The sequence below is a fragment of the Acinetobacter sp. ANC_7512 genome, assembly GCF_056779935.1.
In genome coordinates this window covers 173,015-230,685 of the sequence record NZ_JBWYIX010000004.1, presented here as the reverse complement: position 1 = coordinate 230,685, position 57,671 = coordinate 173,015, and the positions used below count along the sequence as shown (strand labels likewise).

The 57,671-nt window shown below is 38.6% G+C and carries 50 protein-coding genes, 4 tRNA genes and 1 other RNA gene (1 of these 55 cut by a window edge); 24 read left to right on the top strand and 31 right to left on the bottom strand.

Annotation, left to right across the window (positions count from 1 at the left end):
* On the bottom strand, positions 1-816 hold the 5' portion of the coding sequence (locus AC1M9H_RS06135) for a lipoprotein-releasing ABC transporter permease subunit (RefSeq protein WP_092766794.1). Its footprint begins 420 nt before the window's first position; the window shows 816 of its 1,236 coding nt (coding positions 1-816); its start codon is at positions 814-816; its stop codon lies off the left edge, out of view.
* 23 nt (positions 817-839) lie between these two features.
* Here AC1M9H_RS06135 and AC1M9H_RS06130 point away from each other — a divergent pair, with 23 nt between their 5' ends.
* On the top strand, positions 840-1,415 hold the full coding sequence (locus AC1M9H_RS06130) for a PilZ domain-containing protein (protein ID WP_035266851.1): 576 nt from the start codon (positions 840-842) through the stop codon (positions 1,413-1,415).
* A gap of 9 nt (positions 1,416-1,424) precedes the next feature.
* Here the strand turns inward: AC1M9H_RS06130 and AC1M9H_RS06125 are convergent, their stop codons facing one another.
* Together AC1M9H_RS06125 and AC1M9H_RS06120 are read right to left on the bottom strand one after the other, a co-directional pair.
* Positions 1,425-2,333, bottom strand: coding sequence for a DMT family transporter (locus AC1M9H_RS06125; protein ID WP_481612982.1), 909 nt, complete (start codon positions 2,331-2,333; stop codon positions 1,425-1,427).
* Positions 2,334-2,356: 23 nt separating this feature from the next.
* Entirely contained in the window at positions 2,357-2,839 is a 483-nt protein-coding gene (locus tag AC1M9H_RS06120) for a YaiI/YqxD family protein (protein WP_155756969.1), read from the bottom strand.
* A 253-nt stretch (positions 2,840-3,092) separates the two neighbouring features.
* On the opposite strand from AC1M9H_RS06120, the gene AC1M9H_RS06115 reads away from it, so the two are divergent.
* The 6 genes from AC1M9H_RS06115 (at position 3,093) to AC1M9H_RS06090 (ending at position 6,762) form a co-directional block, all read left to right on the top strand.
* A tRNA-Glu gene (locus AC1M9H_RS06115) sits at positions 3,093-3,168 on the top strand.
* 108 nt (positions 3,169-3,276) lie between these two features.
* Positions 3,277-4,689, top strand: coding sequence for an amino acid permease (locus AC1M9H_RS06110; RefSeq protein WP_481588952.1), 1,413 nt, complete (start codon positions 3,277-3,279; stop codon positions 4,687-4,689).
* A gap of 215 nt (positions 4,690-4,904) precedes the next feature.
* A tRNA-Glu gene (locus AC1M9H_RS06105) sits at positions 4,905-4,980 on the top strand.
* Between the two features lie 24 nt (positions 4,981-5,004).
* A tRNA-Glu gene (locus AC1M9H_RS06100) sits at positions 5,005-5,080 on the top strand.
* A gap of 45 nt (positions 5,081-5,125) precedes the next feature.
* Positions 5,126-5,201: transfer RNA gene (locus tag AC1M9H_RS06095), tRNA-Glu, on the top strand.
* Between the two features lie 154 nt (positions 5,202-5,355).
* Positions 5,356-6,762, top strand: a complete 1,407-nt coding sequence (locus AC1M9H_RS06090) for an iron-containing redox enzyme family protein (protein WP_481612981.1) — start codon at positions 5,356-5,358, stop codon at positions 6,760-6,762.
* A 57-nt stretch (positions 6,763-6,819) separates the two neighbouring features.
* On the opposite strand, the gene AC1M9H_RS06085 is transcribed toward AC1M9H_RS06090, so the two are convergent.
* From AC1M9H_RS06085 to AC1M9H_RS06060, 6 genes are all read right to left on the bottom strand, one after another.
* On the bottom strand, positions 6,820-8,064 hold the full coding sequence (locus AC1M9H_RS06085) for an NADH:flavin oxidoreductase/NADH oxidase family protein (RefSeq protein ID WP_481612980.1): 1,245 nt from the start codon (positions 8,062-8,064) through the stop codon (positions 6,820-6,822).
* A gap of 102 nt (positions 8,065-8,166) precedes the next feature.
* Complete coding sequence (locus AC1M9H_RS06080) at positions 8,167-9,744, bottom strand: dipeptide ABC transporter ATP-binding protein (protein ID WP_481612979.1); 1,578 nt, start codon at positions 9,742-9,744, stop codon at positions 8,167-8,169.
* Complete coding sequence (locus tag AC1M9H_RS06075) at positions 9,722-10,732, bottom strand: ABC transporter permease (RefSeq protein WP_481597230.1); 1,011 nt, start codon at positions 10,730-10,732, stop codon at positions 9,722-9,724. The genes AC1M9H_RS06080 and AC1M9H_RS06075 overlap by 23 nt, the downstream gene beginning before the upstream one ends.
* Before the next feature lie 2 nt (positions 10,733-10,734).
* Positions 10,735-11,805, bottom strand: a complete 1,071-nt coding sequence (locus AC1M9H_RS06070) for a microcin C ABC transporter permease YejB (protein ID WP_481612978.1) — start codon at positions 11,803-11,805, stop codon at positions 10,735-10,737.
* An 11-nt stretch (positions 11,806-11,816) separates the two neighbouring features.
* Positions 11,817-13,670: an extracellular solute-binding protein gene (locus tag AC1M9H_RS06065; protein WP_481612977.1), complete on the bottom strand. Its 1,854-nt coding sequence runs from the start codon at positions 13,668-13,670 to the stop codon at positions 11,817-11,819.
* 33 nt (positions 13,671-13,703) lie between these two features.
* The gene (locus AC1M9H_RS06060) at positions 13,704-16,916 is read right to left on the bottom strand and encodes a LysM peptidoglycan-binding domain-containing protein (RefSeq protein WP_481612976.1); all 3,213 of its coding nucleotides are present in this window, start codon (positions 16,914-16,916) and stop codon (positions 13,704-13,706) included.
* Positions 16,917-17,131: 215 nt separating this feature from the next.
* Here AC1M9H_RS06060 and dnaQ point away from each other — a divergent pair, with 215 nt between their 5' ends.
* The 3 genes from dnaQ (at position 17,132) to nudC (ending at position 21,077) form a co-directional block, all read left to right on the top strand.
* Positions 17,132-18,559, top strand: coding sequence for a DNA polymerase III subunit epsilon (dnaQ, locus tag AC1M9H_RS06055; RefSeq protein WP_481593053.1), 1,428 nt, complete (start codon positions 17,132-17,134; stop codon positions 18,557-18,559).
* Between the two features lie 119 nt (positions 18,560-18,678).
* Positions 18,679-20,319: a chemotaxis protein gene (locus tag AC1M9H_RS06050; RefSeq protein ID WP_481612975.1), complete on the top strand. Its 1,641-nt coding sequence runs from the start codon at positions 18,679-18,681 to the stop codon at positions 20,317-20,319.
* Positions 20,319-21,077: an NAD(+) diphosphatase gene (nudC, locus tag AC1M9H_RS06045; protein WP_481612974.1), complete on the top strand. Its 759-nt coding sequence runs from the start codon at positions 20,319-20,321 to the stop codon at positions 21,075-21,077. Before AC1M9H_RS06050 ends, nudC begins: the two co-directional genes overlap by 1 nt.
* Before the next feature lie 23 nt (positions 21,078-21,100).
* Here the strand turns inward: nudC and AC1M9H_RS06040 are convergent, their stop codons facing one another.
* From AC1M9H_RS06040 to AC1M9H_RS06025, 4 genes are all read right to left on the bottom strand, one after another.
* Complete coding sequence (locus AC1M9H_RS06040; RefSeq protein ID WP_481612973.1) at positions 21,101-21,982, bottom strand: alpha/beta hydrolase; 882 nt, start codon at positions 21,980-21,982, stop codon at positions 21,101-21,103.
* Complete coding sequence (locus AC1M9H_RS06035; RefSeq protein WP_035266827.1) at positions 21,982-22,674, bottom strand: BON domain-containing protein; 693 nt, start codon at positions 22,672-22,674, stop codon at positions 21,982-21,984. Before AC1M9H_RS06035 ends, AC1M9H_RS06040 begins: the two co-directional genes overlap by 1 nt.
* 64 nt (positions 22,675-22,738) lie before the next feature.
* Entirely contained in the window at positions 22,739-23,155 is a 417-nt protein-coding gene (locus AC1M9H_RS06030) for a YraN family protein (RefSeq protein ID WP_481612972.1), read from the bottom strand.
* Positions 23,156-23,169: 14 nt separating this feature from the next.
* A complete protein-coding gene (locus tag AC1M9H_RS06025) occupies positions 23,170-24,099 on the bottom strand; it encodes a penicillin-binding protein activator (protein ID WP_481612971.1) in 930 nt (309 codons plus the stop codon).
* 11 nt (positions 24,100-24,110) lie between these two features.
* Here AC1M9H_RS06025 and rsmI point away from each other — a divergent pair, with 11 nt between their 5' ends.
* Positions 24,111-24,953, top strand: a complete 843-nt coding sequence (gene rsmI, locus AC1M9H_RS06020; RefSeq protein ID WP_481588939.1) for a 16S rRNA (cytidine(1402)-2'-O)-methyltransferase — start codon at positions 24,111-24,113, stop codon at positions 24,951-24,953.
* Between the two features lie 40 nt (positions 24,954-24,993).
* On the opposite strand, the gene AC1M9H_RS06015 is transcribed toward rsmI, so the two are convergent.
* From AC1M9H_RS06015 to AC1M9H_RS05995, 5 genes are all read right to left on the bottom strand, one after another.
* A complete protein-coding gene (locus AC1M9H_RS06015; protein ID WP_035269751.1) occupies positions 24,994-25,242 on the bottom strand; it encodes a hypothetical protein in 249 nt (82 codons plus the stop codon).
* 170 nt (positions 25,243-25,412) lie between these two features.
* Positions 25,413-26,651: an FAD-dependent monooxygenase gene (locus tag AC1M9H_RS06010; protein ID WP_481612970.1), complete on the bottom strand. Its 1,239-nt coding sequence runs from the start codon at positions 26,649-26,651 to the stop codon at positions 25,413-25,415.
* Entirely contained in the window at positions 26,648-27,856 is a 1,209-nt protein-coding gene (locus AC1M9H_RS06005; RefSeq protein WP_481612969.1) for an FAD-dependent monooxygenase, read from the bottom strand. The genes AC1M9H_RS06010 and AC1M9H_RS06005 overlap by 4 nt, the downstream gene beginning before the upstream one ends.
* A 195-nt stretch (positions 27,857-28,051) precedes the next feature.
* Positions 28,052-29,371, bottom strand: coding sequence for a Xaa-Pro aminopeptidase (gene pepP / locus AC1M9H_RS06000; RefSeq protein ID WP_481612968.1), 1,320 nt, complete (start codon positions 29,369-29,371; stop codon positions 28,052-28,054).
* 82 nt (positions 29,372-29,453) lie between these two features.
* Entirely contained in the window at positions 29,454-30,074 is a 621-nt protein-coding gene (locus AC1M9H_RS05995) for a UPF0149 family protein (RefSeq protein ID WP_092766815.1), read from the bottom strand.
* A gap of 65 nt (positions 30,075-30,139) precedes the next feature.
* On the opposite strand from AC1M9H_RS05995, the gene AC1M9H_RS05990 reads away from it, so the two are divergent.
* From AC1M9H_RS05990 to AC1M9H_RS05975, 4 genes are all read left to right on the top strand, one after another.
* The gene (locus AC1M9H_RS05990) at positions 30,140-30,691 is read left to right on the top strand and encodes a hypothetical protein (RefSeq protein ID WP_035269763.1); all 552 of its coding nucleotides are present in this window, start codon (positions 30,140-30,142) and stop codon (positions 30,689-30,691) included.
* A gap of 2 nt (positions 30,692-30,693) precedes the next feature.
* Entirely contained in the window at positions 30,694-30,978 is a 285-nt protein-coding gene (locus tag AC1M9H_RS05985; RefSeq protein ID WP_180027932.1) for a cell division protein ZapA, read from the top strand.
* Positions 30,979-31,079: 101 nt separating this feature from the next.
* A non-coding RNA gene (gene ssrS, locus AC1M9H_RS05980) (6S RNA) lies at positions 31,080-31,263 on the top strand.
* 404 nt (positions 31,264-31,667) lie between these two features.
* Positions 31,668-32,636: a hypothetical protein gene (locus tag AC1M9H_RS05975; protein ID WP_481591804.1), complete on the top strand. Its 969-nt coding sequence runs from the start codon at positions 31,668-31,670 to the stop codon at positions 32,634-32,636.
* A gap of 29 nt (positions 32,637-32,665) precedes the next feature.
* Here the strand turns inward: AC1M9H_RS05975 and AC1M9H_RS05970 are convergent, their stop codons facing one another.
* On the bottom strand, positions 32,666-32,788 hold the full coding sequence (locus AC1M9H_RS05970; protein ID WP_481611524.1) for a hypothetical protein: 123 nt from the start codon (positions 32,786-32,788) through the stop codon (positions 32,666-32,668).
* Between the two features lie 103 nt (positions 32,789-32,891).
* Positions 32,892-34,148 carry a putative solute-binding protein gene (locus AC1M9H_RS05965; RefSeq protein ID WP_481612967.1) on the bottom strand — a complete coding sequence of 419 codons (1,257 nt, stop codon included), beginning with the start codon at positions 34,146-34,148 and terminating at the stop codon, positions 32,892-32,894.
* Positions 34,149-34,373: 225 nt separating this feature from the next.
* On the opposite strand from AC1M9H_RS05965, the gene AC1M9H_RS05960 reads away from it, so the two are divergent.
* The 5 genes from AC1M9H_RS05960 to AC1M9H_RS05940 all read left to right on the top strand — a co-directional run bounded on the left by AC1M9H_RS05960 (position 34,374) and on the right by AC1M9H_RS05940 (position 39,977).
* Positions 34,374-34,988, top strand: a complete 615-nt coding sequence (locus AC1M9H_RS05960) for a 5-formyltetrahydrofolate cyclo-ligase (protein WP_481597247.1) — start codon at positions 34,374-34,376, stop codon at positions 34,986-34,988.
* A 116-nt stretch (positions 34,989-35,104) separates the two neighbouring features.
* The gene (gene lon / locus AC1M9H_RS05955) at positions 35,105-37,531 is read left to right on the top strand and encodes an endopeptidase La (protein WP_481612966.1); all 2,427 of its coding nucleotides are present in this window, start codon (positions 35,105-35,107) and stop codon (positions 37,529-37,531) included.
* Positions 37,532-37,687: 156 nt separating this feature from the next.
* A complete protein-coding gene (gene rlmH, locus AC1M9H_RS05950; protein ID WP_035268469.1) occupies positions 37,688-38,170 on the top strand; it encodes a 23S rRNA (pseudouridine(1915)-N(3))-methyltransferase RlmH in 483 nt (160 codons plus the stop codon).
* 100 nt (positions 38,171-38,270) lie between these two features.
* The gene (locus AC1M9H_RS05945; protein ID WP_180027936.1) at positions 38,271-39,047 is read left to right on the top strand and encodes a DODA-type extradiol aromatic ring-opening family dioxygenase; all 777 of its coding nucleotides are present in this window, start codon (positions 38,271-38,273) and stop codon (positions 39,045-39,047) included.
* Positions 39,048-39,200: 153 nt separating this feature from the next.
* Positions 39,201-39,977: an META and DUF4377 domain-containing protein gene (locus tag AC1M9H_RS05940; protein WP_180027937.1), complete on the top strand. Its 777-nt coding sequence runs from the start codon at positions 39,201-39,203 to the stop codon at positions 39,975-39,977.
* A gap of 51 nt (positions 39,978-40,028) precedes the next feature.
* Here the strand turns inward: AC1M9H_RS05940 and gdhA are convergent, their stop codons facing one another.
* Entirely contained in the window at positions 40,029-41,372 is a 1,344-nt protein-coding gene (gene gdhA / locus AC1M9H_RS05935) for an NADP-specific glutamate dehydrogenase (RefSeq protein ID WP_035268479.1), read from the bottom strand.
* A gap of 336 nt (positions 41,373-41,708) precedes the next feature.
* Between gdhA and AC1M9H_RS05930 the strand changes: the two genes are divergently transcribed.
* Together AC1M9H_RS05930 and nth are read left to right on the top strand one after the other, a co-directional pair.
* On the top strand, positions 41,709-42,500 hold the full coding sequence (locus tag AC1M9H_RS05930; protein WP_180027938.1) for an RnfABCDGE type electron transport complex subunit B: 792 nt from the start codon (positions 41,709-41,711) through the stop codon (positions 42,498-42,500).
* Positions 42,501-43,202: an endonuclease III gene (gene nth, locus AC1M9H_RS05925; protein ID WP_481612965.1), complete on the top strand. Its 702-nt coding sequence runs from the start codon at positions 42,501-42,503 to the stop codon at positions 43,200-43,202.
* On the opposite strand, the gene AC1M9H_RS05920 is transcribed toward nth, so the two are convergent.
* The 4 genes from AC1M9H_RS05920 to AC1M9H_RS05905 form a co-directional block, all read right to left on the bottom strand.
* Complete coding sequence (locus tag AC1M9H_RS05920) at positions 43,199-43,351, bottom strand: hypothetical protein (RefSeq protein WP_481612964.1); 153 nt, start codon at positions 43,349-43,351, stop codon at positions 43,199-43,201. The genes nth and AC1M9H_RS05920 overlap by 4 nt on opposite strands.
* Positions 43,352-43,426: 75 nt before the next feature.
* On the bottom strand, positions 43,427-44,086 hold the full coding sequence (gene adk / locus AC1M9H_RS05915; protein ID WP_035268488.1) for an adenylate kinase: 660 nt from the start codon (positions 44,084-44,086) through the stop codon (positions 43,427-43,429).
* A gap of 75 nt (positions 44,087-44,161) precedes the next feature.
* Positions 44,162-45,478, bottom strand: coding sequence for a DUF445 domain-containing protein (locus tag AC1M9H_RS05910; protein WP_035268489.1), 1,317 nt, complete (start codon positions 45,476-45,478; stop codon positions 44,162-44,164).
* Positions 45,479-45,542: 64 nt separating this feature from the next.
* Positions 45,543-46,058 carry a hypothetical protein gene (locus AC1M9H_RS05905; protein WP_481612963.1) on the bottom strand — a complete coding sequence of 172 codons (516 nt, stop codon included), beginning with the start codon at positions 46,056-46,058 and terminating at the stop codon, positions 45,543-45,545.
* Between the two features lie 236 nt (positions 46,059-46,294).
* Here AC1M9H_RS05905 and mrdA point away from each other — a divergent pair, with 236 nt between their 5' ends.
* A complete protein-coding gene (gene mrdA / locus AC1M9H_RS05900; RefSeq protein WP_481612962.1) occupies positions 46,295-48,394 on the top strand; it encodes a penicillin-binding protein 2 in 2,100 nt (699 codons plus the stop codon).
* Positions 48,395-48,946, top strand: a complete 552-nt coding sequence (gene rsmD, locus AC1M9H_RS05895) for a 16S rRNA (guanine(966)-N(2))-methyltransferase RsmD (RefSeq protein ID WP_481612961.1) — start codon at positions 48,395-48,397, stop codon at positions 48,944-48,946.
* 4 nt (positions 48,947-48,950) lie between these two features.
* On the opposite strand, the gene AC1M9H_RS05890 is transcribed toward rsmD, so the two are convergent.
* The 6 genes from AC1M9H_RS05890 to AC1M9H_RS05865 all read right to left on the bottom strand — a co-directional run bounded on the left by AC1M9H_RS05890 (position 48,951) and on the right by AC1M9H_RS05865 (position 57,290).
* Positions 48,951-49,430: a hypothetical protein gene (locus AC1M9H_RS05890; RefSeq protein ID WP_481612960.1), complete on the bottom strand. Its 480-nt coding sequence runs from the start codon at positions 49,428-49,430 to the stop codon at positions 48,951-48,953.
* Positions 49,431-49,507: 77 nt separating this feature from the next.
* Complete coding sequence (sucD, locus tag AC1M9H_RS05885; protein WP_035268498.1) at positions 49,508-50,398, bottom strand: succinate--CoA ligase subunit alpha; 891 nt, start codon at positions 50,396-50,398, stop codon at positions 49,508-49,510.
* A 12-nt stretch (positions 50,399-50,410) separates the two neighbouring features.
* Entirely contained in the window at positions 50,411-51,577 is a 1,167-nt protein-coding gene (gene sucC, locus AC1M9H_RS05880; protein WP_481612959.1) for an ADP-forming succinate--CoA ligase subunit beta, read from the bottom strand.
* Between the two features lie 167 nt (positions 51,578-51,744).
* On the bottom strand, positions 51,745-53,178 hold the full coding sequence (gene lpdA / locus AC1M9H_RS05875; RefSeq protein WP_035268502.1) for a dihydrolipoyl dehydrogenase: 1,434 nt from the start codon (positions 53,176-53,178) through the stop codon (positions 51,745-51,747).
* 60 nt (positions 53,179-53,238) lie between these two features.
* Positions 53,239-54,450 carry a 2-oxoglutarate dehydrogenase complex dihydrolipoyllysine-residue succinyltransferase gene (gene odhB, locus AC1M9H_RS05870; RefSeq protein ID WP_092766828.1) on the bottom strand — a complete coding sequence of 404 codons (1,212 nt, stop codon included), beginning with the start codon at positions 54,448-54,450 and terminating at the stop codon, positions 53,239-53,241.
* A gap of 17 nt (positions 54,451-54,467) precedes the next feature.
* On the bottom strand, positions 54,468-57,290 hold the full coding sequence (locus AC1M9H_RS05865) for a 2-oxoglutarate dehydrogenase E1 component (RefSeq protein ID WP_035268518.1): 2,823 nt from the start codon (positions 57,288-57,290) through the stop codon (positions 54,468-54,470).
* Between the last annotated feature and the right edge of the window lie 381 nt (positions 57,291-57,671).

The window sequence follows — 57,671 nt, the reverse complement described above, 5'->3', positions numbered from 1 at the left end:
GCTGACCATTGCTTTTTCCATCTGAATGGCACTAAAGAGATTGCCGTGCGTATAAGTCCAATTTGATGGATAGAAATTGCCTGGTAAATCCATAACAACTTCTTCAGCGACTTGTGGTGCTTTGAAGATATCATCTAGTTTCATACGGATACCTTGTGCACCATCCGGCAGTCTCAACAGTGTCGAAGCATCGTTTAGCGCGATGTAACCCATCATCGAGTCCACTTCGGCACCAATACTAAAAATACCGACAATTTTAAAACGTTTAAATCGTGGAACAACGCCAGCGGGTGATGGTGTCGCTTCAGGTAATACCAATGTTACATTGTCATTGAGACTTAAACCTAAAGCATCCGTCATCTGCTTGCCCAAAACAATCCCGAACTCACCTTTCTTTAATGAGTTGAGGTCGCCTTGAACCATATGATTTTGAATAATAGATACATTTTTTTCATAGTCAGGCTCAATACCCGTGACCATTATCCCTGCAACCTGTCCTTGGGCTGTTAACATCCCCTGCAACTGTGTAAAAGGTGCAACACCCGTCACATGTTCATGTTGGTCTATTTTCTTTGCAAGCTCAGGCCAGTCTGTTAGAATTTGTGTAGAGGAAACAGTCGCTTGAGGTACCATTCCCAAGACACGGTTTTTTAATTCACGATCGAAACCGTTCATTACAGATAACACAGTAATGAGAACAGCGACGCCCAAAGTCAGACCGATCATGGAAACTAAAGCAATAAAAGAAATAAAGTGATTACTTCGCCGTGCGCGAGTGTATCTCAACCCTATATACAGCGAGATCGGTTTAAACATACCATCTAGTCCGAGGTGTTTTAATGGAAAATCTTCAGCATCAAAGTGGCAATATTGAAAGACGCGTCATGTCACGTATTGATGCTGCGTTAAGAATAAATTATCAGATCATCACTAAAGATGTCGCTTTGAATGATCCCTATGATTCAAATTTTGTACTACCGCGCTATTTTCTCCTACTTGCAGAATTAGATCAATTTGATCATGCGCTTATGTACGAATTAGAACAATTAAATCAAAAAGATCAACAAATTGCTCGGATATTATCCTTATTTAATCAAAAATTAAACCTGATTACGGGCTCACTTTACGACTCTATTGTACAAACCATGTTACCAGTACCTACTCAAGTCAATTTGTCTGAAACGGGTTTTAGTTTTTATGCTGAGCAACACATCCCGGAACAAACCTATATACACATCACATTGAGTCACCCTGAAAATGATTTTCATATCGCTGCAACTGCACAAGTTGTTTACAGCAATCAAGAAGAAAATGGCCTGTTTAGAACCGGTGCATATTTTTTAACATTGCATCCTCAAGACAAAGTAAAGTTAACAGAAGCCTTAAAGCATTTAAAAAACTCACAGAATCGCTGAGCATTAAACTTAAGGTTTTAATACTTTTTGTTTAAATTTCCGATTCGCTTCTATATCCCGATAAAAATACATAAATAATCCCAGAAGTAGAATTATTGCTCCCAGTATCATGCCAAGCGTTAATTTCTCATGATTAAATGCAGCGCCTATACCAAGTGCTAGAACTGGAGTCATTACATTTGTAAGGGACAATGTGGTGGGTTGTATTTTTTTGACCAAGTAAAAATAGCAAAACATAGCGACTAATGAAGCCATAACAATAGAATATATGATGGCAAGTAATGACTTCATTGAAGGTAATTCAGTAGGTAAATATTTCCATATAAATGGCACAATTAAACATGCAACAAAGGTAGAAACAAGTATTGAACCTGTCGCCTGTGCCATCGGTGCTACATCAGCATTTATTTTTTTTACCCAAAAAATTGACATTGCGTATGAAAAAACGCTGAGCAACATTAAACCAATTCCAATGGGATGGATATGTTGTGATGATCCAGTAAAACTGATCACTACGAGCCCAGTAATCGCGACGATCATTCCTAACCATTGCAGCTTATGCAAATCTTGTTGAAAGATAAATTTTCCAATAAGCCCTGCCATAATTGGTGCTAATCCAAACATCAGTGCAATCATGCCAGAACTTAGATAATCAGTAGCTACATAAGTAAAAAATTGCGAACCAATCAAGCTAAATGAACCAGCAAAATAACTATGCAATGCAATTGAATTTAAAGGAAATTTCACCTTTAAAACTATGAGAAGTAATGCCGCGATAGGCAGTGCCAAGCCTAATCGAATCACCAATGCCCACATTAAATAAATATCTTCTACACTCCACACAATCGCAAGTGGAGTTGTTGCCCAGATGATGACCAATAAGGCATAGATGAGCATAAGTTTAGATTTTTCTGGCATGTAAACTCGATTGATAAGATAAATCAGGCAGTTTTTCTTTTTTGTTTTTGAATCGTTTGATCCAAAGCACTTGAAAATTCACGCTTATCTCTTTCTGAAATTGGCGGTGGTCCACCGGTTTGAACGCCAGCCCCTCTCAAAGTTTCCATGAAATCACGCAAATGTAATCGTGCCTTAATATTAGCTTCTGTCCAAATTTCACCACGTGGATGAATTGCAACGCCACCCTTTTCGATGACTTGAGCTGCTAGAGGAATATCCTGCGTCATGACAATATCATGCTCTTTCATACGTTCGATAATTTCTTTATCAGCTTGATCTGCTCCACTCATCACTTGTATTGAATTAATACGAACGGAAGGAGTTATTCCTACATTTTGATTGGCGACAAAAGTTACTTCGAGTTGATAACGATCAGAAGCTCTTAAGATGACTTCACGCAAAATTTTAGGTAATGCATCAGCATCGACCCAGAGTTTAAATGGCAACACGCCTCTTTCCTTCATTGTCTTACCACGTCATCTTATCAAATTTAATAGATGGTTGGTTTGATATGATGAATATAAAGCGGATCGTTTTTTATAGTGAGGACCTTCTCTCCATGTTATTTAAATACATTAAAAATCTTATTGTTGTCAGTTTAATCAAAATTAAAACTAATTGGTTGTTTTTGCTTAATGTATGAACGATTAAAACTTTTTTTATACGAAGCTTTTGACAATTGAAATGTCTATCCTTAATATACAAGCACCTCGCAACGTCCCTATCGTCTAGAGGCCTAGGACATCGCCCTTTCACGGCGGTAACCGGGGTTCGAATCCCCGTAGGGACGCCATTATCGTTTCATACGATCACTCAATATTCAAAATTACTATTATTTCATTGAAGAATTGTAGTTTTTCACTACAATAACTCGCTTCATTTGTTTCGAATTTTCAATCCTATGCACTCATCTCCGAATGATGCTTCGCATCAGGGCAATTCTGCGCCTTTACAACGCGCTATGAGTACTCGACATCTGGTTATGATTTCGCTTGGCGGCGCAATCGGCACTGGACTTTTCTTAGGTTCGGGTGAAGTCATTGCACAAACGGGGCCTATAGGTGCCATTATTTCTTATATCCTTGGCGGGATTATCGCCTACATGGTTATGCTGTGTTTAGGTGAGCTTGCCGTTCATATGCCTGAGTCTGGTTCGTTTGGTGCTTATGCCAAAAGATATATTGGACCAGGAACAGGCTATACCATCACTTGGTTATATTGGTTAACTTGGTCGGTTACATTAGGAACTGAGTTTACAGCCGCCGCCCTCCTCATGCAGGAATGGTTCCCAGATAGTTCCATGTGGATGTGGACTATAGTCTTTGGTGTATTCGTATTTGTTTTAAATATGATTTCCACAAAATGGTTCGCAGAATCTGAATTTTGGCTGGCATTAGTTAAAGTTATTACTGTTGTTGCATTTATTCTCTTAGGCCTACTCGCAATTTTTGGTGTAATTGGCTATCAAGGTTACGAAACGGCGCCTTTATTTAGCAATTTAACTGCACAAGGTTGGTTCCCTGAAGGTCTATTCCCAATTTTTGCTACGATGCTTATCGTAAACTTCGCATTCTCAGGAACAGAATTAATTGGGGTTGCTGCTGGTGAAACTAAAGACCCAGCTAAAAATGTTCCTAAAGCGATTAATACAGCGATTTTTCGTCTGTTGATTTTCTTCGTAGGTACAATCATTGTAGTAACGTCACTTCTTCCACATCAAGAAGCTGGCTTAGCTGCTGAAGGTGTGAGTAGCTCTCCATTTGTGACTGTTTTCCAGCATATTGGTATTCCCTATGCAGAAGATATCATCCGTTTTGTAATTATTACCGCTTTATTATCAGCTGCTAACTCTGGTTTGTTTGCTGCGTCACGCATGATGTGGTCTTTATCTTACAAAAAGCAGCTCCCTGCAGTATTTTCTAGAGTGAATGCACGTGGTATCCCCTATGTTGCAGTGATCGTGACAATGATCGGTGGGTTACCAGGCTTATTGTCAGAACAATTCGCACCTGAGACTATTTTTACCAATTTATTAGGTATTGCTGCTTTTACAATGGTCGTTGTGTGGATGAGTATTTGTTTAAGCCAATTTAATTTCAGACGCGATTGGTATAAGCAAGGGCGCAAAAAAGAAGAGCTGGGCTTTGCTGCTCCATTATTTCCAATTGTCCCAATCTTAGGTTTTGTGTTCTGTTTTATCACATGCTTAAGTATGGTATTTGATCCAAGTATGCGTATTAGCTTTTTCGGGTGTTTAGCGTTCATTGCTGTATGCTATGCCAGTTATTACCTGTTTTATCACGATAAATCTTGATTTTGAAATAGCGACTTCGGTCGCTATTTTTTTTGCTTAGACAGTTCCTATTTTCCAAATGCTTTTCTAATATTTCTTGGAGATTTGATCTAAATTTAGCCTTTAAATTCAATATTGTTTTATTTTCATACGAACACACCATTTTTTTAATTTTTTTGCTGAAATGCGTTTGACACCCCCCTATTTTCACCCTATTATACGCCCACCTCTGAAACGTCCCTATCGTCTAGAGGCCTAGGACATCGCCCTTTCACGGCGGTAACCGGGGTTCGAATCCCCGTAGGGACGCCAATTTTCAGAAGTAGATTTTATTAAGTCCCTATCGTCTAGAGGCCTAGGACATCGCCCTTTCACGGCGGTAACCGGGGTTCGAATCCCCGTAGGGACGCCATTAATTTCAATTGAAATAACATGGTTTAAAATATATTTCTGCACTGTCCCTATCGTCTAGAGGCCTAGGACATCGCCCTTTCACGGCGGTAACCGGGGTTCGAATCCCCGTAGGGACGCCATATTCTAGATGATACATCTCATAAAAAAGCCCAAGCATTTAAGACTTGGGCTTTTTTTTATAACTTAGTCACCCTAAAAATCGAACACAAAATAAACAACATTATCATCTTTGCAGGTTATGGTGGTTTAAACCCTTAATAACGCTTGGAGAAGATGATGTTGGACAACACCGTACTTAATCCCCTAGCATCCCCATCACAATTAAATACAATTAGTCCTAAAACAAATAAAGACTGGGTTGAGTTTTTTTTAGACCCTAAAGTGAATCGTGAATGTAAAACAGAATATGCTGAAACCTATGTTCTTTCACTATTCGATCAACTCAATACGACTCATTTATCGTGGATTGATCAGGTAGACCAAGTTAGGCAACATATACAACACGAACATGATCAAACTTGTTCTAAATTTCAAAGTTATCTAGATCAACGAAAATCAGGCCTTGGGCGTGACTACTTTCCAACCATCTCTCATGCTTTAGAATTTTTATATAAAGTTGCTCCAGTTAAATATGTAGATGGCTCCTGGCTATATTCATCTCTTACGCACCCCTCTCTGTTTGAAAGCAAAGATCTAAGCTATATCTACTTAGAAGAACTTGGCTTGGGAAATGCTAAAGCAAATCATGTTTGCATGTATCAAAGCTTACTGCGACATTTCGAGCTTGAACCGTACATTAATTATTTAGATGATATTTATTTCGAACAAGCCGCTGTTCAACTTGCTCTCGCATATGTACCACATGATTTATTTCCAATAGTAATTGGATTTAACTTGGGTTATGAACAATTACCACTACACCTGTTAATTACCAATTATGAATTAGCAGAACTTGGAATTGATCCTCATTATTTTAATGTTCATATTACGATTGATAATGCACACAATGGACATGCTGAAAAATCAATACAGGCATTTATTGATCATTATCATCAAGCTCTAGATAAATCAAAATATCTTGAACTGGTGAAAATGGGCTTCCAAATGAATGATCTTGGCTTGAGCTCGACGAATATCATTCAAGAAATTGATCTGACTAAAAGCGTTTATCAACTTATGCAAAGAAAAGCAGTTGTCGGTCAACATATCCATAACCAAAAATGTCAATTCAGTGGCAAGTCTATTAATGAGTGGCTCGCTCAACCTCAATTAATATCTGAATTTGTTCAAATCTTAATTGATAAACAATGGATTATAAAAAACAGGCCTGTCGAAGAAAGTCGTTTTTGGAAACTTATTCACGATAGTGATGGCAAAATGTTTGGTGTGTTTAATGCAACTGAGAAAATGCTGATCAAAGACTGGATTCAAGGGGAATCATTAACTGTTCGTTTAAAAAGAATGCCTGTAACAGGAGATCAAAACTGGCTATCAAAATACAATAATCAACATGAACTTGAACAGATCAAACATCAATGTCATTCATTAGATGATACAAACGATAAACTAGCATTGTTAATTCCATATCTATCACCTTACTATCATCCACGAGCGATCGGATTATGGGCAACCCAAGAAGTTTCTAAGATACTTTTCCCTTTTCAAACGCTTGCGCTTTAGTTCTAAGTCGCAGCATAAAATAAGGAGCCATGAAGGCTCCTTATATATTGATTCACACTATGCAGATTTTCTTGAATTAACTTTACCTTGAATGATAGCCTTCACATTTCCTTTTGCATAATTCAGAAAAACTTTTAAAGGTGAAAGTTTTGGATTAGGGTGATTACCCTCACCAATCGCTTTGAATTGTGCCGCATACCAAATAATTTCCATAATTGCCATTTTATCAATAAATGGAATCCCTGTTTTAATTGGTTTTACTGCATATCTAACATCGTGTCCTGCAATCAAACGATCAGTTAAATCCGTTTCTACAGCAAGCGGGCGTGCAATTCCAATAAAGTCACATGCACCACTTTCTAAAGCATCATTCATCCCTTTAACGGTTCTGAATCCACCTGTAACCATCAGTCTGCATTTTACTTCTTTACGGATTTTCTCTGCGAAATCTAAAAAGTAAGCCTCACGTGCAATGGTACTTGCTTTACGCTGTTCAGCTTTAGCACCTGCCATTGCGGGCGCTTCATACGTACCACCTGAAATTTCAATTAAATCGATACCTGCATCATCAATAGCTTTAAATACTTGAATCACTTCTTCTTCAGTAATTCCACCACGTTGAAAATCTGCGGAATTCAATTTCACTGAAACGATAAAATTCTCGGATGTTGCAGCTCGAACAGCTTTATAAATTTCTAATAAGAAACGCATACGATTTTCAATGCTTCCACCCCATTGATCATTACGCTTATTGGTCAGTGGCGATAGAAATTCACTTATTAAATATCCATGAGCACCGTGTAATTGAACACCTTCAAAGCCCGCTTTTTCGCAAATCGCTGCAGAGGTTGCAAATCGTTGGATTAGATCTAGGATTTCCTCATGCTCGAGAGCCCGTGGAGTAGCAAAGGTAGTAGCCAACATAGCACTAAATGGAACAGCAGACGGTGCAACAGTTTCTTTATTTAAGCCTTTAGGACACTGTCTGCCCGGATGAGACAATTGAACAAGCTGGACCATACCATAACGTTTACCTAGGTCAGCCCATGCCTTTAATTTAGGTAAATCTCGCTCATTTTCGACCACGACGACACCAGGCTCATTCTTCGCACGCAGATCAACCATCACATTTCCTGTAATTGAACACCCTAAACCACCTCTTGCCCAAGCTTCATACAAGCCTGTGTGCAAATGATTTGGTTCACCAGCAGCATTCGCTAGAGCTTCACTCATTGCGCCTTTAATAATGCGATTTTTGAAAGTTGTATTGCGAATTTGAATCGGCTCAGCAATTTTACTCATCTTGAAGTTCTCAATTTTGTGCTTATCTAAACCTAAAACCAATTAGGCGTGACTTCCCTGAATTTCAGTCTAGAATTGACAATCCTTCTTGTCAAATAACTTTTATAAACTACTTTGTATAAGCTGTTGCGTATAAGCATGAATCGGTGCACGGAATAAACTTTCTGTCTCTTGAATTTCTATAACTTTTGCATCTTTCATCACCATAACTCGATGGCATAACGCTTTCACAATTTTCAGATCATGACTAATAAAGATGTAACTGATCCCTGTTCTCTGCTGTATATCTTGAAGTAAGTTCACCAATTTTATTTGTGTATTGCGATCTAATGCAGACGTTGGCTCATCTAGAATGAGTAATTGAGGTTTCAGAATCAGTGCTCTGGCCAGCGATACTCTTTGTCGCTGTCCACCCGACATTTGATGAGGATAACGATCAAGAAATTCTTTTGTGAGATTAACCTCTTCAAGGGCTTGAATCGCGAGATTTAATTTTTCACTCTTTCTCAATTTTTTTAATCTTAACCCTTCAGTTAATAATGACAAAACATCCATTCTTGGATTGAGACTCGAAAAAGGATCTTGAAAAACGATTTGAACATCTTTTCGATGCGCTCTTAATTTCTTGTCAGACAACTGATTGAGATTGATACGATTTAATTCAATGGTACCTGTTGACTCTATGAGTCGTGCAAGCGCGAGTGCAGCACTGGTTTTTCCAGACCCACTTTCACCTACAATACCAAGCGACTCTCCTTGTTTAAGCTGGAAACTTAAATCTTCCACCGCTATAAATTGAGTTTTAAATACATTCAGAAAATTCAGCTTAGGTGGATACCGCACTCGAAGATGTTCAGTATTTAAAAGTTCTTTGGCCTGTTCACTGATAGCTGAAATCGAATCAAACTGCTGATTAAGGAGCAGTCGAGTATATTCATGGCGAGGCTGCAGGAATATTTGAGAGACATCACCCTGTTCAACTGTGACACCTTTAGACAAAACCAATACCTGATCAGCATATTGTTGCACCAACCTTAAATCATGACTAACCAAAACTAAGGCCATATTTTTTTGATGCGCTTGGTCTTTAATTAAATTTAAAATTTGCTTCTGTAGTGATACATCAAGGGCTGTTGTTGGTTCATCTGCAATTAAAATTTCAGGTTCCGAAATCAGAGCTGTTGCGATCATCACCCTTTGACGCTGCCCACCAGACAACTGATGTGGATATCGCTTGAGGATGTCTGATGAGTTCCCGAACCCTACATCACAAAGCACTTCTTCTATTTTTTTTCGAATGTCTTTCTTCTTAAGCCCCTTCGACCATAATGGTTCTGAAATAATTTTTTCAACTGTATGTAATGGATTAAGCGCTGTCATTGGCTCTTGAAATATCATCGCGATCTTATTGCCACGTATTAAGCGCAACTGATCTTCGTGTTTTAGACGCAGATCTTCATTTTGAAATATGATTTCACCACTTAAGTCTAGAGCGCGATCTTGAAGTCCTAGAAGACTTAGACAAGCTAAAGATTTTCCTGAACCACTTTCACCAACAATGGCTACTGTCTCACCCGCATTTAGCTTAAAAGACAAATCAGTTAAGATTTTTTGTTCATTCAACTGTATATTGAGCTTGTTGACTTCAAGTATTGGTTTAGCCTCTTGGATCAAATGCATCTCGAGCAGCCTCTCCAATATAAATAAGAATAGATAACACAACTGCTAGACTAAAAAATCCAGATAAAACCAACCACGGTGCTGATAGATTATTCTTACCCTGCAATAAAATTTCACCAATTGAAGCTGTATCAGGTGGCAAACCATAGCCCAGAAAATCCAAGGCTGTAAGTGCGGTAATATTAGCGGTAAGAATGAAAGGAAGCTGTGAGAGTGACGAACTTATAGCATTGGGTAAAATATGTTTGATAATAATTTGACTATCTGTAGCACCGAGTGATCGAGCAGCTCGCACATAGTCCAAATTTCTGGCTTTCAGAAACTCTGCACGAACAAGACCAACTAACGCAGTCCAACCAAACATCAGCATAATTAAAAACAGCCAATATACGCTTGGTGTAAACATGCTCACTAAGATCATCACAATAAATAACATTGGTAGACCACCCCACACCTCTAACAGCCTTTGACCGATCAGATCCAACCAACCGCCAAAGTAGCCTTGGATAGCACCAATGGTAATTCCTATGAATGCAGATCCAATAGTAAGTGCAATGCCGAACAGCAAAGAGATACGAATACCATATATTAATCTTGCCAAGACATCACGACCTTGATCATCTGTGCCTAACCAATTCACGGAGGTCGGTGGAGATGGTACAGCTTCTGCCAATTCATAATTAGGTGTTTGATATGAAAATGGGATGATAGGCCAAATCTGCCATCCATGCTCATTAATCAATTCTTGAACAGCTGGATCTTTATAATCAGCCTCAGTCTCAAAGACACCACCGAATGTTGTTTCAGGATAAGGCTTAAAAATTGGGAAATAAATTTCTTCTTTATAATAAATAAGTATTGGTTTTTCGTTGGCAATAAACTCTGCTCCCAAGGATAAAATAAAGATCGCGATAAATAAAATGAAGCTTAAGAATCCGAGTCGATGTGACTTAAATTTTGAAATTCGTTGATCGAAAAGTGGAGACATTATTATGCTCCTCGACGATCAAAATTGATTCTTGGATCAATCAATTGATATAGAACATCACTGAGTAATCTCAAAATTAGACCGACCAACGTAAAGATAAACAATGTTCCAAAAATCACGGGATAATCACGCTGCTGAATTGCCTCAAATCCGAGCAATCCCAAACCATCAAGATTAAATATAATTTCTACAAATAGATTGCCAACAAAAAAAATTCCGATCAGTGCTTCAGGTAATCCTGCAATAACGATTAACATGGCGTTACGGAAAACATGATTGTATAAAACGCGTTGCTCGGTCAGACCTTTAGCACGAGCTGCCGTCACATATTGTTTATTTAACTCTTCCATAAAAGAGTATTTTGTTAGATATGTGAGGGTCGCAAATCCACCTAATATAATAGTAAGGACAGGCAATGTAAGATGCCAAAAATAATCTCTAACTTTATCAATAAAACTGAGTTCAGCAAAATTCTCAGAGACCAATCCTTGTAATGGGAACCATTGTAAATAGGATCCCCCCGAAAAAATCATAATAAGTAGAATACCAAATACAAAAGTTGGCACTGCATAACCAACCGCCAATATTAATGAGGTCGTTTGATCAAACAGACCGCCATGTTTATTCGCTTTTCTAATCCCTAGAGGAATGGCGATACTGTAGATCAGTAAGGTACTCCATAATCCAAGGGAGATCGTGACTGGCATTTTTTCCAAAATTAATGTTGTTACTGATTTATTTTTAAAAAAGCTCGTTCCAAAATCGAGTTGAAAATATCCTTTGAGCATTAGAAAAAAGCGCTCATGCACAGGGCGGTCAAATCCATATTGCGCTTTGATCTGCTCGACCATTTCAGGACTGAGTCCTCGTGTACCCTGATAATGACTCTGGACTTCATTGATGTGAGATGTCGAACCAGACACAACACCAATGCCTTGAAACTGTTCAGCTCTCTGTATTGCCTGTTCAACAGGTCCACCAGGAGCAATTTGAACGACGGCAAAATTGATCAGCAGTATCAAAAATAAGGTGGGGATGATCAGTAAAAGTCGTTTAAGTATATAAAGACCCATAAATTTAACCTTTAACGTGAGCCTTTACTTTGACCAAGATAAGCAGCCACTTTGCGAGCTTGATTTTGATCTACCCACCAATAATCTTCACCAACAGCAAGTTTTGGTTTAATCTGTGGCTGTTTATACATATTCCAATACGCATACCATTCACGATCATTTCCATAAGTAAGTATCTGATAATATCCTGCACGTAATAAACGATCCAAGACACGTGTATTTAATATTAATTTTTCTCGATCAGGTGCATGGATAATACGCTTTATAATTTCATCTATAACGCTATTTTTCACACCAGAAAAATTATAATTTCCCTCTTCATTTGCAGCATGACTGCTCCAAAATTGCGCTTGCTCATTCCCAGGATTTAGTGACTGAGGCATCACCATCGTGGTTAAATCAAAATCATATTGACGCATCCGCTGTAAATATTGAGGCATATCGACTTGGCGAATCGAAACCTGAATACCCAATTTTTTTAAATTTCGAATATAAGGCATGAGCGTCCGTTGTAAGCCCTCTTGATGAAGAAGCAACTCTAATTGAATTGGTTTTCCATCACGCGCATGCAAATTACCATTTTTAAATGAATACCCCTGGTCAATTAAAATTTTCCGAGCAGTGAGTAAGCCTTTACGATTGTAGCCTGTACCATCAGTGACGGGATATTTCCACGCTTTTAATACCCCTTCTCGTTGTAAAGGATGTAACCGAGATAAATAAGGTTTTAATATTGTTAATTCTTTTTGACTTGGTACTGACTTTGCTTCGAGCTCACTAAACTGAAAATGACTTTGTAAACGTTGATATTGTTGATAAAACAATGCTTTATTTTGCCATTCAAAGTCATAAGCATAGGTCATTGCTTGTCTAAAATAGATATCGTTTAGGGGTTTTTTTCGTGTGTTAAAAACGATACTTTGTGTCGGAGCAGGGTTTTGTAAAGCTACACTATATTTTTTAACCAATCCTGAGTTAAATGCTGGAAAGTTGTATTCCGTCTTCCATTTACGAGCAAATTTCTCTTGGTGAAATGTATATTGTCCAGCTTTAAATCCTTCAAATGCAATGTCCGAACTACGGTAATAAACATATTTAATTTGATCAAAATTATAACGACCGCGATTTACAAGTAAATCCTTGGCCCAATAATGGGGATTACGCTGATAGGTAATACTACGACCAGCATCAAGATTTTTAATTGTATATGGCCCTGATCCTAAAATGGGTTTCAGTGTTGCTCGACTAAAATCTTTAGATTGCCAATCTTTTTTAGAAAAAATTGGCATCTGTGAAAGTATTGCTGGCATTTCAGTATTTCTTTCTGATTTAAATACCATTTTTACGGCATGTTTAGACAGAACCTGAATTTTATCTAAATCAGACAAATACATCTGTAAACCGGGATTGGTTTTGGTTAAATACATTTCAAACGTGAATTTAACATCCTCAGCCAGTACAGGAGATCCATCACTAAATCGAGCACGTGGATTTAAATGAAAAATCACAAATTTTGTTCGGGTTGGATCAAACTGAATTTTCTCAGCCAAAAGTGGATAAAACACATTTGGTTCATCTAATGACTTGGAAAATAGCGTATCGAACAAGTAATTTGTACCTTCAACCCAACTTCCTTGCCCATTCATACCGTTTAGATTATCAAATGTCCCATCAGCCGCTTTCAACAACTTTCCACCCTTTGGTGCGTCTGGGTTGGCATATGGCATCGCATCTAAATTCAGATATTTCGGTTTTGACTGTAAAGCAATATAAGACGTCGTTTGAAGATTTGCCCATGCACTGATATGAATGGGCAAGAAGAAGAAAATAAACTTTGCTTTTGACAAAGTTGATGAAATGCGCATCTCGATATGAAATTCCTGATTGCTTAAGCAGACTTAAGAATGTGGAACTTTAATCGTAGCACCAATCTGTAAAGGTGTGTTTGGTTTCAAACCATTCATTTCTGCAAGCTGATCAATGTCTATACCAAATCGATTCGCAATTCTGTACAGGGAATCACCACTACGGACTTTATAATCTGTGACCACTTTAGGAACTTGAATAATTTGGCCTCTTTGCAATCCAGCACGTAGGTTTAACTTATTGAGGTCTGCAAGTTCTTTTGCAGTCATGTCAAATCGTGTAGCAATAACATGAAGAGACTCGCCTGATTTGACAGCATAATCCTCTGTATCACGCGATTTTGATTGACGGACTGGTGTTTTTTCTGTACTTGCAGTCGTCTTTTCAACATCGCCACTTACTTTTAATTTTTGACCAATTTGAAGGACTGATCTCGCATTTAGATCATTCTGCGTAAGTAATGATTGAAGCGGCATATCATATTGTCGCGCAATACTTGCTAAGGTCTCTCCACTCTTCACAGTGTGAAACTCCACTTTCTCAGCAACCGAATTATTTCGTGTCGAACTCTGCTTAGTGGAAGCTTTATTTTCATCTTCTTTCAAATTCAGCTTTTGCCCAACTTGTAATCCAGCATTCGTTCGCAAGCCATTCATTTCTGCTAACTGTGCAACAGAAAGATTATATTTGCTTGCAATGGCATTCAGGCTATCGCCTGATTGAACAACATATTGCTCTGGTACTTTAGATCCCGCTGGTACTTTAATGGTTTGACCAACCATCAATCCTTTTTCAATATCCAAATTATTCAGTGTCGCCAACTCAACAACGGTTAACTTATGCGCATTTGCAATGTTGTACAACGTATCTCCTCGTTGTACGCGGTAAGTTTCAGTCTGAATTTCAGGTACAGTTTTAGCATTACTCGCGCGAGTTGTTGATGAAGCTGTAGCAGATTGCACTTCTTCTAAAGGAACATTAATTTTTTGACCCGCGTACAGGCTACTATCAGCTTTCAGTCCTGAGCTTAATGACGCTAACTCTTGAGTCGAAAGTCCATATCGATCAGCGATTAACTTTAAGTATTCGCCACGTTTAACCGTATAAGATTTCGTTTGAACCTTTGTTACCGCTTGTTCAGTTTTGCTTGATTTAGATGCTTGAGACTGGATTAGATTTAACTTCTGCCCAACCAGTAAATTACTATTGATAGTTAGACCATTCAATTCAGCCAATTGTTGGACACTCAAATCAAACTGGTTTGCAACACTAGTCAGACTATCATTTGCTTTTACAATATAACTTGCTGGCTTTATATCCGTTTTCTGAGCAGATGTCACTGGCTTAGCATCGTAGAGATATAGGGTCGCACCTACATATAAGGTTGCATTTGGATCTACTTGGTTCCATTTTGCAATATCTCTCCAACTTACGCCGTTTTTCATTGCAATAATTGCTAGCGTGTCACCAGGGAGTACCGTATACGTACTACGCTTACCCTTAGGTGGTTCTACAACCACTTCACTTTCAGTTTTCTTAAATGCCTTACCTTGATTAAGCTGGGCTTCCTCAGAAGTAGGCAATGTACTTTCTGCCACAGATTTAGGATAAGCAAAGCCAACTTTAACTTCTGAACCTTGTCCTGCTGCCACAGATTGACTTGTTTGAATCGCAGTTAATTTAATCTTGCCATCCAACGGATCGACAATCTCAGTACCTTGAGGTGCAATGGCGCTAATCTCTCTAACGACTTCCGCTTTTTCTGCTTCAGTGGCCTGTGGTTCAATGACCGAGGCAATAATTTGATCAGAACTCGTAGTTGTTGTGGTTTTTTCAGGTGCAATTGAAGCTAAGATTTTGGCTTTTTCTTCAGCAGTAATTTCGGGTTCTACACGCACAGGTTTAACATTTTGCGCCGGTGTAACAGCAACAGGTATACGAGGTGCGCTTGGCACCACTGCCGAAGCAGCAAAAGCTGCCAATGCATCAGAACCAGAAGGAGTCCTACCCTTCGAAGTTGAAATTGTTGTAGAAACTGAAGGTGTTTGAGTATTATTAACTGGCTTCGCTGTTTGAGTTGCCAATACGGAAGCATTTGAAGCTTTTGGTGTATTTACTGTCGTTGTAATTGTGGTTGCTGGCGTAGATGTAGAAACAGGGCTTGAAGCGCTCGCCCATAGACCTGTGCTGCTTGGTTTAAGTGCTTTCAGTTTTCGATCAATATTTGGACTTAAATCTGCTGGAATTAAAATTCGCTGTGGACTTTGAGGATCAATAATATCACCACGATGCCCTGGATTCAGTTGATAAAGTTCTGCACGACTTAAGCCTGTCAGAGAAGCAATTTCGTTTAAACTCGCACCTGCTGGAACTGGAACTTCTCTAAAGTGAGGACGATTCGCAATTGGTGGTAATCTTACGCCATACTTTTCAGGGGATTTGATAATCTGTGCAACCGCAAGGAAACGAGGTACATAGTTCATTGTTTCTTGAGGTAAACGTAATGACCAATAATCTGTAGGCAAGCCAGCAGCCTTATTACGGTTAATCGCTTGTTGAATACGTCCAGGACCAGCGTTATAAGCCGCTAAAGCTAATTCCCATGAACCGAATTGGTTATATAAACTTCCTAAAAACTCGTAGGCTGCACGTGTAGACTCAACTACATCACGGCGTCCATCATACAAATTGGTCTGTCTTAATCCATAAATACGACCTGTACTTGGGATGAATTGCCACATCCCTGCAGCTGCCGCTGAACTCGTTGCAGCAGGATCATAGGAACTCTCAATAACGGGAAGTAAAGCAAGTTCAGTAGGTAATCCACGGCGCTCTGCTTCCTTTACAGTATGATAAAGATAACGAGAAGCTCGAGCGGATAAACGATCCAGATAAGGCTGACGCGTAATAAACCAACTTCTTTGAGCATCAATCCGTGGATCCCACTTTGTTTCATCCATTTTAAAACCAACGGTCATACGTTTCCAAACATCGCCGTGTTTTAAAATAAGTAAACGATCACCTTCAACTGCACGCATATCAGTTGCAGATAAAAGATCTTCAAGTGAATCTAAGCTACTGGCATCTAACATGCCGAGTTGATTCGACTTTTGCGTCTTTGCGGAAGTGGGACTCGCTGTACAGCCAGTCATTACGCCTAATCCGGTTACTGCGGAAGTAATTACTGAAATTTTAAATAAAAAAGTTGCAGATGGCTGCCACACTGCGGTGGTTGTTTTAGACATACAAATTCCGAAAGACGCATAGTAAATTTATTGTATATAAGCCATTTTAGAGGAGCTCTTTGTTCAGGCAAGTCTCTTCTTGATGAGTAATTGCTTATAAATGTTACAAGACATTAAAAAATATCCAGTTATCGCACTGATGTTTCGCATTTACGTATACAATAAAATTTCCGAACTTGATGTTCAACACTTTATTCGATTGATTGGTTCAAACTATGTCTGAAATAACACTTTATGTTGATGGCGCATGTCGTGGTAATCCTGGGCTAGGTGGCTGGGGTGCTTACATCATCACTAAGGATACAGAACATAAAATATGTGGTGGTGAACCAGACACGACCAATAATCGTATGGAGTTAACCGCTGCAATCGAAGGAATCAAATTTTGTCCTGTTGATGCAAAGCTGATCATTTGGACAGACTCAAACTATGTAAAACGTGGAATTACTGAATGGATCAGTGGTTGGAAAAAGAAAAATTGGAAAGACGTAAAAAATCCTGATTTATGGCAAACTTTGGATCAAGTTTGTCAAGGTCGAGACATTGAATGGAACTGGATTAAAGGTCATGCAGGACATCCAGGCAATGAAATGGCAGATCAGTTAGCTAATCAAGGCGCTGACCAAACGGCTGAACAATTTAAAAATTCCCTGCAAGCGAATGATAAAAAAAAACAGTCTGAAGATTGGTTGCTCAATGATCCGTTTGGTTTAGATCTCAATGATCAAGATGAAGAAGTTGAAATTGATTTAGCAGAAAATGATGATCAAGCTGAATACAGCACGGACGAAGTCACCTCAAACTCCTCAGATATTATTAAGGATATTATTAAGACAGTTGATGCACAGGACTTAAATTCTGAATCTGTAGATCAAAGCGTTCCTCAGTTAGCTGAAAAATCGCATCCACATATTGTGGTCACACCTGCTCGTTTAAATTTACAGGGACCACGCCAACTGATTTTAGATACGGAAACTACAGGTTTTTATTATCAAGATACAGACCGTATTATCGAGGTAGGTGCGATTGAAATGATCAATCGTAAACTGACAGGAAGTTCAATTCACATTTATATCAATCCCAAAAAACCAGTCGGTGAATCTGAAGCAATTCACGGTATTTCTGATGATTTTTTGAAAGATAAACCTATATTTGAAGAAATCGCTGCTGAACTGTACAAGTACTTAAAAGGTGCAGAAATTATCGCACACAACGCAACTTTCGATATGAACTTCTTAGATATGGAGTTCAAACGTGCTGGCTTTGGTACGCTTTCAGAAGTCTGCGCAGTCACCGATACACTTGCAATGGCAAAAGCGAAACATCCAGGTCAAAAGAACTCATTGGATGCATTAGTGAAGCGCTACGAAGTTCCACAGCGTGATCGTACCTTCCACGGTGCTTTACTGGATGCAGAAATTCTGTCAGATGTCTATTTAGCCATGACAGGTGGTCAAGTTTCATTTGATATCGATGCACTCTCAGCGCATGATCATCATTCTGAAACTGGACAAAATCAGTACCAAAAAATTGAGGTAGATTTACCAATCATTTATGCTTCTGATGAGGAATTAGCAGCACACCAAAAATGGATCGAAGATTACCAAGAAAAAAATGGCGAGCCGTGCTTATTTGCTAAATAATCTTCCATCTGCTTGATTCATTTTGTAAAGTACGATCAGTTCGGCTATATTCATTTAGAGCAAAAATTCCCCTTATCTGGGCTCTGAGCAAAATTAACGGCCAACATAGGTTTCGATCGATGTCTTATCAAAGTTCAATTTATTTTGACCCTACAGCATTACTTATTGTTAAAAAAGAAATTGATCAAATCATCGATCAGGTCGAAAATACAGTATCAGAGCTTATTGAGGATCAAACACTTCCTTTTGGGATAGATGACGCATTCATTCGACTTGAGCAATCCAATCAAGTTTTTGCCATGATCGAGCTTCCTCATCTCGCACAACTTGCACACTACTGTGCGCAAGTCATGTCAAAGATGATGCAAAATCCAACTGCAAAAAACCTGAAATACGCTGCTGCATTAAGTGATGGTACAACGATGCTAAAGCGATATATCGAATTTATTTGCTTACGTGAAGTCGATGTCCCCCAATTTCTCTTAGATACACTTAACCATCTAGAGCGAGTATTGAACATCCCTTGTACAGCATTGGGTAATGGAATTCAGACCACTCAGAAACAATTAACTTTAACACCGCAAGCATCATCGAATCAGATTTATTCATCTGATTATTGGAGTACACTATATAAAGATTGTTTAATAAAATTAGTGACGCAAAATGAAACTGAAGACGATTTTGATCGTTTTAAACTCATTGTAGATCATATAGCACTGCTCTCTCTTGAAACACCGAGTCAACAATATTGGCTTCTGATGCAAATCGCATTTAATCAACTTGACCAACTCATTCTCAGTGATGCACGCCTAAAATGGTTGGCTAAAGTTGGCAGTCAAATTCGGGAGTTTTTAAATGCACCCCAGCATTTTCAGGTCGATGAAACTGACTTTGCTAATGCTTTAGCGATTTGTATTAGCCAAGAAAACTACGATTCACAAATGCTTCGTGAGTATTTTCAAATCTCGGACAACATTTTGACTGATGTTCAACTACAAATTTTTAGTCGCCATCTGTTTGGACCTGATCAAAGAACAATGGATACCGTTGCTCACTTGATTACAGAAGAATTAAATCAATTAAGATTAGATATTGAAAGTCACTATCAAAGTTTTACCGATGATCAAATTTTAGATATTCGCTTAAAGCTGTATCGTATGGCAAATATCTTTTTAGTCATGAATCTTAATGAAGCTTATGCAGAGATGAAACTGCAAGCAGATCATTTTCATCGAACCTATATTCAACAAAATGCCGATTTTGCTCAACGATTAATGAACAGCATGCTATCGGCTATGAACTCTATCGGGATTTTGAAGCGAAATTTTGCACCAACTCGCATTCAACTTGATGTGAATAATATGAATATATCACTGGATCGGCTAGATGATGCACATGAAACGCTGCAAAAAGAAGCTCGAATTCTCTTGCAAGAACTAGGCGATAAACTTTTTCAAAGCAATGATGTTCAAGACACAAATGATTTATTAAACATCACAACCAATTTAAGACAATTAAGCGGTGCTGCTCTATTTCTTGATGCTCAAGTATTAAGTAATGCGCTAAAAAATAGTGCTGAGGCGGTTGAACACTATTACGATATTCAGAAATCACTCACCCACCAACAACTTCAGCACATTCTAGATGTGCTTGCCAGTCTAGAACTTCATCTTGATGGCTTGAAGTATGATTATCCTATTCATAAATCAGTATCTGAGACTGCACTCATCAGCAGTCAAAAAATTAAAGCGGTTGCCTAATGTCTGAACTCTCTGTTGCTTATATTTTTAAACAACATCAACTTCTCGTCGATGAAAACTTCCAATTACCACGTGTTGAACGTTTAGAGAGTGATCTGATTTTCCAATCTGGTGATCAAGTAATTGCACGAGATCTACATATTGAAGAAGCAATTCCTAAAGGTTATCAACTTGTGCCAATCCGACAGTTGATCACTCAATGGTCTAAGCAACAATTTGAACAAGCGAGTCGAGCAGTTCAATTATTAGAATGGCGTCGTAATCATAAATTTTGCAGTCATTGCGGTACAGAAACAGATGTGCACCGTTCAGAATATGCCATGATCTGCCCAGCATGTAATTATCACCAATACCCTCGTGTTCAACCTTGTGTTATCACCGTAATCACACGAGGTGACAATGAAATTTTGCTGGCGAAAAATGCAAAAAATAAATCCAATATGTATGGATTAATTGCAGGTTTTGTCGAAGTTGGTGAAACTTTAGAAGAGGCTGTGCAACGCGAAACCATGGAAGAAATTGGTCTAAACGTTAAAAATATTCAATATCTTGCCAGCCAACCTTGGCCATTCCCAAGTAATTTAATGATTGCTTTTCGGGCCGAGTATGATTCAGGTGACATTCTGCTTCAAGAAGATGAAATTAGTGATGCCCAATTCTTTAAATTTGATGATTTACCAGAAATTCCATTTGCAGGAAGTATTGCGCATGCCATGATTCAACATGTCATTCACAATACTCCTTTCAAATCAGAATAAATCAAATCCGAATCGTTATAGATTTATTTGAAGGACTCTTCTAAAACTTTCAGGATGAGAGATCGAGTTTTGAAGAGTCGATCAAATAATGTGGCAGTTGTTGCCATGATTGATACATGTCCAGTACGAGGCACCCGAATGAGCTTGCTATGATTCTCTACAGCTAACAGTGCTTGATGCATCTCTTCAGAATTATGATCTTTTACCAACGTATCTTGATCTGCTAGAAAAATATAGTGCTGAATATTATTTTTCTCTACAAAATAGTATGGCATCACCGCTTTGAAGTTTACTGCTTTATCGAATGCATGTTCAGATAAATGATCACCTAGATAGTTAAAGTGATAGGGTCCAGCCAAACCAATCAACGCTTTAATTCGATCTCGTCCTTCAAAGTCAATGAATGAAGGATGGTAAATCAGTGACATCACATTAAAAGCACCAGCAGAATGTCCGATAAGCGCTATTTGATCTGCACAAATACCATATTTATCAGCACTTTTGATTAAATATTGAATTGAATCTGCAAGGTCAGTTACGTAACGAGGAAAAATATGTTCTGGCGCCAGATGATAGTTTATTACGGCGAGGTTATATCCAGCACGAGTCAAACTTTCTCCAAGAAACTTGTAATCGTCTTTGCTTCCTCTACTCCATGCACCACCATGCACGAATATAACTAAAGGTTTATTCGCTGGCACTTGGCAAACATAAAGATCCAGTCGTTGCCGAGATTTAAGACCATAAGCAATATTTCTTTTTACAGAATAGCCTTTATTTGAGGTCAATTGATTTAATGCCAAACCACCCAAATTATATGGGCGAAAAGCATTCAGTTTTTGATTCAATTCGGTCAGTTTTAACTGAACTGATTTCGGAAAAAATTGCGCAATCTTATTCGACATTATTGGTAACTAACACCAGCATCAGGATCAATTGCAACGGGTGTCTCAACATAAGGTTGAGTACTCACCGCTGAAGGGTTCATAAGTGATGATGATTGAACACCTGCGCCTACTTGAGCAGATTCTACGTTATCAATCAAAGTAACAATTTTCGTGACATTCCCTACTCGTTGTAAAACTTCAATGAGATCTTGCTCTTCCGCTGTATTTAAGCGTCCCATCACATATAACACGCCATCTTCAGTATGAACCAAGACTTTACTGTCTGAAACAACTGGCGCACGCATAATTAAGCCACGTGTATTCGCTGTCGCAGTCGCATCTTGCATGATGGTAGAGTAACCAATTTGAGGACCAACTGTGATGTAATTATGAATAGATTTCACATCACTCATCGCTCGAACGTTATCTTCTGCTAACTGTTTCAAATGCGCATCAGGCACTTGACCTGTTAACAAGACATTACTGTGAAAGCTATTCACATTGACTCGAGATTGTTTAAAACGAGCATCCAATTTGTATAAATTGATCTTTGCTGTACGTTCAATTGAAGAGTCAATAAATACCTGACCTAAAGAACGAGCTCCACTCACCACCCCAACTGGTTCTGCGCCAGTTCCACCTGAAATAAAACTTGCACAGCCTGAAAGACTAGCAACACACGCCATCGAAATTACAATACGCTTCAACACTCAATCCGTCTCCTCGTGAAACTTGAATTTTTTCTATTGTTGGAAATGGCTTAGCTCATTCGGTTCATAGATTAATCAAGTCTGCATTTATTGTAAATGCATTTTCAATCCACTCGAGATCATAATCTATATCAGAAATTTCATGCTGTAACGGTTTTGCAATTTTTTTATGAAAATCAAAACAAAACACATCAAAACGATAATAAAACTCTGCATATTTTGGAAATTTTTGAAGAAATGACATTGCTGTTTTGGCAATTTTAATTTGCTTGCTCGATGATATTGATTCTAGTGCTGAAGCATAGGTTGTTTTTGATCTGGCTTTGACCTCAACAAATATAAGCTCAAGATCACGTTGGGCAATCAGATCTATCTCACCATAACGAGAATGAAAATTTCGAGCCAGCACAATATAACCCTTTGAGATCAAGACTTTTTCAGTTTGGTCTTCAGCCCATATGCCTAATTGTTGAGAACTCATCCATTTAAGTCCTCTTAAATATTTTTTAATCTAAACCATGTTTTCTCGAAACACGCAGGTTTTCTTTCGATACGATGCTCTTTAAAACTCAAGTGCCCAGTCTGACCTTGAATTGATATTTGATCAGGATTCTTCGTTTTCAACATCAAATCCGCCAAACGCCAAACATCTTGACCGAAGGCATTGAGACGTTGGAATGCAGCAGTATTTTCTGTTGTTTGATTAGGTTTTTTTAAAAATTGAACCATGACTGGAACATCACAGAATTTAGTTCCCTTCGGAATATCCATATTATGATCAATAGCAAAAGCCTGAACATACAAACGTTTTGAAGGTTTATTCTTCAATGAGTTGATCCACTCCATACTGCCCAAAAGCAACACCCCTTCATTTGACTTTATATCAGGCAATTGTTGGACTAGAGAAAATTTACCATGAAAATTTTTAAACACGGCATTTACAAAGCTTAAGCTCTCAGACTCAGTACCAGACTCACGCAATATATAGAGATGTTGAACTCGATCCTTTTCAATCTGTTTAATTAAAACTTGAGCATCATCAGTTTTCGATAAACTAAACTGCCACACTTTCACATGTTTTGAAGGAACTTCATTCAGTGCTAAAACAGGAATTTTAAGCGGTTCTTTCATTATTGCTTCGACATCCTGTCTCGCTAGTGGACCAATAATAAGTTTGGTGTTTTGACTGACTTGCGTCTTTAGGATCTCTTTTATTCGTTTTTGATCCGAATTGACATATCTTATTGGTATTTCACTGTTCGACTTTTGATAAGCCTCATCAATACCATTTTTAATACTATTACTTGCTCGCGCCATAGGGCCTGAATCAGGTAAAATAACCAATACTTCCGCTTGGGCTTGGAAAATCATTCCACATAAGCCAATACCAATGAATTCTTTTTTTATTCTTAATAGATCCAACATGGAGAAACCTTATGAGTGCTCAGTTATTTGTTGTAGCGACGCCAATTGGGCACTTAGATGACATGACTTATCGAGCAATTGATGTTTTAAAGTCTGTCTCTCTTATCGCGGCAGAAGACACACGTCAGTCCGCTCTTTTAATGAAACACTATAATATCTCAACTCCGCTTACAGCGTGCCATGATCACAATGAAAGTAACAAAATTGATATAATTATCGATAAGTTAAAAAATGGTGAAAATGTTGCACTCGTCAGTGATGCAGGTACACCATTGATTAGTGATCCTGGTTTTAAATTAGTTCGTGCAGCTCAGGAGCATGGTATTCGTGTCGTTCCTGTTCCAGGTGCATGTGCAGCTATTGCAGCATTAAGCGCTGTAGGTCTACCCAGTGATCACTTTAGTTTTGAAGGATTTCTATCTTCGAAACAATCACAACGTCTTATTCAATTAAATAAACTGAAAGACAACACGCATACCATGATCATCTATGAGGCACCACATCGAATCCTAGACTCTGTAACGGATATGGTCTCTGTGTTCGGGGCTGACCGTGAAGTCGGGTTTGCACGTGAAATTACCAAAACCTTCGAAACAATCAAAAAAATGACCCTTGGAGATTTACAATCATTTATTGCAAATGATCATCACCAGCAAAAAGGTGAAATTGTACTGGTCATTGCTGGAGCAGCCACTGAAAAAGACATGCAGCAAGAAGAATTAGATAAATTACTCAATCGCTTATTGCAAGATTTATCTGTAAAAGCAGCATCTCAACTTGCAGCTGATCTCACCGGAATCAAAAAGAAAGTCGCATATCAACGCGCGCTAGAGCTCAGTGGTGCGAATGATTAAGCAAAATAAAAAAAGCACCATATTGATGGTGCTTTTTTTATTAATCTTTTATTGATTCATCAGGTGGAACTTCAGTAATACGACCACCACGTGCTAGAAAAGCAGCAACTTCATCTTCCAGTGCCTGACGTTGTTTGAGTTTAGCTGTCACTGTTAATGTTTCAGCTTCCGCGACATCGGCATCAGATACAGTAACGTCACTTACGGCCGCACCTTTTTCTGCTGCTTGTGATTCATTTTCGTCTACAACACTGTCTTCGTTGTCATCAAAATCATTTGCGTCTGTCATTTCAAACTCCCCATCAATGTTTTCACGCACCTGATTGGAACGTGCTTTGATTTTTAGAGAAATGTATCAAGCTCTTTATCGTTCGCATAGTATCTAAAGCACCTCATTTGTATATTTTTTAACCATATTGGTAAAAAAATATATACTGATGATTCTTTTTAGATCAGATTTCAATTCACTTGATATCTTGTATTACTGAGCTGACTCAAACCATTCGCTTGCGACATAAACGCCGATTTTAACGCACTGATATTTTCAACTTGTTTCAAACCAAAGTTTCTCGCCCAAACAATAGGAAAAACAGGAGCAGATTCCATCCACCCAATCATAGACATACTATGCATCATGGCATCGTTTTGAAATTTACGGCGATGCTCATATTTCAATAAAGTTTGCTCATGAGCCCAAACGCCACGTGCGTAGTCCGAAAGTAGCGCATCGCATAGAATTGCTGCATCAAGGCAACCAATATTCACCCCCTGACCTGCAAGTGGATGAATAACATGGGCTGCATCACCAATTAGCGCTAAGCCATTTTTAATATATCGTTGAGCAGCTCGTGCTTTCAGTGGGAATTTTGCTCGAGGCGTTGCGGCTAATACTTTGCCCAACATATGATGACTCTCTCGTGTCAGTAATTGTACAAAATCTTCATCTGAGAGTGACGCAAATTCGTCTGCATAATCATCTGGTAAAGTCCATACAATGGATTGCCAATGACCATATTCTTGATCTTCTAAACTTGCCATTGGGAGAAAAGCCAGTGGCCCTGTTTCTAAGAAGATTTGTCTCGCAACATGTTGATGAGCTTGTTCCGTCTTGATCGCACAGCTAATACCAGCCTGATGATAATCCAAAACATCCAAATCAATCATGGCTTGTTCACGTACGAATGAGTTTGCACCATCCGCACCAATTAAAAGTTTCGTTTTCAATTGAGTTTGATCAGCGAGATGAAGAATCCAACAACCATTTCCTTGCTCAATACGTTTCACTTGAATCTGAGTACGGTAATCATCAATCTGGTCGATCATCATGCTCTGAATCGCAAGGTTCAAGATACTTGGTTCGACCATTGAACCTAATATTTGTGCTTGATCAGGTTTAGAATGCGCTGATGTTCCAAAATTGATTTCACCAAAGCCATTTTTGTTCCACACCTGCATTCCCGTGTAGGGTTGTTGACGAGCTAACTTACCCCATACATCAACATGCTTAAGCAAATGAATAGTGGCTTGACTCAATGCAAGTACACGAGGATTCAATGATTTTAAGGTCTTCTCGTGATCCAATATCGGTGCTGCATCAAGTACAGTCGCTTGAACTCCACCTTTAGCCAACAATAAAGCCGTTAATCCACCAACTAAACCACCACCCACAATCACGACATCTAAAATAGCATCATTCATGCTTTTAACCCCATTGCATAATTGGCAACGAGTGGCTTAATACCTGGAATATTTTCAAAGCACATTAGACCTGTATTTCGCACAAATTTTAGAATTGGATTTTGATTACTAAAGCCTCGCACCACAGAATCACAAAACTTAATCACACGTTGCTGATCTTTGAGTCGAGATTTTTCATACTCTTTCAGTACAGCAGCTTCACCTAAATCGGCATTTTTGATGACTTGTTGTTTTAAATATCGGGTCAATACATATGCATCACGCATACACAAATTAAAACCCTGACCTGCGACTGGATGAATGGTATGAGCAGCATTACCCATAAGTACAACACGTCCTACTGCTTGTTTTTCAGACAAAACTTGAGATAAAGGAAAACTAAATCTACGACCAGTTTTCTCAAATTTACCAGCTCGGTCGCCATAGGTTTTTTGAAGAGCATCTAAAAAATGCTGATCATTTTCATCACCTAACCACTCTCCCTCAGTACCTTTAGGCACTGGCCACACAACAGAACGACGGTATTCACCAGGTAAAGGTAATAATGCTAAAGGACCAAGTGGGCTGAAACGTTCAAAACCGACTTGGGAGTGAGGTTTGGATGTCTGCACTGTAGTGACAATCGCCACTTGATCATAATCATGCACTGATGCACCAACACCAAGTGCTTTACGACAGAAAGAATCACGTCCATCTGCTGCTATGACTAACTTGGATTGAAACTGCAAAAGTTCATTCACTTTTAATGCTTCGATATAAGCTAAATGTTCATCCTGTTTAAGCGACGTCACTTGAATACCATCAATTAACTCAATGAGTGGATTTTTTTTGACCTCTGATAACAATACTCGTCCAAGCCATGCATTCTCAATCACTTGACCAAAGCTCTCTACTTTCTCTTGAGCCGCGATTAAACGTGCCTTACCGAAGCTTCCTTCTTCTGTGATATTTACTTCTAAAATAGGCGTTGCATATTGTTGCAGTGAATCCCAAATTCCCAATTCTTGATAAATTTGCACGCTTCGACGTGACAGCGCACTATTACGGGCATCAAAACTTGAATGATATGGTGCAAGGTTAGCATCATCATAGTTAGGATAGCTGATCGCCTCTAACAATTTCACTGCAATGTTAGTTTTAGCCAGCATAAGAGCAAGGCTTAATCCGACCATTCCACCACCGACAATGATGACTTCTTGTTGCATGTTTTGATCCTTATAAAAGCAAGCAATAGCTGCATACACATAAACTCTTAATCAAATTCATCTTACAATAAAGTTTTTACTTTTTATAATGAATTAGCGTTATTGAAGATGAAGCCATAATTCATTTTTCAATATTGAATATGACATTTAAAAAAAGCCGATGTTTCCATCGACTTTTGAGATTTGTGAAAATGGTTAACTTGCCATCAATGCTTCGATATCTTCAATGGTTTTCACTACTTTAGCAGTCAGGTTTCTCGGTCCATCTTGAGTGACAACAATATCATCTTCAATGCGAATACCAATCCCTCTCCATTTTTGATCGACAGTTTCATCATCAGGGGCAATATATAAACCTGGTTCAATGGTCACCACCATACCTTCTTGATATGTTCGCCATTCTCCATCGACTTTATATGCCCCTACGTCATGAACATCCATGCCTAACCAGTGACCAGTTCCATGCATATAAAATTGACGATAGGCTTCTGTCTCAATGATTTCATCGAGATCACCCTGCATGATTCCAAGATTAAGCAAGCCTTGCACTAAAATACGAACAGCAACGTAGTGTGGCTCTTTGTAAGAGTTACCAATTCTAACCGCATCTATTGCAGCGATTTGAGCATCAAGCACTATATTATAAAGCGCCTTTTGTTCAGGATTAAATTTACCATTTACTGGAAATGTCCGAGTGATATCTGACGCGTAAAATTCATATTCACAAGCTGCATCTATTAAAACTAAATCGCCGTCATTAAGTTGTTTGTTATTTTCAACATAGTGCAATATACAAGCATTTTCACCACCACCCACAATACTGTTATACGATGGTACACAACCATTTTTACCAAAAATATAATTCAGCTCCGCTTCTAAAGCATATTCCATCATTCCTGGTCGTACAGATTTCATTGCTTGCGTATGTGCTTGAGCAGAAATATCAGATGCGATTTGCATTAACTCTATTTCTTTTGGCTCTTTGTGTAGACGCATCTCATCTAAAATTGTATCTAACTGAATCAATTGTGTAGGTGCAGCGGTACCACGTCGGCTTTCACCACTTGCTTCTGCAATCCATTTTGTAATTTTTGCATCAAAACTGGCTTGTTGACCAATTCTATAAAATAATCTTTCTTTTCCTTGAAGCTTTGCGATGATTTCTTCGTCTAGTAGATCAATCGCATAAGCTTCATCCGCATCATAATCATCGACTGCACCATCAATCCCTGCACGGTAACCTGTCCAGATTTCCATCTCTCGATTGCGTTCACGACAAAATAAACTGTAGGTATAACCTTCTTCTTCAGTATCAAATGTTTCAATTACAGCAACTGCTTCAGGCTCTGCAAATCCCGTTAGATAAAAAAAGCTACTATCAGCGCGATATTTATAATCAGCATCACGATTTCTAAACATTTCTTCACGTGTTGCAATAATTGCAATGCTTCTTAGGCCTATTTCAGCGGCTAATTGATCACGTCGTTTTTGAAAATCTGATTGAGTAAGTTTCATATCTTTTCTGCAGCTTATACTATTTAATTTAAGAAAATACAGTACTACTTATATGTTAAGTAGTACTCTTGATTAAATGTAATCAACTTGGTCGATGAGGTGTAAACATCTCAACGACACTTTGCTCATTTTTTTTCGAAATTGTTGGTTTTACATGTTTCAGTAATGAGCTTTCTTCAACAGCAATCTTGGTTCGTCCAACAGATAAACTCACTGGAATTAATCGAACAAATTCATAAAGTTCTTGATAGCTAATTTCACCTTCTTCATCATTATCAGAATCTTCAAACTCGACTGCTGCAATATCTTGCAAGTGTTCAATCAACTCAGCTTCATCAGCACGAATATGCCCAGACGCTAATCCAAACCCCAATACCACTCCTGCACACCAATCTGCTAAAGCTTGAACACGCTCAGACAATACATGTTCATCATCAGGCAAAATGGGTAAATAATCTAATTCATCTTCTGATAAAGCATGCGAAACATCTTCAGATTCCTCAGCCAGTAAATTAAGCGCAGTAGGTTCTAATTGAGGCACATTCAATGTAGACAAAATTTGTATCCACTCCTCATGAGATGGCGGTTCAGTTACACAAACAATACCTGTAAGTAGACCATGTAACTCACTAGGACTAGTAATTTCCTCAATTGAACCGAATTGTTGGTTCCAATCTGTCCAACCTGAAATATCGTCTTGCATTCGCTTTTCCAATCTCTATACTTCTGTATATATTACCTTTGATTGCGAAACTACGCGACCTCGTTATGTTAGAACAATTACAGCGTTTACAAACGCATTTAGGCACGCTTAAACATCGTTTGTCCGAAACCGAACAAATGAATAGTTCTCTTGAAGCTAAGCAGAAAGAACTTCAGGAAACTCATCAAACTCAAACTGCTCAAAAAAATAGCGTCATCACTCAAAAGCAAGAACAGATTGAAAGTCTAAATGACAAATACAATCAATTGGATGGTATTTATAAAACTTTAAATCAAGATGCTACTGCTTTAGCAGAACGTTATAGTCGTTTAGAAAAGAGTTGCACTGATTTAAAAAATAGATTTCAGGAAATCTTGGCTGAAAGGAATGAGTTGAGAGTCATCAAAGAAAAAATGTTGGCTGAACAACGTCAAGCTCAAAAAGAAATTGATGAATTGAAGGCTGAAAATCAACGTTTAATCAAAAAAAATGAACTCGCTAAAACTAAGGTTGAGCAAATCATTCAACGATTGGCCATTTTAGGTACTGATCAAGATCATCATGCCCAAGAAATCCAACAATTAGAAAATCCGGCTGAACAAAATGAGGAAGCATAATTATGTCTGAAGTCGTTACAGTCGAGTTAAGACTAATTGAACAAACATTTAGACTTTCAACCACTCAAGATCGGAAAGATGATTTACAACGTGCTGGTGATTTGCTGAATGAGAAATTTCAAGAATTTCGTAGAAAAGCACCTAACGTAGAACACAATAAGCTCGTTATCATGGTGGCTTTAGAGCTTATGCAAGAAGTTTTAACAATGAACAAATCCTTACAAGAATATTCTCATTGTGAACGCTTACTTGCAACAATCTTGGAAGACGTTGAAAAAACTGTATAAATTTGATCTAAGTTTGCACAGTCAGTTTTACTGAGTGAATTATCACGCAAATAATGGGTACACCAAGGTTTGCCAATCTCACTCATTTCGTTATACTTAATTTAACTCTGGGATGTTCGCCAGCGGGTCTATTCCCCTGCCGATACTTAAACTTATGGATTGTGTTCTGTATATTTAGAGCGTATGCCCACCACGAGTGGGAAACCCAGCAAGTATACGTCGCGTCCACCTTGAACTCGTCGGGTTCAGGGTAACGACACATGCAGCGGCATCTCCGGAGTCTTTATTTTCTCTTTTTTCTTATTTTTGAATAAATATCCTAATATCCTTGCGCTTTATCCCAAATTAATAATCAATATTAATAATTTTTGATTTCTATCACATTATTTTCACTATAAACAACTTATTAGACACTAATCTAAAACAAATATACTTAACTCTCAATATTATTTAATTATTTAAACCTATTGCTTTATATATATTTAACAATATAAAAAAATTGACATATTATTTGTAAATTTGGTTAATAATGACCTAGTAACTTTTCTAAAATTTAAATTATTATTCCCCATAATAGAAATTACACAAAAAGTATTTCATTTTAATGTCTTCTTATTGTTTAAAGACTTCATATTATTAGTCAAACATTATAAACAATGAGAATAGATTTATATTTAAAGGAAGAGAATATGTCTAAATTAGCAAAATTGGCTGGGGTTGCGGGTATTGCTACACTCTTAACAGCATGTGGTGGTGGTGGTGATGATAAGCCTCAAAATGTACCAGACAAAACAATTTATCCAAATCAACTTTCAAGTGAGTTTGTGCCTTTCCAAAAACCTTCATTTTTAAGTGATTTATTAGGCACTAATGATAATTTAAATGAAATTGATAGCAAATATAATAAAGCCTTAAGCCAAGCTATAGGTGAAATGTTTGGTGATCAACTTATATTGAGATCGGATGCTAAACTCGTTGAGATCTTCGATCAAGGCGTATCACTTGCAAAATACAGAAATATTACGTGTACTACTGAAACCAAATTAGATGCAAATACTGTACAAGTAACGCCAACTAACCCAGGTAGTTATTGCCCAAATGCTGGTGTAAATAAATTCAAATCAGGCAGCATTTCATTGACTGAAAAGGATAATATTAAAACTTTAAAATTCAATAATGCTTTATATAATCCTTTAGACTTTAAAGATAAGGATGACTATTTAGTTAACGGTGAAATTACATTACGTGGTGAAACCTCAGGTGATTATTCTTACGAAATTAATAAAGCTTTTAGTTATCAAATCTTAGATTCAGAAACATTAGAAAGTAAAGAATATCTTGGCTTAAGTGATTATATTTACTCTGTTATCCGCACTGATAAAAAAATACTTACCACTCAAGGCAATATTATTGGTCAACCTTATGGTGAAGATTTTTCATATAATTTTAATTTTTATACCAGTACTCCTTTTGTATTTGAAAAAATCATATTTTCAGATCAACCCTATCCTCAAGCCTCTGGCCAATTAACAATTTTTGACAGATTTTACCAACGAATTGATATAACTCAAACAAAAGATAAATCAAATACTGCTATGGTTTCATTCAATCAAAAACAACCTATTGAAATGAAATGGATTGAAATCACTGGTAAATAAACAATGAGCCCCCATCTGGGGGGCTTTTTTTAACCATTTAATTTCATATGTTGAGCATTTTCTGACATTCTGAGCTGCTCATAATTTACTGGATCATATGCGCATGCACTTACAATCAAAGTAGAAGTAACTACTGCGATAAAAGTTTTCATCTCACATTTACTCTTTAACCTAGATGTGAATAATTTAAAGCATGGCTAAAAACAAATAAAACCGATTAAAATTATAAAAACCATCTATTTTTTAGATTAATAATTACTCATCATGAAGCGCACACTCATAATTTTTAGGATCATCACTGCATCGAATCTTTTTAAGGATAGACATCATTTCAGGATGGTAATACCCTTCTTTTGTCATCTGAATTCTAGCTTCGCGCATAATTTTCAAATATCCAGGTTTCTCAGCATCTCTTATATTCATCCAAAATTTAGGATCAATTTTAGATTCAGTTTGATCAATAAATTTATAAGCCGGTGTTAATTGCTTGGAAATAATCTCCCTTGCTATAGGCCCCATTCCAGCAGGAAATTTATTTCGATGCATAATCAATGTACCCGTTACTTGAACGAGTGGAAAACGAATAATTGCGCCTCGTACCTCGCCCTTGCTTGTCATTCCACGATAGAGTTCTAAAGGTTCAAATAAGATTGCAGGCGCTGCGATAATATCAACTTCCTTATTGTTGAATTTCCCGCCTACCGAAGTTAAATCCACTGTAACTGGTTGAGCACCAACATTTTGGACTAATTTTTTTTGGGTTGCGTCAAAACTCATTACAGCGACTTTTTTCCCAGCTGCTTTAGATAAAGTATCAATTTTACGATCATTTACCATTATATAAGCAGCACCTAAAGGCACAATACCGACAACCTCATAATCCTTATTGACCATTTTCGAGTCAAATTCAGGTCTTGCTAACAGCTGAATCACTTTAGTCAGTTGTTTATAGTTTTGAACTGCACCTATTGCATCAATACTTCCAACAAAGGAGTTGAATTGCTTAGCACGTAAATTACTTATTCCAGCACCATCACAACGTTTACTTCTAAAGTCTTCAGTTAAAACCCGTTCATCTGTATAGACTTTTAAATTAACTTCAGTGGATGTTTTTTGCTTTAATTTTGGATAATTCAAATCTATCTGCATTTGTAGCTTAGCCGTACGATTGACAGTCATTTGCACGCCGAAATCTTGAGCAACTTTAGAAATTCGTGGTAATTCACTCATATAGCTCGTCGCCTGCTCAAATGCTTCACCATGAGCACCGCTCGGTGAATACACACATAAGGTGACTTGTTTCGGAATCTGTTGCCAAACTTTTGAATCATTCAGTAGTTTTTTTATTTTATTCACAGAATGGCTGGACAGTGATAAATCCAACTTAGAGCTAGTTTGAGCATTTACATGATTTGTGATTAGACCAGAAAGACTAATTACTGTCGTGAGCATAACCATACGATAAGCATGCTTGCTCTTTTTAAATAGAATACCGTATTTTTTATTTTTCATTATCGTTCCCTTTTCTATTCTTTATAATCAGAGCTTCATTGATCTGATAGAGTTCAGCTTATCGGCTTCAATTAAAAATTAAATTGACCCCAATCTTTTATTTGTTACACCTAGAGTAAATGAAAAATATACTATCGAAAATATTCAAATCAGGTTGATTAAACCTGAGTAAAAATCGATAAACTACTTACCCTTACACATGCACTTAGATTGGTACAGTTTGAAATGCAGTTGCAAACACAACTTTTAAGAAAAACTCTACGCTCTCGTAGAAGACACCTCTCAATTTTTACGCAACGACGTTCTGCTTTTCAGGTTTTGTCAAAAATCAAATCTCACTCTAAATTTAAATCTGCACAAAAAATTGGGATTTATTTAGATGCATTCGGTGAAATACAAACACATATCCTAATCATGCATTGCTTTTCAAAGCATAAAGTCGTTTATCTCCCAAAAGTCTCCAGACTTGATTCAACTTTAAAATGGGTTCCAATTTCAAAGCATCAATATCTAAATAAACGTTTTACTAAACATAAATTGGGAATGTATGAGCCTATGCATAGATTGGGGCAAAATGTAAAACAAATTGATGTACTGTTGATGCCCCTAGTAGCCTGTGATTATCATGGAACACGTATGGGTATGGGAGGTGGCTTTTATGATAGAACGTTAAAGCATGCGAGCAATCACCCCTATCGCATCGGTTTAGCGCATGACTTTCAATTAATCTTAGATCCTTTAAAGCGCCAACCTTGGGATCAGCCATTAGATGAGTTAATCACCCCTAGAAAACGATTAAAATTCAAACGAAGAATATTAATTCACCCTAAATCCAACTGAATTTATCAAGATTAGTAGAAATAAATCGAATTTTATCGATTTTCACCCTTGTATTTTTTAAATTACACATCACTATAAAAATATGGCAACACCGTTGTCACTCATTAGGAGTGCTCATGACTGATATTATTATGAATGAAGAAAACTTAGAACTTCAGACCCCTAGCGTGTTACCGCTATTAGCTTTGCGTGATGTTGTGGTTTATCCCCACATGCAAATTGCGCTTTTTGTCGGCCGTGAAAAATCGATTAAAGCAGTTGATGTAGCTCGTAACAGTGACAATTTAGTTTTTGTAGTAGCTCAACAAGATTCTCTTACAGAAGAAATTGATCACGACAATTTATATCAATACGGTACTGTCGCGAAGATTGTACAAGTCGTAAATCATGAAAACGATGAAAACTGCATTAAGGTTTTAATCGAGGGTATTTATCGCTCTAAATTGATTAATATTTACGATCAAAACGATTATTTAGAAGCTGAACACAGCCTTAGCCCAATGACGATCCGTATGGAGTCGGCAACTCAACAAACTCGCCTCGAAGAATTGCGTGGTCTTTTCAGCCAATACGCTGAAGCGAAACTACGTAATGCGCGTGAGTTAATTAATGCTGCAAATAAAATCGATGATTTATTGCAACTCATGTTCTTTGTCGCTACACGCGTGCCGTTAAACATTGAAGTGAAACAAAAATTCCTCGAACACGATGAATTTGAAGCTCATTTACAAGAGTTAATGACTTATTTGCTTCAACAGTCTGAAGAACAACAGATTGAGCAAAATTTACATGACAATGTAAAACGTCAAATGGAAAAGAATCAGCGCGAATATTTTCTAAATGAAAAAATGAAAGTTATTCAGCGTGAACTTTCTGACATGAATGGCGGTGCTGAAGATGACATTGCTGAGATAGAAAAACGCTTAGCTGAAGCGGATCTTCCTGAGCATGTTCGTAAAAAAGCAGAAGGTGAATTCCGTAAGCTCAAAGCAATGCAGCCTGCATCGAGTGAAGCAGCCGTAGTTCGTAATTACATCGAAACTATATTAGATACACCATGGAATAAGGCGAGCAAAGTAAGTATCAATCTTGCTAAAGCTCAAGATATTCTTGATGCTGATCATTATGGTTTGGATGAAGTTAAAGAACGTATCGTTGAATATCTTGCTGTTCAGTCACGTGTAAAAAAACTACGTGGACCAGTATTGTGTCTCGTAGGTCCTCCTGGTGTAGGTAAAACCTCATTAGGTGAGTCTGTAGCTAATGCAACAGGTCGCGAATTCGTTCGAATGGCACTTGGTGGTGTTCGTGATGAGGCTGAGATTCGTGGACATCGCAGAACTTATATTGGTGCGATGCCAGGTAAGATTGTGCAATCACTTTCTAAAGTCGGTGTAAAAAACCCTTTATTCCTACTCGATGAAATTGACAAAATGGCTCAAGATCATCGTGGTGATCCTGCATCTGCCTTGTTAGAAGTGCTTGATCCCTCCCAGAATCACAAATTCAACGATCACTATCTTGATCTTGATCTTGATTTATCTGAAGTCATGTTTATTTGTACTGCAAACAGTATGAATATTCCTGAAGCTTTGTTAGATCGTATGGAAGTCATTCGCCTTCCTGGTTATACAGAGGAAGAGAAAATCAACATTGCTGAGCGTTACTTAGTACCTAAAGCAATCAAGAATAATGGCTTACGTGCTAAGGAATTGAGTGTACATGAAGAAGCGATTCGAGATATCGTACAACGCTATACACGTGAAGCTGGTGTTCGAAGTTTAGAGCGTGAAGTTTCTAAAATCGCACGTAAAGTGGTTAAAGAAGCGGTTAGTAAAAAAGCGAAAAACCTTCAAATTGAAGTTAATTCTGCAAATCTACCTGACTACTTAGGGCCACATAAATTCGATTTTGGTATGGCTGAAGAAGAAGCTCATGTCGGTCGTGTTAATGGTCTAGCTTGGACTTCGGTTGGTGGTGAACTACTTACAATTGAAGTTGCAGCAATGAAAGGTAAAGGCAAATTCGTAACCACTGGTTCTTTAGGTGATGTTATGAAGGAGTCTATTACTGCAGCGATGACCGTAGTGCGTACACGAGCTGATGCTTTGGGTATCGATTCTACTCGCTTTGAAGAAACCGATATTCACGTGCACTTACCTGAAGGCGCTACGCCTAAAGATGGTCCTTCAGCTGGTCTTGCTTTGACGACAGCATTAGTTTCAGCGTTTACTGGCATTGCGATTCGACCTGATATTGCAATGACTGGTGAAACTAGCTTGAGTGGCCGTGCAATGCGTATTGGTGGTTTAAAGGAAAAATTACTGGCTGCGCATCGTGGCGGTGTAAAAATGGTCTTTATTCCACAGGAAAATGCACGCGATTTAGTCGAAATTCCTGATAATGTGAAAGAAGGTTTAGATATCAAAGTTGTAAAATCAATTGATGAAATTTTACCACTAGCATTAACCTCTATGCCCAAACCATTAGTAAAAACACCCATTGTGAAAGCAGTTGACGAATCAAAATCTGCACGACACTAATCGGTCTTTTAAGTGAAGAAAGAGAGCTTAGGCTCTCTTTTTTTATAAGATGTCAATGGATGCAAAATTAACAACCCATTATGTTTTAACTTTTGAATTTATAAATTCATCACTTTGAAATGTATAATATCGTGAAACTTCTAGTGACACATTTTCATGAAAATTCGTATCTTGACCATTGGTCAAAAAATGCCAGCATGGGTTCTTACTGGTTTTGAAGATTATTTCAAAAGAATTCAACCTTTTGTACAAACTCAAATTGTTGAGCTTCCTATGGCGAAACGCGGAAAGAATGACTCTGAAGCTGATATTTTAAAATATCGTAATATCGAAGGCGATAGCATTTTAAATGCACTGAAAGGAAATGAACTTTTAATTGCACTTGAAGTGGGAGGAAAAGAGTTTAGTACAGAAAAATTAGCTGAAACCATGAAAGGTTGGATGCTTGAAGGGAATGATGTTGTGCTCGCGATTGGTGGACCTGATGGACATTCTGACGCAGTTCGTAAAGCTGCTGCTTGGCACTGGTCTTTATCTAAATTAACGCTACCCCACCCTATGGTTCGCATTCTGTTGATTGAACAACTTTACCGTGCCATGAGCATTAATCATAACCATCCGTACCATCGTGCTGGATAATCGTTCCGAATTTGCAACATGATGTTCAAATTTAAATGGTTACTCTGACTTCTAAAATTTGCGATGATCACCTCATACATCTAAGAATGGAACCACCCTCATGACTATTCAAACGCTACCTGGCTTATTCATATCACATGGCTCTCCAATGCTGGCTTTGAATCCTGAACAGGTTGGTCCAGCTTTACATCGCTTGAGTCTCAATTTGCCCAAACCTAGAGCGATAATCGTCATGTCTGCGCATTGGGAAAGCAATGCACTCGAAGTAAGTACGGGCACTAGACCTGAAACATGGCACGATTTTCGAGGTTTCCCAGATGCACTCTATGAAATTCGCTATCCTGCCCCTGGTGCTCCAGATGTTGCTGAACAAGTTTTAAATTTATTCGCTGAGGCACAAATTACTGCACATGCCAATAGTACACGACCTCGTGATCATGGCGTATGGATGCCTTTATTACATATGTATCCAGAAGCTGATATCCCCGTAGTCGAAATCTCTTTACCTATGACGATGTCTGCTGAAGCGATATTTAAAATTGGTCAAGCTCTCGCTCCATTAAGAGATCAGCAAATATTATTAATTGGCTCGGGAAGCATTACCCATAATTTAAGAGAGCTTGCTTGGCATGGTGAAACGAGTGAAGTTCCAGAATGGGCATCAACTTTTAGAAACTACGTGGTGCAGCAGCTCACTCATTCGGATTATCCTGCTATTTTAGCGTGGAATACGATTCCTTATGTTCATCGCAACCACCCTACGATAGAACACTTTGCACCTTTATTTTTCTCTATGGGCACTGGTGATCGTTTTAGCATTGTACATAGTAGTTTTACCATGGGTGCTTTAGGAATGGATATTTATCGCTTTGATTGAGAGAAAATAAAATATCATTTTTTAAATGACCATCACGAATTAATCATCGATCAATGGATACATTTTGATACTGAAAAGTGCAGAATGTATCCATATTTTTTTAGATGCCGTGCGTTATCCTTCTTCTGATCAATACAATTTAGAAAACTTGTTATGAAATTAAAATTAATTGCCTTGGCTATTTTGCCTATCACACTTGCTGCGTGTCAGACTTCCGATCTACAAAAAGCTGGGGATTTAGCTGTGTCTGTGCTTCAACAACAAAATGCTGATCAAACTCTCTCTGCATACCAATGGCAAGCCAATCCACAAAATGCGCCTCAACCAATCACTTTAAACTTCACCGCTGATAAAAAACTTTCAATTCATACGAGCTGCAATACTTTATTTGGCGGGTTTGAGCTAAAAAACAATACTATTGTAGCTGCTCAACTTGCATCTACCATGAAGGGATGTAATGGTTTGGCTGCCGAACAAGAACGCTTTGCTGGAAATCTATTTTCCCAACCTGCTGTTCCTTTCGTACTTAATTTAAATGATCGTGATAATCCAACGTTGACTTTGGTACAGCCGAATGGTGAAAAGATTATCTTCACGGGTAAAATGACACCTGAAACCAAATACAAAACTCAAGGTGAAACCATATTTCTTGAAATTTCGCCAGAAACTAAACAATGTACTGGTGTAGCTCCCCAAACTTGTCTACAAGTCAGAGAAGTAAAATACAACGATAGTGGTATTAAAACGCAAGTCGATAAAGACTGGACTTTATTCTACGATCAAATTGAAGGTTTTTCACATAGTCCGAATGAACGTCAAATCATTCGTGTAAAACGTTATGAAATTAAAAATCCTGCTGCAGATCAATCAAAGTATGCTTATATTTTTGATATGGCTGTAGAGCGTGAAGCTGTAAAAGGTTCTTTATAAAGAATAAAAAACCGAGGCTAAGCCTCGGTTTTTTTATTTTTGAATATATTCTTAGAATACACCCTGAGCTAACATCGCATCAGCAACTTTTACGAAACCAGCAATGTTCGCACCATCTACATAATTCACAGTACCATCTTCTTGAGTACCGAATTTTACGCAGTTACGGTGAATTTCTTTCATGATTGCATGTAAACGCTCATCTACTTCTTCGAAAGACCAACCTAAACGAAGCGCATTTTGAGACATTTCAAGACCAGAAGTTGCAACACCACCTGCATTAGATGCCTTACCTGGAGCATATAGAATTTTTGCATCAACGAATTTTTCAACTGCAGCAAGTGTAGAAGGCATATTTGCGCCTTCAGCTACGCAGATCACACCATTTGCAAGCAATTTATCCGCATCATCAGCATCTAATTCATTTTGTGTTGCACATGGAAGTGCGATATCACACTTAATACCCCAAGGACGTTGCCCTTCAAGATATTCAAAACCATGCTTCGCTGCAAACTCAGAGATACGACCACGTTGAACGTTTTTAAGCTCCATTACTTCAGCTAAAAGCTCTGGAGTTAAACCGTCTTTAATGTATACAGTACCAGCTGAATCTGAAAGTGAAACAACTTTTGCGCCCAAATACATTGCTTTGTCAGCAGCAAACTGTGCAACGTTACCCGAACCAGAGATTGTAACTACCTTGTCTTTGAAACTGTCGTTACGAGTCTTAAGCATTTCCTCAGCGAAATACACTGTACCGTAACCAGTTGCTTCAGGGCGCGCTAGTGAACCACCAAAAGTTAAACCCTTACCTGTAAATACGCATGAAGTGTCATTGCTGAGCTTCTTCATCATACCCGCCATGTAACCAACTTCGCGGCCACCAACACCAATATCACCCGCAGGAATATCTGTGTCAGATCCTAAGTGACGGTATAACTCGATCATGAGTGCTTGGCAGAAACGCATGATTTCGCCTTCTGATTTACCTTTAGGGTCAAAATCAGAACCACCTTTACCACCACCCATTGGTAGTGTAGTTAACGCATTTTTGAAAGTCTGTTCAAAACCTAAGAATTTTAGGATTGAAAGGTTCACTGAAGGGTGGAAACGCATACCACCTTTGAATGGACCAATTGCTGAGTTGTACTGAACACGGAACGCACGGTTAACGTGTGTTTGACCTTGATCATCAACCCAAGAAACGCGGAATTGAATCGCACGTTCAGGTTCAACTAAACGTTCTAATAAACCATGAGCTGCATACTTAGGGTTCTTTTCAATAAAAGGCCATAAGCTTGTCATCACCTCTTCAACAGCTTGAAGAAATTCTGGTTGATGTGCATCACGTGTTTTAACGTAGTCTAGGAAGTCGTTAAGGCTGTTGTATTTCAACGCTTAATCCTCAGCAGAAAATGGATCAAAATTGGTCAAAATTTCAATATATTGATAAGTTTTGGCGCAAAGTATTAAATATCTTTTACAGGCACTGTACAATAGTTTTCATAATTTTTTTTAATATTTTTTTAATTTCAATTACTTAATTATAGTATTTAATAATTTTAAATTATCAAATTCATTACTTTTAATTATGAATTAATGCTTATTCGGCGCTTTTATTGCGCGATAAATGACCCATAACAGCGCACCCCAAACTAACACTAATCATGTTAAAATCATTCATATTTCGCACCTATGATCTCCTTTTCGCTTGATTAAGTTTTAACGCACATGCACGCACAAATCTCATTGATACAACAAGTTGATGCTTTCCTACCTCAAACCCAATGTGGTCTATGTGGCCACCGTGATGGTTGTTTACCTTATGCTAAAGCTATTGTAGAAGGAGAAGACGCGAATAAATGTGTCCCTGGCGGTCAACCTGTTGCTGACGCAATTGCTCACTTACTGAATCGCCCTAAGCTTAAAGCTGAAGAAAGCGTTTGGCCAATTCAATCTGATGGTCGCCCACAGCGTATGAAAGCGATCATACGTGAAGACGAGTGTATTGGTTGCACTAAATGCATTAGTGCTTGCCCTGTAGATGCCATCATTGGATCAGGAAAGTTAATGCATACTGTGTTAACTGATCTTTGTACTGGATGCGAATTATGTATACCACCTTGTCCAGTTGACTGTATCGATCTTGTTGAAGATTTACAGCCCATACCAAATGAGCAAGCCCGCATCCTAGAACAAAATGATCTTAGAAATCGTTATTATGCTCATATTCAACGTGAGGAAAATCGCAGTCTTCATCGCAAAGGTCCTGTCGTTAAAGCTGAAATTGATACTGCGCTTTTTGCTCAATTTTCAAAACAATTACAATCAGTACCTACTATTCAAACGATAAAAAAAACAGCACTTCATAAGACATTAGATGCAAAATCTACAATCGAACTTGCCAAATTACGTACACAAATTAAAAAGCTTGAAAAACAACTTGCTGTACGTGAGAGTGTCGATAAGCAAGAGCAACTCAATACTTTATATGAAAAACTCAATTCAATTGAGGGTGTTTAAATGAACGTTAAAACACCTAAAACTGTAAAAAACATGACAAAAAACCAAATTCAAATTTTTTTTGAAAGATTAAGAGCTCAACGCCCAAACCCTAAAACAGAGCTGAATTATTCTTCACCCTTTGAGTTGTTAGTTGCTGTGACCTTATCAGCACAAGCCACTGATGTAAGCGTAAATAAGGCCACAGATAAGCTTTTCCCTGTAGCAAACACACCTGAAGCAATCTATGCCTTAGGTGTAGAAGGATTAAAATCTTATATTAAAACAATAGGTCTCTATAACTCTAAAGCTGAAAATGTCATCAAAGCTTGTGAAATATTGATTAAACAACACAACAGTATTGTTCCTCACAACCGTGCTGATTTAGAAGCACTTCCGGGCGTAGGTCGAAAAACTGCAAATGTGGTATTAAATACCGCTTTTGGTCAACCAACCATGGCCGTTGATACCCACATCTTTCGATTAGGTAATCGTACTGGACTTGCGGTAGGAAAAAATGTACTCGAAGTTGAACACCGTCTAGTTAAAGTGATTCCAAAAGAGTTTATTGTAGACGCTCATCATTGGTTAATTTTACATGGACGTTATTGCTGTATTGCGCGGAAGCCAAAGTGCAATGAGTGTGTTGTGAGTGATGTGTGCAACTGGCCTGAACGTTTCGAATATGGCGCGACAAGACAGATCGATTTAAAACAGGTTTAACGATCAAGAGATTTTTTTTGATCTTTTTTCTCTTTATCTAATTTCATCTTTTTTTGACTATCGCGAAGTAATTTAAAACTTATAAATACCAAAAAAGACAATACTGCCAAGCATGCAAGCATCAATAAAATAATGGCAATATTTTGCACTTGTTTACCTTCACATCATAAAAAAGAAGCCCTAATATGACTTAGGGCTTCTTTTTTGTCAAAGCTGAATAATGGTTATTTAGTTTGATCTAAAATTGCAAAAAGTTCTTTTTGAACTTCTTCAATAGGACGAAGTCCATTCAACTTATCATACGTTGGCGCATTTTCACCTGAAGCTGCACGCCCTTGGTAAAAGCCAACTAACTGTTCAGTTTCAGTATGATACGAACCTAAGCGCTTACGAATTGTTTCTTCTTGGTCATCTGGACGCTGAACTAAATCTTCACCAGTTTCATCATCTTTACCTTCCACTTTTGGTGGGTTGTAGACGATATGATAAACACGACCTGATGCTGGATGTTGGCGACGACCCGATAAGCGTTTAACGATTTCTTCATCAGGCACATCAATTTCGATCACGTGATCAATATCAATGCCTTCTTTTTCCAAAGCTTCAGCTTGAGGAATCGTACGAGGGAAACCATCAAAGATACAACCATTTGCACAATCTGGTTGTGCAATACGCTCTTTAACCAGACCAATAATCAGTTCGTCAGAAACTAGACCACCATTGTCCATTACAGATTTTGCCTGTAGACCGAGTTCAGTTCCTTCACGAATTGCAGCACGGAGCATATCACCGGTTGAAATTTGTGGGACATTGTAGCGCTTGCAGATCAACTGAGCTTGAGTACCTTTACCTGCTCCAGGTGGTCCGAGTAATATAATGCGCATAAATAAACATCCTCATTTTAACTATATCGACGATACTTGGTTAATGTCTTTGGTAGGCACCAATCCAGCATCTATTTATAAGAAAGCCACAAATAAATGAATCAGACCCGCGAAGAAACCTGTTACCCCACCTAGCACAATTAAGATCCATTCGTCTTCCTGGAATGCAGGACGTAATAGATTTTGAAACTCGCGCGGCGTTAATTCACGGATACGTTCTTTAAACATTTGATAGATTTTCTGTGCGCGGCTCGCATTAAAAGCTGGGTCGCATACAGGCACCATCGTAATTTCAATTGAGCGATCGATCAAGTCTGTCTTGAGTTTTGCATACTCTTTTGGACCTAAAGATAGCTGTAATGATGTACGAACCAATGGTGTTTCCATGATTTCATTGATATGACGTTTAACAATACGGCGTGTTTTGTCTTTTTTTCCACCATACATCATTTCCATCATAATAGATTTCAATGTAATCAAATCTTCAGTCACTACACGGGCAAATACATCAGATACTTCTTCTTGGCGCTTCATAAACGCACCTTGAATATTATAAGAACCAATGCGTGGAATGACAGGTTTTATCCAAGGGAATTTACGATCTTTCGTTAATTCAAAGAATTGTGGATAACGTATATAGTGTGGTTCAACTGGATTAAATACCATCCAAATTGCAATCCAATTTGTTAAAAATCCCCAAATTGCTGCCCAGAATGGTACAGTCCAATGCCAAGGCACGACAAACCAAACGATCATTTGGAAGATACCAAAGAACATACCGATTAATGCACTGATATGCCAAATGAAGTTAATTTCTTTTTGACCCACTTTTAGGAACATATTGACCATCAATTGACGGTCGCCTTCCATTTGACTCACTACCATCGCACGCATATCCACGAGCGACTCAACATTTAAAGTTAATTCGGTTACGAGCTCTTTCAAAACATTTGGAAGTTGCTTATGTGCTTGCGCATAAATACGTCGCTTGATTGAGTAAGGTAAGTTTTCCCATAGAACCGCATTGCGATCCATCATCACTTCATCAATTAAGTGCTCTAACTCAAAGCCAACCTGTTCACCAATGATACGAGCAGTATCCTCGGGATCCATCGCATCTAAGAACTCTCGTAAGGAGCCAAGTTTTGATAGTGTATTGTCGGTAATAATACCCGATATACGTCCTGCCTTACGTGGAACAATTCCTTGCCATCCCACCGGAAGCGGACCTAAGTGAAAACCCCAAAACTTAATTGGATAAAACACCATCTTGAGTGCCATCCAGACGTGAGCCCAAGTCACAAATGCGGTTACTGGGATAATACTCAGTACTGCATAAAAATCAGGTCGATTGACGAAGGCTTGCCACAAATCACTCACATATCCAAACATTCATGACTCTCATATTCATATATCTAATTGCAGTCGAACTTGAGGTATAAAACCATAAAGTTTTCTAAAATCCTACACTTAAGGTGTAAGCAAACTGTAGTTCTGGTTTAGTTTCAAAAATCACTTGGTTTCCTTGCGTGATTTCCTCTCCTGCTTTTATCCCTACACTAAATGTACTAATTCTTTCTTTATTCAGCATGACATAAGATAAATCTATACCACCACCGAGTTGAGATTCCTTTTCACCATTGACTGTTTTTGATTTTAGATGACCAGCAAATGCACCTAAATAAAATCCATTTAAGTCCTTAGTTCCGAGAATTATTGGATAACGAAAACCGACTTGAGCGCCCACATCGTGTTCGTCATTTAAGAAAGCGCCAAGCTTTCCGTATCCAATACCGTATGGAGTGACGTATTCTAAATTCCCATGCGCTAACCGTTGTGTAACACCAGCACCCACATTTATTTTAGAAAATTGTTCTGGTTTCAATTTTGCTTCAGGATAAAACGATGAAAAATCTGCGTATGCTAAATTCCCTACCCACATCATGACAGCAAAGGAAACGATTTTTCTCATTATTTTCTCCATTCTCTCAAACTGAGAACAATATTATTATTCATCCATAGTGATTCGACTTTAACAGAATAATTTTCGTTCTTATATACAACAAGCTTTAAAATTAGTGTCTATTTGGTCAAATTTTAATTTTTATAACATACGAACTATTTATTAATTTTACAAATTTTATAGTCAATCTGAGTTAAAATACTTTGATATAAAGTCAGCTTTTACCCGCAAAAAAGTAAAGATCTATGAAGCAGCAGTTCCCACTGAAGAATGTACAACAAGAAAAGCGAATTTTTCGTAGTCGAGTGGTGTTTGCTATTTGCGTGGTAATCTTTTTTTTACTTGTTCTATTGTCTCGATATGCTTATTTGCAAATTGTGCATTACGACCAGTTTAAAGATGCATCGGACAAAAACCGAATTCGTTTACAACCGATTTCCCCTGCCCGCGGTTATATTTTTGATCGTAACGGCATTCTACTGGCTGACAATTATCCAGTTTTTACGGCTACATTAAGTAAAGCGGATGTGCCTGATATTGAAGACACTGTAGAACGCCTTAGAAAGATTATTGACTTGAGCGAAGAAGACATTGAACGCTTCATGAGTCGTGTAAAAACCGCAAAAAAGACTGAACGTGTAACGCTTAAACTAAACTTAACTGAAACAGATATCGCTAAATTTAGCGAAGTAAAGTTTAAATTTCCTGGTGTTTCCATTGAAACCCAAATGACGCGTTATTACCCACATGGTGAATTATTTGCCCATGTTATTGGGTATGTCGGTCGTATTAATGATAAAGAACTTAAAAGCATTGATAAAGATGCTTACGCAGGCACTAACCTGATCGGTAAAATTGGCGTAGAAAAATTTTACGAAGACCTGTTGCATGGTTCACCTGGCTTTGAATCTATTGAGACAGATGCATTTGGTAATGTCTTACGGAAATTAGGGCGTAAAGATTCTGTACGCGGTAATGACCTCTATTTATCACTTGATTATGGTCTCCAAACAGTAGCTGCTGAGCAACTTGCGGGGCGTCGTGGTGCAATTGTTGCAATGGATCCACGTACAGGTGAAATTTTGGCACTCGTTTCGAGTCCGAGTTTCAACCCCAATTTATTCGTGACTGGTATCAGTCATACAGACTATAGTGCACTGCGTGACAATTTAGATCAGCCGTTGTATAACCGCGCAGTTCAAGGGACCTATCCACCAGGTTCTACCATTAAGCCTATGGCTGCATTAGGGGGTATTCACTACGGTATTGTCGATTGGTCAACTGCTATTTCAGATCCAGGTTATTTCCACTTACCAGGAGACTCTCACAAATTCCGCGACTGGAAAAAAACGGGGCATGGTGTAGTCAATATGCATAAATCCATTGTTGTCTCTTGTGATACTTACTATTACGTTCTTTCTTACCAGATGGGGATTGATCGTATGAACACATGGATGCGTCAGTTTGGATTTGGTGAGAAAACGGGTGTAGACCTTCCTAGCGAAAGTACAGGCTTGTATCCTTCGCCAGAATGGAAAATGCGTACTCGCAATTCTAAATGGCTCAAAGGTGAAACAATCTCAGTCAGTATTGGGCAAGGTGCATTCACTTCTACCCCTTTACAACTCGCGATGGCAACTGCAATTACCGCAAATCATGGCGCCCATGTTACACCGCACGTATTGCGTGAAACCAAAGGCACAAAGCAATTCAAAGTCCACAATGCACCAGATTATAAAATTGCCTTCAATGGTACTGATGAAGATTGGATTAAGATGCGTGATGCCATGGTGGATGTGATCCAATCTGGAACAGGTAAAGGGATTCGTGGTGGACTGCAATATCAAATTGCGGGTAAAACAGGTACCGCTCAGGTCAAGAGTATTGCGCAAGGTAAAAAGTATAACGAAGCTTTATTAACTGAACGTCAACTCGATCACGGCTTATTTGTAGGCTTCGCCCCTGCCGACAATCCAGAAATAGCCATTGCAGTAATATGGGAAAATGGTCGTGGAGGTTCAGGAGCAACCGCACTCGCACGACCTGTATTGGATTATTGGTTACTCCATCGTGATCGTAAACCAATAAAGCCGATGAATCATGGTGTCAGTGGCGGCCTAATGACAGCAGGCATTAAGCCTGGTGAATTACCTAGCGGATCTACCAATTTGTCAGCCGATCCGAATGCACTTCCTCGTGAACTTCAAGCATCACGTAACAGCAACAGTGCAACGAATGCAACGAATGCAACGAATGCAACGAATGCAACGAATGCAACGAATGCAACGAATGCAACGAATGCAACGAATGCAAACACTGACACTCAACATAACACGAGTCAATAAATGAAAAATCAACTCCGCATCATTGGTGGTGAATGGAAACGCCGTGTATTACCTTTTGCCACTATTGAGGGTTTAAGACCAACACCAGATCGTGTACGCGAAACTTTATTTAATTGGCTAATGTGGGATATTCAACAAGCGCAGGTGCTAGATGTTTGCGCTGGATCTGGTGCATTAGGTTTTGAAGCGCTATCTCGAGGGGCAGCTCATGTCACGATGATCGAACCTAATTTAGAGCAAAATAAATTTTTAAAATCAAACTTAGCGCTTTTAAATGTGAATAATGCAAAACTGATTCAAAGCACTGCCCAGATCGCGCTAAAACAACTTTCAAACAATCAATTCGATGTAGTTTTTTTAGATCCTCCCTATAGTTTAAATCTTTGGGAGGAGTTAGCTTCATTGATTAACCCAAAACTCAAAGCAGATGCATTTATTTATGTCGAAGCCGATCAACCATTGTCATCACTTAATCTACCTTCTTCATGGCGTCTCATAAAAGAAACCAAAGCTGGAACAGTTAAATCAGGCCTTTATCAAAAAATAGATTAGACATTTAAAATGTCTGATTCCAAAAAATCCGAATCAATCTGCCTCGATCGTAGGGAAATGAGGATAAAAACTCGTACCCTATCGTTTGATTCTCTTTCAGTAAATACTCAACACCGTATCCAAACGTAATGCTTAATTGTTCCAGATTTGATAAGTCAAAATGACCTGTATCGAGTTTATTCTTCAATTCATTCCGATCAAAAGCCGTGAAATTAAAAAATTGAATACGTTCAGATTGAAAAATTGAATGCGTCAATACATCAAATCTCGAATATTCTTTCTCATTTAATTCTGCAATCTTGGTCTGTTCACTATTTAAATCTTCTATAGCAGGCTCATAGTGAAGTTCTTGCTGAACTTCAAAAAAATTAAAAATGAGATTTTGATCATTCGTATTTTCATCATAATCCAAAGAATTCGCGTGAACAGCAGAAATAGAAAAAATCATCAAAGCTTGTAAATAAAGTTTTAAATTTTGAATCATATTAATTTTACGTTTCTATATCTTATTATTATGCATGAAAAAAAGCCTCCACTCAGGAGGCTTTTTTACTTAAAGCATTAAGCTAGACCTTTTTCTTTAAGTACTTCTAGCATCGTTGAACCAAGTTCAGCTGGGCTACGTGTATATGCCATTCCAGCACGTTCAAACGCAGCGAATTTTTCTTCTGCCGTGCCTTTACCACCTGAAATAATAGCACCAGCATGACCCATTCGCTTACCTTTCGGTGCAGTCACACCAGCAATATAACCAACAACGGGTTTGGTCACATTTGATTGGATATATTCTGCCGCTTCTTCTTCAGCTGTACCACCAATCTCACCAATCATAATAATTGCATCTGTGTCTGGATCATCTTGGAACAGTTTCAAAGCATCAATCTGATTCATACCAGGGATTGGATCTCCACCAATACCAATACACGTTGATTGACCTAATCCTAACTTCGTAGTTTGTGCAACAGCTTCATAGGTCAACGTACCAGAACGCGAAATAATACCGATTCGTCCTGGCTGATGAATATGTCCTGGCATAATACCAATCTTACATTCACCCGGCGTGATAACACCTGGACAGTTTGGACCCACTAAGCGAGTGCCATTTCCATTGGTTTCTAGATAGCGTTTCGCTTTCAGCATATCAATGGTTGGTACACCTTCAGTGATAACAACAATCAGTCCAACGCCAGAGTCAACTGCTTCAACGATAGAATCCAATACAAATGGTGCAGGAACGTAAATGACCGATGCATCAGCACCAGTCTCTTTCACTGCATCTTTCATTGTATTGAATACAGGTAGATTTAAATGAGTTTGACCGCCTTTACCTGGAGTCACACCGCCCACAACCTTAGTACCATAAGCCAAAGCTTGTTCTGAGTGGAATGTACCATTTTTACCCGTAAAGCCTTGTACCAATACTTTAGTGTCTTTATTAATTAATACGCTCATGATTGATACTCCTTATGCTTTTACTGCAGCAACAATTTTTTCTGCGGCATCAGATAAGCCGTTTGCAGAAATTAGTTTAAGACCAGATTCATCAAGTAATTTTGCACCTAGTTCTGCATTATTCCCTTCTAAGCGAACAACAACAGGCACTGTTACATTTACTTCTTGAACCGCTGCAATAATTGCTTCAGCAATCATGTCACAACGCACAATACCACCGAAGATATTGATCAGCACACCTTGTACTGACTGATCCGCTAAAATGATCTTGAATGCTTCAATTACACGCTCTTTGGTTGCGCCACCACCTACATCCAAGAAGTTTGCTGGTTGACCACCATAGAGTTTAATGATGTCCATGGTTGCCATTGCAAGACCTGCTCCATTCACCATACAACCAATATTACCTTCTAAAGCAACATAGTTAAGGTCAAACTCAGATGCCTTGAGCTCACGCTCATTTTCTTGCGATTTATCTCTTAAAGCAGAAACTTCTGGCAAACGATATAAAGCATTCGAATCAATACCGACCTTGGCATCAACACACAAAATTTCACCATTTTCACGGACTGACAATGGATTAATTTCAAACAATGCGAAATCATTTTCTACGAACGCTTGATAAGCTGCAGACATAATTTTAACAAATTGATTAATCTGTTTATCTTTCAGCTCTAAAGCAAAAGCGACTTCACGAGCTTGGAAAGGAAGTAAGCCAACCAATGGATCTACTTCAACTTTAATAATTTTTTCTGGAGTTTCTTCAGCGACTTTTTCAATTTCGACACCACCTTCAGTAGAAGCCATGAAAGTAATACGACGTGATGAACGATCAACAACTGCGCCTAAATACAATTCACGCTCAACTGGATAGACGTCTTCTGCAACGAGTACACTGTTAACTGGTTGCCCATTTGCATCCGTTTGATATGTAACTAAACGAGTACCAATAATTTGCGAAGCATATTCTTTTGCTTCATCAGCTGACTTAACGACTTTAACGCCGCCAGCTTTTCCACGCCCACCGGCATGTACTTGTGCTTTCATAACAGCGAATTTGCAGCCTAGCTGTTCAAATGCTTTTACTGCTTCCTCTGCATTTGTAGCGATGATGCCTTCCTGAACTGGCATACCATATTTTTTTAACAGCGATTTCGCCTGATACTCGTGTAAATTCATTGTTTTACCTTTTACTACTTTTCACTTTTTATGACACACCAATATTTAAACTTCCTTCGCAATAAATATTGGCATTTATTAAATTTAGTATTCTAGTTTTAGATGATTATTCAAACAAAAACAACCACCAAATGCAAAAAGAGCGGCCTCAGCCGCTCTTTTTTGTGTTATTTACGTTTACGCTGAATCGCGTGAATTGCTCGCCCATCTACTGCTAGCGCAGCCTCATGAACTACTTCAGAGAATGTTGGGTGACCAAATGTCATTAATTGAAGATCTTCAACGCTTGATACAAATTCAAGTGCGATCATGCCTTGGTGAACGATATCGGACGCAGCAGGTCCAATCACGTGCATACCAAGCAAACGATCCGTTTTAGCGTCAGCAACAAATTTCACGAAACCAGCATTTTCTCCAGCTGCCATCGCACGACCATTCGCTGCGAAACCAAATTGACCTGTTTTAACTTCGTGACCTTTTTCTTTAGCTTGTTCTTCTGTTAAACCAACCCACGCCGCTTCAGGGTGTGTATAAATCACAGAAATAATCGTGTCATAGTTCACTTGAGCTGCGTGACCATGAATACGTTCAACAGCCATTACGCCTTCTTCCATTGCTTTATGTGCAAGCATTGGACCACGTACTAAGTCACCAATTGCATATACACCTTCAACAGAAGTTGCACACCAATCATTTACTTCAACCAAACCACGTTCAGTAAGTTTAATGCCAGAATCTTCTGCTAATAAACCTTCTGCATACGCTTTACGACCCACGCAAACGATCAATTTGTCGAAAGTCTGAGTTTTGTCTTCGCCACCTTGAGTGTACTTAACTGTTACTTCACGACCATTGATTTCTGTACCAGCTACTTTTGCGCCAACACGAATATCAAGACCTTGCTTAGTTAATACTTTTTGGTAATCTTTTGCCAAAGCTTTATCAGCCATTGGTAAAAATGCATCCATTGCTTCAAAAACAACAACTTCTGCACCCAAACGACGCCATACTGATCCAAGTTCAAGACCAATTACACCTGCACCAATTACACCTAAACGCTTAGGTACTTCTTGGAATTCAAGCGCGCCAGTAGAATCAACGATAAGATCTTGATCTACAGGAGCAACAGGAATATTTACAGGAACAGAACCGGAAGCAAGAATGACATATTTAGGTTCTAAAATCTGAGTTTCGCCCTCATGTGGAACAAACTCAACTTTTTTACCAGCTAATAATTTACCTGTACCCTGCAACCATTCAATACCGTTACCTTTCAACAGGCCATCAATACCCATTGTAAGTTGGTTAACGATTTTATCTTTACGAGCAAGTAACTTTTGAAGATCAAATTTTACTTCGCCCGTTGTAATACCATGATCATCTAAATGATGAACAGTATCTTCATAACGATGTGAAGAGTCTAAAAGTGCTTTAGATGGGATACAACCCACGTTCAAGCAAGTACCACCTAAAGATGGTTTTCCTTTATGAATACGCTTTTCAATACACGCAACTTTGAAACCCAGTTGTGCTGCACGAATAGCAGCTTCATAACCACCTGGACCACCGCCGATTACTACTAAATCAAATTGTTGAGACATTCTTCTCTCCAAAAATGGGCCTAGAGGATCGCTCTAAGCCCATGGATTTATTCTTTAGAATTAAAGATCAAGGATAAGTTTAGCTGGTTCTTCTAACAATTCTTTGATTGTTACAAGGAAACCTACTGCTTCTTTACCATCAATTAAACGGTGGTCATAAGAAAGCGCTAAATACATCATTGGTAAGATTTCAACTTGACCATTTACCGCCATTGGACGCTCTTGGATTTTATGCATACCCAAAATTGCAGTTTGTGGCGTATTTAAAATTGGTGTTGAAAGCAATGAACCGAAAGTACCACCATTAGTGATCGTGAATGTACCACCTGTCATGTCTTCAATGCCGAGCTTACCATCACGTGCTTTGAATGCGTAATCACGAATACCATTTTCAACTTCAGCATAGTTCATGCGATCAGTATCACGTAATACTGGTACTACTAAACCACGGTCAGAAGATACCGCTACACCGATGTCATAGTAACCGTGATAAACGATATCATCACCATCAATTGAAGCATTTACAGCTGGGTAGCGTTTAAGTGCTTCAGTTGCAGCTTTAACAAAGAATGACATAAAGCCTAAACGAGCACCATGACGCTTTTCAAAAGCATCTTTGTACTGAGCGCGCATGTCCATGATTGGCTTCATGTTGACTTCGTTGAACGTCGTTAACATTGCTGTTTCTTGCGTTGCAGCAAGTAAACGCTCAGCCACCCGCTTACGAAGACGTGTCATAGGAACACGTTTTTCAATACGCTCACCTACAGCTACGCTTAATGGTGCAGCAGCAGGTTTAGATTGGTGATTCGCCACATCTTCTTTAGTGATACGGCCACCACGACCTGTACCTGAAACTTCTGATGCATTAATACCAGTTTCAGTTAATGCCTTACGAACAGCTGGAGCTTGGTCTTGAACAGGAGCTTGAGCACGTTCAACAACAGGAGCAGCACCCGCTTCTGTAGCAGCAGCAGCTTGCTCAACTTTCTCTTCAGATTGAACAGCTTGAGTTTGAGAAGCACCTGAAACAGCACCTGCTTCAAATGTAGCAATTACTTCATCAGAAAGAACTGTGTCGCCTTCACCTTTGATGATATTTGCAATCGTACCATCTGCAGGAGCAACAACTTCAAGTACAACTTTATCCGTTTCGATATCACAGATCACTTCGTCACGTGATACCGCTTCACCTGGTTGTTTGTGCCAAGTTGCAATTGTTCCGTCTGCAACTGACTCTGGGAATACCGGTGCTTTAATTTCGGTTGCCATTCTTAAGATTCTCCTGATTATTCTGCTACGATCGCAAGCGCTTCGTTAACGAGTTGTGCTTGTTGTTTTGCATGTAAATATGGTGAGCCACAAGCCGGTGCAGCAGATGCTTCACGTCCTGCATAGCTGATTTGAATTTGTTGACCTGACTTCATAACACCTTCGTATAAACGTGGTGCGATGAATAACCATGCGCCTTGGTTCTTCGGTTCTTCTTGCGCCCAAACAAGCTCTTTCATATTTGGATATTGTGCAAGTACTTCCGCTAAACGTGCTTCTGGATATGGGTACAATTGTTCAACACGAACAATAGCAGTGTTGTTCAATTCATTTTCACGACGTTTTTCAAGTAAATCGTAATAAACCTTACCACCGCAAAGCACTACACGAGTCACATCCAACTTATTAATGTTATCAACTTCATCAATCACAGTTTGGAAAGTACCGTTCGCCAATTCATCAAGATTAGATACCGCTAATTTGTGACGTAATAATGACTTTGGAGACATGATAATCATTGGTTTACGAATTGGGCGAATCGCCTGACGACGTAAAGCATGGAAAATCTGTGCAGGAGTTGTAGGTGTCATCACTTGCATGTTTTCTTCAGCACATAGCTGTAAGAAACGCTCTAAACGTGCAGATGAGTGCTCTGGGCCTTGACCTTCAAAACCATGTGGAAGAAGCATCGTTAAACCACAAACACGCTCCCACTTTGTCTCACCAGAAGCAATGAATTGGTCAATAACAACTTGAGCACAGTTCGCGAAGTCACCAAATTGTGCTTCCCAAATAATTAAGCTCTTAGGTAGAGTTGTTGCATAACCATATTCGAATGCCAATACTGCCATTTCAGACAATAATGAGTCATAAATCGCTGTACGCGGCTGATTTTCTTTAATATGGCAAAGTGGAATATACGTCGAACCGTCTACTTGGTTATGAAGCTTCGCATGACGATGCGAGAATGTACCACGACCAACATCTTCACCAGTTAAACGAACAAGATAACCCTCGTCCAATAACGAAGCATAAGCTAGAGTCTCAGCTGCACCCCAGTTCAATGGCATTTCACCAGTTTGCATTTTAAGACGATCATCGATCACCTTAGAAACTTGACGCTGCATCACGAAGCCTTCAGGAAGCTCACGCATTTTGCGACCAAGTTCTTTTAAACGCTCTTCAGGGAAAGTAGTATCCCAAACGTCAGTGTATTCGTGACCTAAGTATGGCGTCCAGTCAACGAACATTTTTTTATTCGGTTCAAGTACAAGTGCATTCGCAACATGTTTACCTGCTTCTAAATCAGCACGGTAATCTTCGATCATCTGATCTGCAGTCGCACGATCAATTACACCTTCTTGTACTAATTTGTCAGCATATAATGCACGAGTCGTCGTTTTCTTATTAATGACTTGATACATCATTGGCTGAGTTGCTGCTGGCTCATCTGCTTCATTGTGACCGCGACGACGGTAACAGAACATATCGATAACAACGTCTTTACGGAAAGTATGACGGAAATCATGTGCAAGTTGAGCAACAAACAATACAGCTTCAGGATCATCACCATTCACATGGAAGATTGGTGCCTGAATCATTTTCGCGATATCAGTACAGTATTCTGTAGAACGTGCATCACGTGGATCTGATGTTGTAAAACCAACTTGGTTATTGACAACAATATGAACTGTACCACCTACCGTATAACCACGTGTTTGTGACATTTGGAAGGTTTCTTGGTTCACACCTTGACCAGCAAATGCAGCGTCACCATGTACGATTACTGGTAATACATCATCACCACCAATGTCTTTACGACGAACTTGACGAGCACGTACTGAACCTTCAACTACAGGCCCTACGATTTCTAAGTGTGATGGGTTAAATGCCAATGCCAAATGAACTTCGCCACCTGGAGTCATTACGTTTGACGAGAAACCTTGGTGATACTTAACGTCACCAGAACCTTTCTTGTGAAGTGATTTACCTTCAAATTCACCGAAAAGATCTGCTGGGTTTTTACCCATGATATTGACAAGCAAGTTGAGACGACCACGGTGTGGCATACCGATCACAACTTCTTTACATCCCACAGAACCTGCGCGTTGAATAACAGCATCAACCATCGGAATGAAAGATTCACCGCCTTCCACACCAAAGCGCTTAGCACCAACATACTTATTGCCTAAGTATTTCTCTAAGCCTTCAGCTGCAGTTAAACGTTCAAGAACATGTTTCTTTTGTTCTGCTGAAAAACCAAATTGACCTTTCACACCTTCAAGACGTTGTTGAATCCAACGTTTCTCTTTAGTGTCAACAATGTGCATATATTCAACACCAATAGAAGCGCAATACGTCGCCTCCATCGCATTGACCATTTCACCTAAAGTTGCTTCAGTTTTGCCAATTGCAAGATTACCTGTATTGAATACAGTATCTAAGTCAGATTTGGTTAAACCATGAGCCGCTAGATCAAGATCAGGCACTTCTTCTCGTTTTGCCAAACCTAATGGATCTAATTTTGCTTTTTGATGACCGCGGTTACGGTATGCAGCGATTAATTGTAATACGCCAATCTGACGACGCTCGTGCTCAGAACTAACTGAACTTTGAACGACAGGCTGAATACGGTTTGAGTTACGACCCAATAAAAGGAATTGCTCACGTACATTGCTGTGTGGTTGATCCCCTTTTGGGAACTTACCAAAGTATTCTTGCCAATCAGCACCGACTGATTCTGGAGCAACTAAATACTGCTCATAAAGTTCTTCAATATACGCTGCACTGTCAGCGGAAAGTTCAGTGTCAAGACGCAATGCGTCAGCAACTTCTTGCATTTGTGGACCCATTTCCTATTGCAAAACATTACAGGGAGCTTTCTAAGCTCGCCCATGATTGATAATGCCAAATCGGTAAATTGACATTCACCCATCTGGTACAAAAGACCATGGGGCGTATAGCATTAGAGAGTTTCTAATACCAATGACGAATCATAACGCCCTCATTGGCATCATCACTCATCTTTATACTCGATAAAATTACCGAGCAATTTTTGCAAATTGACTTAGAAAAAAATAAAAATATTAGTCTTTTCTAAAGCAACTTTTCAATTTCATTATCCCTGCTTTCAGCTTAACACCAAACCACCAAAAAGTTGATTTAATGTACAGATTGAATAATATTCATGCTAAAAATTTTGTTCAAATCCTACCATGAAC

Excerpts from the sequence above, each read along its gene's own strand:
- lon (WP_481612966.1), top strand. The coding sequence starts at position 35,105 with ATGACTGATATTATTATGAATGAAGAAAACTTAGAACTTCAGACCCCT.
- AC1M9H_RS06085 (WP_481612980.1), bottom strand. The coding sequence starts at position 8,064 with ATGAGTAAAATTGCTGAGCCGATTCAAATTCGCAATACAACTTTCAAA.
- mrdA (WP_481612962.1), top strand. The coding sequence starts at position 46,295 with ATGAAGCAGCAGTTCCCACTGAAGAATGTACAACAAGAAAAGCGAATT.
- rsmD (WP_481612961.1), top strand. The coding sequence starts at position 48,395 with ATGAAAAATCAACTCCGCATCATTGGTGGTGAATGGAAACGCCGTGTA.
- AC1M9H_RS05890 (WP_481612960.1), bottom strand. The coding sequence starts at position 49,430 with ATGATTCAAAATTTAAAACTTTATTTACAAGCTTTGATGATTTTTTCT.
- AC1M9H_RS05975 (WP_481591804.1), top strand. The coding sequence starts at position 31,668 with ATGTCTAAATTAGCAAAATTGGCTGGGGTTGCGGGTATTGCTACACTC.
- rlmH (WP_035268469.1), top strand. The coding sequence starts at position 37,688 with ATGAAAATTCGTATCTTGACCATTGGTCAAAAAATGCCAGCATGGGTT.
- AC1M9H_RS05970 (WP_481611524.1), bottom strand. The coding sequence starts at position 32,788 with ATGAAAACTTTTATCGCAGTAGTTACTTCTACTTTGATTGTAAGTGCA.
- AC1M9H_RS06065 (WP_481612977.1), bottom strand. The coding sequence starts at position 13,670 with ATGCGCATTTCATCAACTTTGTCAAAAGCAAAGTTTATTTTCTTCTTC.
- AC1M9H_RS05965 (WP_481612967.1), bottom strand. The coding sequence starts at position 34,148 with ATGAAAAATAAAAAATACGGTATTCTATTTAAAAAGAGCAAGCATGCT.
- AC1M9H_RS06040 (WP_481612973.1), bottom strand. The coding sequence starts at position 21,982 with ATGTCGAATAAGATTGCGCAATTTTTTCCGAAATCAGTTCAGTTAAAA.
- AC1M9H_RS06010 (WP_481612970.1), bottom strand. The coding sequence starts at position 26,651 with ATGAATGATGCTATTTTAGATGTCGTGATTGTGGGTGGTGGTTTAGTT.
- AC1M9H_RS05940 (WP_180027937.1), top strand. The coding sequence starts at position 39,201 with ATGAAATTAAAATTAATTGCCTTGGCTATTTTGCCTATCACACTTGCT.
- AC1M9H_RS05985 (WP_180027932.1), top strand. The coding sequence starts at position 30,694 with ATGTCTGAAGTCGTTACAGTCGAGTTAAGACTAATTGAACAAACATTT.
- rsmI (WP_481588939.1), top strand. The coding sequence starts at position 24,111 with ATGAGTGCTCAGTTATTTGTTGTAGCGACGCCAATTGGGCACTTAGAT.
- AC1M9H_RS06025 (WP_481612971.1), bottom strand. The coding sequence starts at position 24,099 with ATGTTGGATCTATTAAGAATAAAAAAAGAATTCATTGGTATTGGCTTA.
- AC1M9H_RS05905 (WP_481612963.1), bottom strand. The coding sequence starts at position 46,058 with ATGAGAAAAATCGTTTCCTTTGCTGTCATGATGTGGGTAGGGAATTTA.
- AC1M9H_RS06005 (WP_481612969.1), bottom strand. The coding sequence starts at position 27,856 with ATGCAACAAGAAGTCATCATTGTCGGTGGTGGAATGGTCGGATTAAGC.
- AC1M9H_RS06120 (WP_155756969.1), bottom strand. The coding sequence starts at position 2,839 with ATGAAGGAAAGAGGCGTGTTGCCATTTAAACTCTGGGTCGATGCTGAT.
- AC1M9H_RS05960 (WP_481597247.1), top strand. The coding sequence starts at position 34,374 with ATGCAGTTGCAAACACAACTTTTAAGAAAAACTCTACGCTCTCGTAGA.
- AC1M9H_RS06080 (WP_481612979.1), bottom strand. The coding sequence starts at position 9,744 with ATGCATTTGATCCAAGAGGCTAAACCAATACTTGAAGTCAACAAGCTC.
- nth (WP_481612965.1), top strand. The coding sequence starts at position 42,501 with ATGAACGTTAAAACACCTAAAACTGTAAAAAACATGACAAAAAACCAA.
- AC1M9H_RS05995 (WP_092766815.1), bottom strand. The coding sequence starts at position 30,074 with ATGCAAGACGATATTTCAGGTTGGACAGATTGGAACCAACAATTCGGT.
- AC1M9H_RS06050 (WP_481612975.1), top strand. The coding sequence starts at position 18,679 with ATGTCTTATCAAAGTTCAATTTATTTTGACCCTACAGCATTACTTATT.
- AC1M9H_RS05930 (WP_180027938.1), top strand. The coding sequence starts at position 41,709 with ATGCACGCACAAATCTCATTGATACAACAAGTTGATGCTTTCCTACCT.
- AC1M9H_RS05990 (WP_035269763.1), top strand. The coding sequence starts at position 30,140 with ATGTTAGAACAATTACAGCGTTTACAAACGCATTTAGGCACGCTTAAA.
- AC1M9H_RS06125 (WP_481612982.1), bottom strand. The coding sequence starts at position 2,333 with ATGCCAGAAAAATCTAAACTTATGCTCATCTATGCCTTATTGGTCATC.
- AC1M9H_RS06030 (WP_481612972.1), bottom strand. The coding sequence starts at position 23,155 with ATGAGTTCTCAACAATTAGGCATATGGGCTGAAGACCAAACTGAAAAA.
- AC1M9H_RS06110 (WP_481588952.1), top strand. The coding sequence starts at position 3,277 with ATGCACTCATCTCCGAATGATGCTTCGCATCAGGGCAATTCTGCGCCT.
- odhB (WP_092766828.1), bottom strand. The coding sequence starts at position 54,450 with ATGGCAACCGAAATTAAAGCACCGGTATTCCCAGAGTCAGTTGCAGAC.
- AC1M9H_RS05910 (WP_035268489.1), bottom strand. The coding sequence starts at position 45,478 with ATGTTTGGATATGTGAGTGATTTGTGGCAAGCCTTCGTCAATCGACCT.
- AC1M9H_RS06070 (WP_481612978.1), bottom strand. The coding sequence starts at position 11,805 with ATGGGTCTTTATATACTTAAACGACTTTTACTGATCATCCCCACCTTA.
- adk (WP_035268488.1), bottom strand. The coding sequence starts at position 44,086 with ATGCGCATTATATTACTCGGACCACCTGGAGCAGGTAAAGGTACTCAA.
- AC1M9H_RS05945 (WP_180027936.1), top strand. The coding sequence starts at position 38,271 with ATGACTATTCAAACGCTACCTGGCTTATTCATATCACATGGCTCTCCA.
- sucD (WP_035268498.1), bottom strand. The coding sequence starts at position 50,398 with ATGAGCGTATTAATTAATAAAGACACTAAAGTATTGGTACAAGGCTTT.
- pepP (WP_481612968.1), bottom strand. The coding sequence starts at position 29,371 with ATGAAACTTACTCAATCAGATTTTCAAAAACGACGTGATCAATTAGCC.
- nudC (WP_481612974.1), top strand. The coding sequence starts at position 20,319 with ATGTCTGAACTCTCTGTTGCTTATATTTTTAAACAACATCAACTTCTC.
- AC1M9H_RS05865 (WP_035268518.1), bottom strand. The coding sequence starts at position 57,290 with ATGCAAGAAGTTGCTGACGCATTGCGTCTTGACACTGAACTTTCCGCT.
- AC1M9H_RS06015 (WP_035269751.1), bottom strand. The coding sequence starts at position 25,242 with ATGACAGACGCAAATGATTTTGATGACAACGAAGACAGTGTTGTAGAC.
- dnaQ (WP_481593053.1), top strand. The coding sequence starts at position 17,132 with ATGTCTGAAATAACACTTTATGTTGATGGCGCATGTCGTGGTAATCCT.
- AC1M9H_RS06130 (WP_035266851.1), top strand. The coding sequence starts at position 840 with ATGGAAAATCTTCAGCATCAAAGTGGCAATATTGAAAGACGCGTCATG.
- sucC (WP_481612959.1), bottom strand. The coding sequence starts at position 51,577 with ATGAATTTACACGAGTATCAGGCGAAATCGCTGTTAAAAAAATATGGT.
- lpdA (WP_035268502.1), bottom strand. The coding sequence starts at position 53,178 with ATGTCTCAACAATTTGATTTAGTAGTAATCGGCGGTGGTCCAGGTGGT.
- AC1M9H_RS06090 (WP_481612981.1), top strand. The coding sequence starts at position 5,356 with ATGATGTTGGACAACACCGTACTTAATCCCCTAGCATCCCCATCACAA.
- AC1M9H_RS06060 (WP_481612976.1), bottom strand. The coding sequence starts at position 16,916 with ATGTCTAAAACAACCACCGCAGTGTGGCAGCCATCTGCAACTTTTTTA.
- AC1M9H_RS06075 (WP_481597230.1), bottom strand. The coding sequence starts at position 10,732 with ATGTCTCCACTTTTCGATCAACGAATTTCAAAATTTAAGTCACATCGA.